Here is a 57,671-nt window from a genome sequence, read left to right as displayed (position 1 = left end):
TTGTTTTTTGACCATCTTATACACTGCGGCCAAAGACTCGACACCTGCGGCTTCAAACTCGCGAATATCTTCCATCAAACTATTCAGCCAAGTTTCCGCAGTTGTCCGTTGTCCAGTTTCATGCGCGATCATCCACTCGGAACGGTGTTTAAAATCTTGATAAATTTCAATCAAAACACCAATCAGCTCAAAATCACTCGACTGTACTTGGGCATAGCTCAAGGTCTCATGAAACAGCACATGTTCTGGTACAGCGACGCCTAACGCCAAACGATCTAAGGCAAACTTCAGACTATAACGATAGTCATCATCACCTTCGGCCAGACTACGTTTTAAATGCTCGGCATCCAATCCACGTTTAAAGCCCGCGTTGATCAACAGCTCCGTCATTCGCTCGATCATATTCATGTCTAAGCCGTAACGTTGTTGCGTTGCATTTAAACTGAGCCAATCAGCAAAGTCCTCAATACTGAAACGCCCCCGCACCAAGACCATCCGTCCCAGCACAGCACGCCAGGCATTTAAGGCATCGAGTTGAGTCACGCCTGCCAGCTTAATCGGCAGATAAATACTGTCTTTACTGAGTTGGTGACCCTTTTGCAAAGCTTCACGCTCATGCGGAGGAGGCGCAAAAACACTGCGAATAAAAGGTTCTAGCTCAGTCAAACTGGGCGTCAACACTAAAATATCGCTTGGACGTCGCGGTGCATCAGCCGTGCCCTGAGCCAACCAATGCGTCAGTTGATCTTTGAGGACTTCAAGCTGTCTAAGGCTGGAGTGACAGACATGAATCTGTATCGAATCATCTTGTTCAGCCAAGGCATACTGATGCTGCGTAGGTTCTACCAAATACAGGACATCAGACTGAATTTTACCAAGTAAAGTTTCTGGATATTCATCGACAAAGATATCGGCCCAGACGCCGTCTTCACCTGAAGAAAGGCTGGAAAGTAAAGAGAAATGGTCGCGCGCTTGTTTACCAAATCGGGTCAGTAAAGGATGGCGAGACTCTCGGGTTTCTGCATTAAAATTGAGGGTAAACTCATCAAAAAACTGCTGAATCTCGGCATCATTGGCATTTGGATTTTTTTCAATAAAACGCTGCTTCACCCGTGCGTCATAACGCGCTTTCCAATTGGGATCGACACTGTCCGCCCAATATTCTTGCGATGGGTTATAGTGAAAAATAAAGATCTCGAGGTATTGTCCCAATCGATGTAAAAACTCCAATTGCCTTGGCGGTAAATCTAAAACCGTAAATACCACCAACTGTGCAGGCAACTTTTTAAGTGCAGCGTCTCGGGTCTCTGCTTGATCGAGTAAGCCCCAAAATGCAGTATCAATACGCTGAATTTGTTCAAAGTCAGCATGGAACACCACTTGCCAGAGCCAACGTTGCCATGCTTCCAATTCATAAGCTTGATTGAGTTGAAAAGCACTGAGTTCTTGCTGAGTTTTAAAGAACATCTGCTCCAAATCGAGCGGCTGGTTTTTGCCCCACGCTTGTAACCAATTGGTCTGGCAACGGCAACTTTGCGGTGGGCAGCCTTTGGTGCAATGCCCACGATAATCCATATAAAAACTAAACAGCCGTGAAACCTGCTCCGCGACCCAATACAGCATGCTTTGCTTTTTGAGCTGTTTATCGATGCCTTGTTGCAAACGGTCAGCGCTGGCATAGATCCGCTGAATAATCGGATACAACGGATGAGCAACCTCTAAAGGATTCAGCTCGGCTTGTATAAATTCTTTTAAGGCTTGAAAGACACGCCATTTAATAATCAATCGCGGAATATTGGCTTTACGGACTTCATCTTTTTGGTCGACCAAAACCCACTGATAAGCCGACCATTGAAAACCACGAATACGATGATGAAACTGCGTGTTGGCACTAATGCCCTGCTGTTCTGCCAACTTTTGTGTTAGCCAAGCCTCAACCGCAGGTGAAGGTACAATAAAATGCTGTGCTTGCAGCACTTGAAAGGCATTTTTGGCCGGTTTAAAGACGGTTTTTTGCATGGCTTGCAACAGAACATCAATACGCTGACTTTGTATTACGTGTATCGCCATGTTTCCTCTCAAATAACCATCTTATGAAAAATCTACAAAAGTACACAGATTATTGACTATACTTCTGGTTCTGTCTATGTCACTTTGATGACATATTTCTATTTAAAATTTGCTTTAAAATACGTACTTTAAGCAAAACTAGAATCAATGTGAATCAGGATATTTTAGGATTTAGAAAATGAAATTAGAGCATATTCCAGAAAAAATTGATCCCTCTTTAAATTTAGAACAAATCCGTGAAGAGTGTTTGGATTTAGTCAAAAAGCGCGCCTATTTTTCCGCAGGTGCAGCGGTTATTCCAGTCCCTTTCCTTGATGTGGTGATTGATGTGGGCATATTGTCGCAGTTGATTCCCGAAATTAATGCCCGCTTTGGTTTAACCCCAGAGCAAGTCAGTGTCTACGACCCAGAAACCAAGCAAATACATTGGTCAGAACTGCGTAAACGTGGCGTGGAGTTCTCTGGACTGGTGGTGGCACGTACAGCCGTGAAGAAATCCCTCAATAACATGGCAGCCAAATACATCACCAAACAAGTCACCAAATTCATTCCCTTAGGTGGACAAATGATTGCGGCCAGCTTGGGTTATGTCGTGATGAAAAAAATTGCGGAAACCCATGTGGAAGAGTCGTATAAGCTCGCCAAAGGCATTCAACTGAAACAAGCCGCTGAACAAGGAATTCCTGTTGCAGCGCCAGTGACTCAAATTCCCTTAAGTTAAAGAACTAAATCCGCCTCTAAAAAACGGTCAAATGACCATAATGCCAGTCCACTAAAAAGCCGACTGGCATGTCTTTTTAAACTCTAAATTCTCATCGATACACAACAACGTCATTCGCAACCTGCTCAGCCTTTAAAATGGACTGTTTTTGCAATAAAAGTTGTTTTATATACAAAAATTGAACAGGTTTTGCGAATGACAAATGTTTTTGGTTCTTTTGGCTAAACAAAAGAACCAAACGAACTCCAAAAATTAGACTTTAAGCGGTAAGACTCCGCAATAAAGAACTAAAAATGCAACCTGAAATCGACTCAAATATTCCACCAACTTATTGAAAAATAACTATCTTGGCAGAGTCTTATCAGGCTCTTATCCAATTTCATCACTATCCAGAGGCTCGCCCTACTTTTCTTTCGGGAAAAGTAGGCAAAACCATTTTCATCTGCAAAACCTGTTCTCTTTTTGGATTTATTAAAATAAATCGCAGACATTATTTTACTTACACCATGCAGGTTGCAAATGACATTTCCGTGTATCGTATTTTTGTCGAGCTCAGGTTAAAAGGTTAATACGAAACTACTTAACCAACTCACATTAGCTCAAATGACCGTTTTTAAGCTTTTTAATCTGTATCGCGATCCGCTTTGAGCTGTTTTAAAATTGCCCTTAAGACTTCAATTCGGGCCTGTTGTTTATCATTGGTGGAAATAATATACCAAGGCGCATAACCCGTATCGGTATGTGCAAACATATCCGCGGCTGCCTTTAAATAGTCATCCCATTTGTCGCGATTGCGCCAATCTTCTTCGGTAATTTTAAAGCGTTTATGCGGAGTACTTTCGCGGGCTTTAAAACGCGCTGCTTGTTCATCTTTATCAATCGCCAGCCAAAACTTAATCAATACGGTTTGACTGTTGCTGAGGTTTTTTTCAAAACGATTGATTTCCGCATAAGCGCGTTGCCACTCCACCTCGGTTGCGAAGCCTTCTACCCGTTCTACCAAAACGCGTCCATACCACGTTCGATCAAAAATAGTGATGTCATCCGACTGCAATTTGCTCCAAAAACGCCACTGGTAAGGACGGCGTAACTCATACTTTTCAGGTGCGGCAATGGTATGAATTTCATATTCTCGCGGGTCGAGCTTTTTCACAATGCGCTTAATCGCCCCCCCTTTCCCAGCGGCATCCATACCTTCAAAAGCGATCACCACTTTACGGTCATCACAGCGGATGGCATCGGCCACTTGTTTAGTGAGTTTTTTTAACTCTGCTTTATAGTTTGCATCCTCAGCTTGAGGGGCTTCAAACTGAGTCAGAATATCCGGTATCGCTGCTTGCTGCCACTTTAGCGCGGCCTTTTTTTCATGCTCTGGACAGTGTCGCAGCGCTGTTAAAATTGCTTGTGCAAAATTGTGATTACGCAAATCTTCATCTTCACCATCAATGATTTGCCAGTCATCGGTGAAGCGCGTACGTAGCTTTTGTAAGGTGTCATATTGTTTTTTATTGCGCCAGTCTAGCCCATGCAACTTATGCCAATGCACTTCGCTCGGGTCCATATCATCCAGACGCTTTTGCAGAGACTTCCACGACAAATCGAACCAAACTTTTAAGACATCTACGTTGTTGTTTTTTAAGTCCTGCTCAAAGGCTCGCATATTGCTGACGTATTCATCAAACAAAGTGTCGTCCAAAGGCTTTGAAGCATGCATAGCCGTAGCCAACAAATCCCCATACCAATTACCAAACCACACCATAATTTGCCCTTCGGCAGGTACAAATCGAGTATAGGGCTGCCAAAAAGGCTGTTTTAGATTAAACAAGTGCGGTGGATCGGCTTTGACATATAAAAAACGCGGATCGACCCATTCGCGCAGCTGTTTCACCGCTTCGCCTTTACCCGCAAGTTCAATTCCACTGACCAAAATCACTAAACTTTTTGCATTGCTCTGATCACGGGTATTCATCAACGCATATTGCGCTTCAATTAAGTCCAGTGAAAGCTGTTCTTCGTTCAGCACTGCACTGGCGATCGTTTCTGTATCCATTACCCCTCCTTTTTTCTATTTAATCAAATCACTAGATCCTAAAAAATGATGCTCTAGATGATTTTCACACGCGTCTTTTGACTACTTCTACATCAAACTGACCACAAATAAATAGTTTTTTTGTCACTTTGTCATAGCGAGTTCCGTCATCACGCACTAAGATTTAGCTATCTTTAAATAGAACTGAGACAGCAAATGTCCAAACTCGCCGCCCTCGATGAGCTTTTAGAACAGTATTACCAATTGCATTATCATCAAGATTCGGTGCTCTTCCAACGTTTACAAGATGTGCAAGTCTGGCAAAAACAACGGATGCAGCGCACGCATAACAAGGCTTTTGCAGAAAAACAAAACCTATTGATGGCCGAGTATTTTATCAACCGTTTATATGGTGGCCCAGATTTTGACGCTTTGGCAGGACAAATTGCACGCTTGAGCAAATATGCGCACAAAGCGGAGAAATTAATTCCCGAAAATGCCATTAAAACCGGTACCTCTGGGGTTGAACTGGCAATTTTGGCGGTGCGACTGGATGAACAAGTGGCGATGCAATTGCTGAAAGATCACCATCCCTCTGAAGCCTTAACCGATGATTTGATGCGCCAAGCCTATTTAAAACTAGAACAAGGCGAAGAACGCTTGAAACAGCTGTATTTACTCGATCAATTGGGTAAGAACCTCGATAAATACATGCGCTCTTTTATGGTCTATACCGCTTTTAAGATGTGTAAAGGGACGGCCAACAAATATAACTTCAATGTCATGTATGAATTTATGCAGGATGGCTTTTTGGCCATGAAACCGCTAAGGTCGGCGGAGAAATTTGTGAAAGACTTTACTGCGGTGGAACGTCAAATTATTGATAAAGTCCATGCGGGGCATTTGTATCCTTTTCAGTAAATTTCAACGAATGACTTGATAAAAATAAGCCAGCAGCAGCTTTGCTCTGCTGTTTTTCTGTATATTATTCAGCACAATTGCATGATGGTTACTGTACAACGTCCTAGAATCTGTCATCATGCATGCACTGCAACATTTACCCTATTGCTATGTTAGGAGTGACTCCCATGTCGAATGAAAATCAAACGCCTACCGCTACTCAAGAGTCGGCACAAAACACAGACAAAGTGAGTCCATTTTTAACTGAACCATTACCCCAAGGCACGGCGCAAGGTCAACAAAAATCATTACAACAACAGTTGACTGATACCCCTGTGACGGGTTCTGTACCCAAATACAATCTTCCTCGCGGTGCTAACACAGGTAACGTCGGCAGTACCACACACTTTGGTTACCAGACAGTGAGCAGTGAAGATAAAGCGCAAAAAGTGGCGGAAGTTTTCCACTCGGTTGCCAGTAAATACGACATTATGAATGACTTGATGTCTTTTGGTATTCACCGTCTATGGAAACGTTTTGCGATCAATATGTCAGGGGTTCGTCGTGGTCAACGCGTATTAGATATTGCTGGCGGGACAGGCGACTTGGCTAAAGTGTTTAGCCGCGAAGTTGGCCCTACAGGTCATGTAGTACTTTCAGACATTAATGAATCGATGTTGAATGTGGGTCGAGATCGTTTAATCGATGCAGGCTGCACCAATGTTGACTTCGTATTAGCCAATGCTGAAACCCTCGATCCATTTGAAGACAACAGCTTTGACCTACTCACGATCTCGTTTGGTCTACGTAATGTGACCGATAAAGATGCAGCACTTGCAGCGATGTACCGCGTGCTTAAACCAGGTGGTCGCCTACTGGTATTAGAGTTCTCTAAACCTGTGTTTGAACCATTTTCAAAACTGTACGATCTATATTCGTTCACTGCACTGCCGATCATGGGCAAAATTATTGCCAATGACTCAGAAAGCTATAAATATTTAGCCGAGTCCATTCGTATGCACCCAGACCAACGCACGCTAAAAGGCATGATGGAAAATGCAGGCTTCCAAAACTGTGACTATCACAACCTGACAGGCGGTATCGTTGCTGTACACCGTGGTTTTAAACTTTAAAATTAAACGTTTAAGGGCAAATTATGTGGTCGATTCTGGCACTCGGTGCAATTGAACGATTAATTCATCATGTGATTAATTTGGATGCGATCACTCGCATCCAGCTCAATGAACTACAAGGCAAGATGTTACGTGTGGTGATCGCGTCCCCGCAACTGTCTGTAGATGTGTTCTTTGACCAAGCCAAAGTGCGCTTAGAACCTACCGTTACAGGGCATAGTGAAACAGCGTCCATTTTCGAACAACGCCCTTTTGACCAAGCTCAATCTCACACCCCAGCAACCGCAACTTTAACGGTAGCCAATGTGGTTGAGCTGCTCAAGCTATTACTGGCAGATGATGTCGGTACTATCCCACTCCAAGGTGATTATCACCTTCTACAGGATATTCAACGGATTATGCAACACGCTGAGCCGGACTTGGCTGCGTATTTAAGCCCGTGGATTGGCCCAAGTTTGGCGCATGAATTGGCCAAAATTCAGCTGACACCAAAACACATCAAACAGGCCTTACAAAGTCATTTGTTTTTTGCTGAAGATGCCTTGAAAGAAGACAGTGGTCTATTTGCCCCGCGTTGGCAAATGGATGATCTGCATCAAGATACCCGCATTTTTAATCAAAACTTAGATCGTGCCGAAGCCAAAATTCAACAACTTCAAGCACAGATTGACACTCAAGACTCAACTCAAAACTAGGTATTTACATATATGATTCCGCACGTTTCACGTTTACTCGAACTTTGGCGCATTGCCGCGCACTATAGACTCGACACGTTGTTTCCTGCGGAAGAATTGCCTGAAAAAGCGCGCCATGCGCTGGGTGTAATTCGTATGCACCCTGCGGCATGGTCCAGTCGTGAACGAAAAAACCCACTGAAGCTCAAACAAGCTTTAGAGGAAATGGGACCACTGGCGATTAAAATGGGACAACTGCTGTCTACTCGTCGTGACCTGATTCCACCTGAAGTGCTACAACAACTGGTTCTACTCCAAGACCGTGTCAAACCCTTTGGTTCTGATGTCGCGAAAATGCGCATTCAAGACTCACTGAAAGCAGATGTAAATACGCTGTTTGCACGCTTCGACGAACAACCTTTGGCAGCAGCCTCGATTGCTCAAGTACATACAGCCGCTTTACATGATGGGCGCGAAGTGGTGGTGAAAGTCACCCGTCCCGCTATTCGTAGTCAAATTTTACAAGACTTTGAAATTTTAGAATGGTTGGGCGATTTTCTTGAAAAACGCCTAGAAGCCGCGCGTGCACTACACTTATCTGAAATTATTCAGGACTATCGTCAGGTCATCTTAAATGAACTGGATTTGACCTTAGAAGCCGACAATACCCGTCGTATGCGCCATTACTTTACAGGCTCAAGCATGATGTATGTGCCTGAAGTCTATATGGATAGCAAAGACGTGATGGTGGCTGAACGCATTACGGGCGTTCCCATTTCAGACATTGAAACCTTTGAAAAGCTGGGGATGGATCGTAAAGATCTGGCGGAAAAAGGCTTAACCATTTTCTTTACCCAAGTCTTCCGTGACAACTTTTTCCATGCCGACATGCATCCGGGCAATGTCTTCGTTGAAACACTAAACCCAAGCCAACCACGCTATATTGCACTAGACTGTGCCATTATGGGTGAGTTGTCGAAGCACGACCAAATGACCGTGGCACGTATGCTGCTTGCGGTCATGAACAGCGACTTTATGCAACTGATTCAAATCGTGCATCAAGCTGGTTGGATTCCACCGGGCACAGACCAAGATGCACTAGCACGTGAAATGCGTCGCACGGTCGGGCCAATGGTGTCCAAACCTATGCATGAATTGGACTTCGCGGGCATTTTGATTCAAGTGATGGATATTGCACGACGCTTCCATTTGGAAATTCCACCACAGCTGATGCTGCTGCTTAAAACCCTCGTGCATGTTGAGGGTTTAGGTACAGACCTTTACCCAGAGCTGGACATTTGGAGTTTGGCAAAGCCAATCCTGACCGATTGGATCAAAGCGCAAATGAATCCACAGAAGAACCTAAAAGAGCTGGGACAAAAAATTCCGGACTTACTTTTAGGGGCACAAGACTTCCCGACGCTGTTGGTCGATAGCTTAAATGGTCTCAAAAACCAATCAGTTTGGCATGCTAAACAGCTCAATGAACTGCAAAGTATGCGCCTACAAATGGAGCATCAGCAAAAACGCAGTTGGATTTTTGGTAGTCTCATGGCCATTTTGCTGTCGATTGCGATTATCTCGCCTTGGTTTATTTCAGTGATTTTAATTGTACTCACCAGCTTACTGGCGGTGTGGCGCGTGTTTAAATAGACGCTTTCTGCTGTATTAAAAGCCTGAGTCTCTCAGGCTTTTTTATGTTTAACTTTTAAGTATAAAGTGACCTCAAAGTCATTATTGGATCACTTTTGCCAATGCGCTCATTCTCTCGCCAGTTAAAATGACAATATATATTGTCTCTTTGAATGATAACGATGACTCAAATCCTGCATAAACACCCTCCAGCTTTAAGCATTCGTGCAGGTAAATTAGCACGTCAACTCATTCAAAGCGAAGGCTTACAAGCTGAGCAGGTCGATATTGTGCCTGGCGCCGCAGGTGGGCCCAAAGGTATCGGGATTCAAGGTTTAGACCAAGCCATTTTTGGTGAATTCTTTGCTCGTGCACCGCAAAGACGGACTTTGATTGGTTCGTCCATTGGCAGTTGGCGCTTTGCCAGCATCTTAGCGCACGGTGCAAAAGCAGGTACCGAACGTTTAGGTGAACTCTATACCAACCTCTATTTTGACAAAAAAATGCAGCGTCAAGAAGTCAGTGATATTTGCCGTGGCATGCTGCTTGACTTGGTGCAAGGCAAAGAAGCGGAATTGGTCAATCATCCCGATTACCACCTCGCGGTACTGTCAATTAAGGCTCAACACATCTTCCAAAGTGACCAAGTTCTCCCGCTCTTGGCCTCTGTGGCAGGTATCATCGGCACAACCGCTGTTGCGCGAAAGCATAGTCGCCACTTTATGCAACGGGTGATTAGTCAGCCCAGTAATGGTAAACAATTTAAAGTGGAAGATGATTTTCCCACTCATTACCACAGTCTCACCGCTGCAAACGTTCTGCCTTGGCTGATTGCCTCAGCTTCTATTCCAGGTGTGATGGCCGCAATTCGCGATATTCCAGATGCACCACAAGGTAGTTATCGTGATGGTGGTCTGATTGATTATCACATCGATCTGCCTTTTGAGAGTCAAGGCATTGTGCTTTATCCACACTTTACGGACAGCATTACGCCGGGGTGGTTTGATAAGCTGTTTAAACGTCACGCCAATCCTGAAAATCAAGCCCGTACGCTACTCTTGTCTCCGTCCCAAGACTATTTACAGAGCTTACCTTTAGGACGCCTGCCCGATCGTAAAGATTTCACCCTCAAAGGGCTCGACCAAAAACAGCGCATTCAAATGTGGAACCAATGTATTTCTGAAAGTCAGCGCTTAGGTGATGAGTTCTTGGAAATGGTGGAAAAACAGCATTTTGCACAGGTCATACAAGATTTATAAACAAAATTTGCGCATGAATGTAATCTTGTTTAATCTGACCAAATAAAGAAAAATCGAGATTACATTTTTTTCTATGCTAACAATAATTTTAAGTGAACAAAAAAAATATGGTCAAGTCATTGAATTACAAAATAAATCGTGGGAAAAAATGTGATTGCAAGCTCGTTAGAAGATTTCATTTAAATCAACATCGACCAATTAAAAATCGGATAATATTCGTTATGAATTCATTGTTAGACAATGGTTAAATCATTCGATCTATGATTTCTAATCACCCGCCCCACTTCGCCATTATTGGTGCAGGAACCGCAGGGTTAGCCACTGCGATTTTACTGGCTCGACAAAATATTCAAGTCAGTATTTTAGAGAAAGCCTCAGAACTTGAACCTGTCGGAGCAGGACTGTTACTACAACCTTCTGGTTTAGCTGTTTTTGAGCATTTAGGCCTTTTAGATGAGGTTTTAAGACTGGGTGCAAAAGTCACTGGGCTCAAAGGTCAGTTACCGAGTGGCAATTTACTGGTCAATAGCCATTATGAACAAGCGCATCCTGATTTTTATGGTGTAGGGATTCATCGAGCAACGTTATGCCATACTTTAGAAAATAAATGCCGTGAATATTCCGAACTGATTACCTGGCAAATGAATACCGACATTCAAACATTAGAAGAAACATCCGATCAAGTTCGAGTTTTGGGTACAAAAGATGGCGAATCATTTGATCAAGCTTTTGATGCTGTAATCGTTGCCAATGGCGCACGTAGCCTTTTAAGACCCAAAAAATGGGTAAAGGTTGATCAAGCTTATCCTTGGGGAGCGAAATGGACGATTGTTCCAGAATGCCTTGAATTAGATACAGAAATTTTACATCAGTTTCATGATCGATCTAAAATGATGATGGGCATCTTACCAACAGGCACTGTTCCACATGAACCCAAGCAAAGACTATCGAGTATTTTTTGGAGTCTTCCAAGCCATCAACTGAATAACTTCCTGCACAACTCACAAGCTCATTCCGACTGGTTAAACCAAGTAGCTAAGCGCTGGAAACCTGCTGCAGATTGGTTAGAACAAGTCATTGCCCAGCCTGAACAAAAATCACAATGGTTGACGGCAAATTATCGTGATGTGGTGCTGTCTAAGTTTGGTGAGGGTCGTATTGGTGTCATGGGTGATGCAGCACATGCGATGAGTCCACAACTTGGGCAAGGTGCAAATATGGCCCTTTTAGATGCATGGGCTTTGGGGCAAGCGGTTCAAAGCGCAAGAAAAAATGAAGCCCTTGATTATGTCCAACTCTGGCAAACTTACCATCAACACCGTCAAAGTTCGACGGCGTTCTATCAATTTTTAAGTCGTTTACTCACACCACTTTACCAATCTGACCTATGGTGGGCAGGTGGTTTACGTGATTTAAGCTTTGCTTGGATGTATCGAATTCCCTATTTCCGTAAAGAAATGGCGGTGACAATTTCAGGTTTAAAATTAGGCATGCTCAGTCAAATGAACTATCGGGATATTGCAAAACAAAACAATCATTCTGTGTAGAATACGATGACAATCATCGTCATCCGCTTTGGATGGGTGACTGATGGTTGAATTTCTAAAATATATCAATTAAGCCGCTGTGAGATAACTGTAGAAAGTTTCTCCTCTATTCTGTTTAAATCACGTAGACTATAGCGCGCTACGTTAACATCGTAACACTCTCAATATTTATTCGCTTGGTGAAATCTTATGAACAATTTGCAATGGCTCGATGAAGTAAAATTTAACGAACAAGGTTTAGTCCCTGCCATTGCACAGCATCACCAAACGGGACGTGTCTTGATGGTTGCATGGATGAACCGTGAAGCTTTGGCTTTGACGGCTGAGAAAAACCAAGCCGTATATTTCTCTCGTTCACGCAACAAGTTATGGCACAAAGGCGAAGAATCTGGGCATTTTCAAACCGTACATGAAATTCGTCTCGACTGCGATGCCGATGTAATTGTGCTGCAAATTGAACAGCACGGCGGAATTGCCTGTCACACAGGGCGTGAATCATGCTTCTACCGTAAACTCACGCCAAATGGCTGGGAAATTGTGGATGCACAGCTCAAAGACCCGAACGCGATTTATGGCGAAAAATCGAAAAATCCACATACATTGGCAATGAATGCCTCAACGGCTCAGTCTGAGCAAGTTGAAGTTTTGTCCTACCTCGGTCAAATGATGGCTGAGCGTAAAGCAGCTGATCCTGACTCGTCTTATGTTGCGAAGCTGTATCATAAAGGTCTCAACAAAATTTTAGAAAAAGTCGGTGAAGAAGCGGTTGAAACCATTATCGCGGCTAAAGATTTTAAATCTGAAGCCAATGAAGACCATAAAAATGATTTGATCTATGAAGTGGCAGATCTTTGGTTTCATACGATTGTGGTTTTAGGCTATTTCGACTTAGACCCTCAAGTGGTTCTTAATGAATTGGCACGTCGTCAAGGGCTTTCTGGTTTGCTTGAAAAAGCCAACCGCAGCCACTAAGTTTATTGCCTGTGTCGAATATCATCAAACCGAGCGCGACTTATGAGCAAGCCATTGCCATTGATAACGCGCGTCTGGGCAAATCGTTTAAAGTAATTGCTTATGCAGGCACAGGTAAAACCACTACCCTGCAAATGATTAGTGATGCCATGCCACAAAGGCGTGGCATGTATTTGGCGTTCAACAAAGCCATTGCCAGCGAAGCGCAAACGAAGTTTCATGGCAATGTCGACTGCCGAACCTTCCACTCGCTTGCCTTTCGCAGTGTTCCACGTGGAGTGACGGACAAACTTCGTCTGCCTCGTTTAAGTCCGAGTTTTATTGCCAAAGAATACCGCCTTGAACCCATCACCTTAAGACGGATGATGGGCGGACGTTATGAAAAATATGTATTGATGCCGTCACGCTTGGCCAGCCTTGTGGCGAATGCAGTGAGTCACTTCTGTTCAACCAGTTCTCAGTACCCAGCACCGCGACATTTACAAACACCGAGCTGGTTACACCCTGATGATATCGATTCACTACAAAAACACCTCTACCCTGCCATTGAACGTCGTTGGTTAGAGTCTATCGATCCAAACCATCAGGCTGGGATTGGTCACGATATTTATTTAAAACTGTGGGCGCTGTCTGAACCCAATATCCCAAGTGACTATGTGTTGTTTGATGAGGCACAAGACGCTGATCCACTGATGTTGGGCATCTTACTGAAGCAGCGTAATACACAAGTGATCTATGTCGGAGATGCACACCAACAAATTTATGCATGGCGCGGCGCAGTCAATGCTATGCAACAACTGCCTTTGCCTGAGTCCCGTCTCACCACCTCGTTCCGTTTTGGTGAAGAGATTGCATTGCATGCCAATGCCATTTTAGGCGCCTTGAATGAAACCGTGCCGCTCATGGGCAACCCTCTGCTCAACTCCAAAGTGGTCAACAAACCTCATACCAAAATGCGCGATGCGATTTTATGTCGCACCAATGCGCGCGCCATGGAACTGTTGCTCTCAGGATTGGTCCATGGCGACAAAGTCAGCTTACAAGCCGACCATGTCAAACTGAACCGCTTTGTCGATGCCGCAGCGATGCTTAAACAAGGTAAGCGCGTCACCGATGTGCCGGAACTGGCCTGGTTTAATTCTTGGCATGATGTACATGAATATTGCGAAACCAATGACGGCAGTGACATCAAGCCTTTAGTAAAATTGGTAGATGATCATGGCACCGATCCACTCAAAAAAGCCCTCGCGAAGATTACGCCGATTGAACAAGCCGATTATATTATTTCCACCGCACACAAAGCCAAAGGCTTAGAGTGGAACCGCGTTCACATCGAAGATGATTATCAGTTTAAGGTCAACGACAAAGACCATAAAATTAGTGATGAAGAGTTAAGACTGCTTTACGTGGCCTGTACACGTGCTAAAGTAAGTTTAAATATCCATCACATTTACGATCTGATGCAACAGCTGAAAAAACAAATGCCAAGCTCATTACGTAAAGTTGCTGGATAGTCGAATGTAAAAATAGTCACAACCGCTGCGGGTGTTCTATGAAAATTCAATCGATTCACCTGAAACACATCCTGCATTTTGCTGACATTAAAGTCGATTTTTCTTATCACGATAAACCCGTCACTTTAATTTTAGGCGATCAAGCCTCAGGCAAGACCTCAATCTTACGTTTTAGCTATCAGGCTCTGACTTGGTTTGCGGCCCGTTATAAAGATTTACGCTCTGCAGGTGTGGTGATGTTAGATCACGACATTATGCTGAACCGCCTACAGTCCAAAATTGATATTCAAGTTGCTGTGCCCGCTGAGTTATATGCTCTCAAACCTACGGCAGCCGATGTTGCGACCAAACCCTATACATGGCAACTCTACAAAACCTTAAACCAACAAGGCATTGGCATCAGTCGAGTTGAAACATTAGAACTCGAACAACTGGTCAATCTATATCAGCAGGCAACGTTACAAGATCCGTTGCAAGGTTTGCCGTTGATTGCATATTATCCTGCGGAACGTTTTGTCAATGAGATGAATATTCTCAGCAAGAACAATCCCCTGATTTTCCAACATGCACATGCCTATGAAATTTCAGCTATTCCCTATACCACCTTTGCGCGTTTCTTTGAGTGGTTTCGTGAAATCAGCGATATTGAAAATGCGCAAACTGCGCAGTTTTTACAAACGATATTGCATCAGCCTACAAGCATGCCACCCGATATACCCTTAAGCTATAAACTGGCTCAGGCTCAAGCACACATCCAGTCACCCAGCCTACAAGCGCTCAAGCAAGCGTTAGCAACTGTTCTGCCCGAAATAGAAGATCTTTATCTGCAATATCATCCCAAGTTACAACTGATGGTGCGCTACCATGGCAACAGCATGCTCTATCAACAGCTGTCCAATAGTATTCGCAACTGGGTGGCACTTGTTGGCGATATTGTGCGACGTTTATGCCTACTCAATCCTGAAAGTCTGTTCCCTTGTTTAGAAGGTGACGGCGTACTATTGATTGATGCAATTGATCATCAATTGGATCAAAATATGGCACAAGTCATTTTAAAACATTTAAATCAGGCTTTTCCTCGACTACAAATTATCGCCTCAGGCAACCGAAGTGAGTTGCTGGAACAAGCCAGTGAGTTTCAATGCCTCAAACTGGAAAATAAGCAATTAAGTTCTATCCAACTCGAACCACTGCAACATCAGTTCGATGTAATTTACCAAAACCTTGCCAATCATGAAGCGACGAGTGGAAGCACCGAACCGATTGCGGCTGAACCCCAAGATTTAAGTGTGGCTGAATTATTCGCACAAATACAGCAGCAACTCTCTCCCGAACAGCAACAGCATTTGATTGCTTTACTCAGTGCTGAGGATGATGCTTCATCGGCAAATCCATTAACTTAGCCTGCTGCATAAGCATATCTATTTTAACCCTCAAAAACAGGCGACCAATGGTCGCTTTTTTTACATTTCTTGCACTGAGAAAGTGCCTGTCATCCACCAAGAAACGACCATCACGCGTATAATGTTTTGCGTCAGCGCAAAAAAGATTGATGTTGTTTTAGTCATGTTATATGATCGGTTTTACTTGCAAATTTCTAACTGAAATCGGATTTTGCTATAACGCTTCATGAGTTGCGCAACACAACTTCATTATTTTTAAATTTCACATTGGCTTTCAAGATTGAGACTCTTGGGCTGCTCTTTGCAGTCCTGTAATCCTTGAAAGATGAGATTCACCAATAGGTTTTGACCTATTCACGACAATGGAAACGAGTGTGCTACCGATTATTATATTGTTACCGTTAATACTTGGCACAACCCTTGTCTCATTACTGAAGCAGAGCTCACGTAGGCTAACCGCCTTCGCAGCTGTTGGGGTCAGTATGACAAGTTTAGGCTTATTACTGACCCAAGCACGAGAGGTGTTTAATGGCGCTGTCATTACGCAGTCGTGGTCATGGTTGCCGCAGCTTGGAATTGACTTCAGCTTCCGTCTAGACGCATTAGGCCTACTCTTTGCCTTACTCATTAGTGGCATCGGGACGCTCATTTATATTTATGCCTATTTTTATTTAGGCCCAAAAAATTCTCTCAATAAACTCTATCTACTGCTCATGTTGTTCATGGCAGCCATGCTCGGGATTTCTCTCTCCAATAATTTAATTTTACTCCTCGTTTTTTGGGAGTTAACCAGTATCTCCTCTTTCCTATTGGTCGGTTATTGGAGCAATTACGACGCGGCACAACGTGGCTCACGCATGGCATTGACCATTACGGGTATGGGCGGGTTAGCCATGCTGGGTGGTTTCATCTTGCTCGGCCAAATCACAGGCACCTACGAGATTGATCAAATCTTGACAATGACAGCACAAATTCAAAGTCATGCTTTATTTGTTCCTACGTTGCTGCTGATTTTGCTCGGTGCTTTTACTAAAAGTGCGCAATTTCCATTCCATTTTTGGTTGCCCAACGCGATGGCAGCCCCGACTCCCGTGTCTGCTTATTTACACTCAGCAACCATGGTAAAAGCGGGTATTTTCTTGGTGGCACGACTGTTACCCATTTTTGCAGGTGCGGCACTGTTCCACAATTTGGTCACCTTTATTGGCCTGTTTACCCTGTGTATGGCTGCGTTTTTTGCCATCTTTAAAGAAGACCTGAAAGGTTTATTGGCCTATTCAACCATCAGCCATCTCGGCTTGATCATGTGTCTCTTGGGGATCGGATCACCATTGGCTGTGGCTGCGGCTATTTTCCATATTATTAACCATGCCACCTTTAAAGCAGCGCTGTTCATGATCGCAGGTATTATCGATCATGAGTCAGGCACACGTGATTTACGTAAGCTTAGTGGGTTATGGCAACTGTTGCCTTATACGGCCACTTTGACGATGGTCACTGCAGCGTCGATGGCCGGTGTGCCCTTGACCAACGGTTTCTTATCTAAAGAAATGTTCTTTACTGAGCTGCTTAGCAATCTGTCTGGTCCTGTGCTCATCTGCTCCGCAATTTTCGCGACACTGGCGGGGATTTTTGCAGTGGCTTACTCTGTGCGTTTGGTGCATGGGGTTTTCTTCGATGGCCCAGTGGGCAAACAAGTTCCGAACAAAGATGCACATGAGCCACCGTTTGGCATGCGTGCACCGGCCACTTTACTGGCCATTCTGTGTATTTTAGTCGGCTTATTCCCTGCTCTTTTGGTTGAAAACATCGTCAACAGTACAGCACGCGCCAGCACCCAAGTGATGGACTTTGAAGGCGCACATCTTGCACTATGGCATGGTTTTAACATGCCATTATTGATGAGCGTGATTGCATCGATTGGCGGTCTGATTTTCTATTTCAGTCTAGCGAAGGGTGGCAAAATTCGAGAAATTGATCTCGATCCATACCTAGGTCGTCTACAAGGTCGAGTTGCCTTTGACTTATTCCTTAAGTCACTCCTGCTCAACTCGCGCAAATTTAAACGATTGACTGAAAACGGTAAATTACAAAGCTATATTCTTTGGATTGTGGTCTTCAGTATTGCCATAGTCTCACTTCCATTTTTAGGACAAGGGCTGACCACAGGTACCCGTGAACTCACCCATGCCCCTGCTTTAGCGGTCGTACTATGGCTACTCTTATTCTCTTCGTGCTGGATGATGCTGTGGTTCCACCACGAACGGATTAAAGCGGTATTGATCAGTGGCGCGATTGGTTTAGTCGTGACTATGGTCTTTGTCTGCTTCTCTGCGCCTGATTTAGCCTTGACACAAATCACCGTCGATGTAGTCACCACTGTACTGTTATTGATGAGTTTATCGCTTTTACCACAACTCACTCCCTATGAGTCGAGTGTCTCACGTCGTTGGCGAGATGCCCTCATTGCGATTGGCGGCGGGCTCGGCATTGCATGGATCACATGGCTCATCTTGACCCGTGATCACAACTCTATTTCATGGTTCTTCATGCAGCAGTCGATTCCGTTAGGCGGCGGAACCAACGTGGTCAACGTGATTTTGGTCGACTTCCGTGGTTTCGATACCTTCGGTGAAATTACCGTCCTTGGTATCGCAGGCATTGGCGCACTGTGTTTAATGGATGGTATGCGTACCCACGGCACCACCATGACTCAAGGTCTCAGTTACCGTTTTAATCCCTCTCCGTTGATGCTTCGTATCACTGCGTCTTGGATATTACCGATTGCCTTGGTGGTTAGCCTGTATATCTTCTTACGTGGACATAATCTGCCTGGGGGCGGGTTTATCGCGGGTTTGATTACCGCTTTGGCCTTGATTATTCAGTACATGGCACTCGGTCAAGATCATGCAGAACAGCTGCTCAAAGCCAAGTCTGGTCGTTTGTATGAAATCTGGATTGGAACAGGTCTGGTCATTGCAGGATTAACAGGCTTAGGCGCATGGTTCTGGGGACGCCCCTTCCTCACCAGTGCACACTTTTATGTGTCGCCACCGATCTTAGGCGAAATGCACCTAGCGACAGCTGCACTGTTCGATGTCGGGGTTTATATCACGGTCGTAGGTGCAACCATGCTACTTATTTCAGTACTTGGGGACTCGCGTCACTCTAGTATGTCTGGTCCAGTACCAAAGGGGGATTAATATGATTAGTTTAGAACTGTTACTTGCCTCCGCTATTGGTCTGTTGACTGCCACAGGCATCTATCTGATTTTGCGTGCCCGTACTTTCCCTGTGGTACTTGGCTTGGCCATGATTGGTTATGCCGTCAATTTATTTTTATTTGCCATGGGGCGACTTCAACTTAATGCACCCGCGGTACTCACGGAAGCCAGCAAAGCCACTGATCCTTTGCCACAAGCCTTGGTGTTAACCGCGATTGTGATTGGCTTTGCTACCACGGCGTTTATTGTACAACTGGCTTTACGCAGTCGTTATGAAACAGGAACCGACCACGTTGACTCTAAAGAAGAAATACCACAAATTGACCCACGTGAGGATGAGCCATAATGAATGACCTCATCCAATTTTGGACCGAACACACCCCAATTTTTAGTATTTTAATTCCTGCCATTACTGCCTTTATTTTGGTATTACTGGGTAATCCAGGATCAGGTTCTTTAGCACAAGACTGGCGACAACCGTGGCGTCGAGGCATCAGTTATACCTCTGGCCTGTTGGGCTTATTTACAGCAGTCAACTATCTGATCTTTGCCAGCTCAGGGCAAATCAGTGTTTATAACCTTGGTGAATGGGCAGCACCATTTGGTATTGTTTTAGTCCTCGACCAACTGTCTGCCCTGATGTTGGTTTTAACCTACGGCTTGGCTGTGCCAGTGATGTGGTTTGCCAGCAAAGAATGGGATGAACGTGGCCGTTATTTCCATGCCATGTGCCATTTCCTACTGATGGGTTTAACCGGTGCCTTCCTGACAGGCGACTTATTTAACCTGTTTGTATTCTTTGAAATTTTATTGATGGCCTCCTATGTCCTGTTACTGCATGGCCAAGGCAAAGCGCGTTTTCAACTCGGCATTCACTATGTCACTATTAACTTGTTGGCATCAGCTCTGTTTCTGATTGGTCTGGGCATGATTTACGGCAGCATCGGCAGCCTCAATATGGCGGATGTTGCACGTTTGATGCCTCTATTAGAAGGCGATCAACATCGTATTGCTGTTGCTGGCGGGCTGTTGTTGTTTACAGTCTTTGGCATTAAAGCAGCCATGCTACCTGTCGGTTTTTGGCTACCAAAAACCTATGCGGTCGCAACCACTCCTGTAGCGGCTCTGTTCACCATCATGACCAAAGTCGGTATTTATGCCATTTTACGTGTTAATGGCACCGTATTTGACGATGCGATTAGCCGTGAAATCCTGCAATACATTCTATTACCGATTGGCTTAATTACCTCAGTCTATGGTGTGATTGGCGCGATGGGTGCGGAACGCTTACGTCGTTTCATTGGCTTTATGATTTTGTCTTCTGTCGGCACAATTTTAATCGCCATTTCCCTGTTCAATACCTTGGCATGGGCAGCGGCACTGTATTATTTGGTGCACAGTACCATTATTGCGGCAGCCTTCTACATTTTAAGTGGTTGGATTACCTCTCAACGTGGTGAGTTTAAAGACCATTTTAAAATTGCACCGCAAATGAAACAGCATAAGGTAGTGGCGTTAACCTATTTCACCATTGCCTTGATGATGGCAGGTTTACCACCCTTTAGTGGTTTCTTAGGCAAAGTATTTATTCTCCAAGCCACCGCACACTCACCGTATCAATTGCTGATTATTGTGACAATTTTAGTGGTGAGTTTATTGAGTATAATCGCGTTTACACGTGTGGGTTTCGTGATTTTTTGGCGCGCAACCAAACCTGAAGATAATCCTGATGAAGCAGCTTATGCCGCTTACCAAGCTTTGCCTGAACAAGCACCGAAGCGCAATGACAAAACCATTTATCTCTTGTTGGTCGGTTTAATGGCTTATATGGTGTTTGCAGGTCCGATTCAAAAGTACACTTACCAAACGGCTGAGCAAATCCAAAATAATGCGCTCTATGAACAGACTTTGCTCAAAACTGATGAGCATGGACAAACCATTAGCGTACAACCTTTCGACAGTGAAAATTTACCTGAAACCAAATATGGTGGCGAGCGAGTAGATCCGAATGCACATTTGATTCCATATTTAATTTCAGAAGAAACACTGGAAGGCGAACATATTTCCGAATACAAAAAACGCCAAATGCAACAGCAACAACAGGCTGAAGTGAATCCCGATGCTGAAAGCCTACAACCGATGGTGGAGCCTTAAACATGAAAAAAACGTCGTTTTTGGAACGTTGGTTACCCCACCCTTTTGTCTCTGTGATTGTTGCGCTGAGCTGGGTGATGTTGGCACATAGTGTCGATGCAGCCAGCTTAGTGATGGCATTTTTACTGGCTATTTTTATTCCGAGTCTGATCAGACCATTCATTAAGTATACTCCAAATATTGAATGGAAAGCGGCGGTGAAACTATTTTTTGTGGTGTTATACGACATCGTGGTGTCGAATATTCAAGTGGCTAAATTGGTCCTCGGCCCAATTGATCGTCTACAACCCAAATGGTTTCGCGTTCCGCTGGAAACACAACATGAGGAAGTAAACACCTTACTGGCGATGATTATTACCACCACACCAGGCACTGTTTCAGCAGGCATCGATCAAGATCGTGGGGACATTTTAGTTCACGCCCTCAGCACCGATGATGAAAATGCCGAGATTGAAAATATCAAAGCGCGTTATGAAAAACCGTTGATGCAAATTTTTGGTGTCGAAGCAGGAGACAAAGCATGACCATTTTGCCTTATGCCCTCGGGATTTGTTTAATCGCTGTCACCATTTCAATGTTGCTGTGCTTAATTCGCTTAATCATCGGCCCATCGATTGTAGATAGACTCTTAGCACTCGATACACTCTTTTTAAATGCAATCTGCCTCATTATTATTTTAGGCATTTACTGGGCCAGCACTTCATTATTTGAAGGTGCTCTTTTGGTTGCGATGCTCGGCTTTGTCTCTACAGCCGCTTTAGCACGCTACTTCACCTCAGGTCATGTGATTGACTAGGAGCAAGATCGATGCAACTTACGATGGAAATTTTAGTCTCCATTTTTCTCATGATCGGTACTTTCTTCATGCTGGTCGGAGGAATTGGAATGGTGCGTCTGCCCGATTTATTCATGCGCCTGCATGCCCCAACCAAGTCCAGCACCTTAGGCTTAGGGAGCTTCTTGATCGCCGGAATGATCTATTCTGCATTCCAAGGACGCTTTGGTTTTGCTGAGCTGTTATTAACACTGTTTGCCTTCTTAACCGCACCCGTATCAGCGAATTTGATGGCGCAAGCGGCGCTACATTTACGCTTACGTTCACTCAGTGGTGACGTTCCAGAAGCGCTAAATCGTCCACTGCCTTGGCAACGCACCCGCCGCAGAGCTTTTAGCAATAAGCATGAAGACACTGAACATCGTCTCTAAACGCTTGTATCCTTAAGGATATAAAAATAAATACATTTCTAGCGCTTCAGCACTGACATGGTGGTGTTGCGCTAATTTGCACATTGTACTGATGATAAGGTTCAAACTTATTGGATGGTGTCACCTCGATTAAATTCACTAGTGTTTCTGGACAAGTCAGTTTAATTAAGGCTCTAGCCACTCGAATATCAAAAATTAAACAATAATCCGAGTGTTCCAAAGCACGAGTTGAAAAATAGAGCAATTTAGAAATATAGCTAATATTCAAACCATTAATTAACTTCAATGTTCTATAGGCTTGTTGAATATTCTTCCTTTTTACATGCGTGAACGCCAACTCCATGAGCTCCATATTCTCTGAAGTATAATATTTATTCGTCCTAAATGTACCATAACCAATATCAGCAAAACCCCAAATCATCGTCAGTACAAAAGGTAACTCCACACTAACTTTGCAATCAAAATAATCCCTAAAACATTTAATGACCTGTTCTCTTGAAATATCATCATCACAATAGTCCTTTGTAATACTTTTCAAGTTCTGATCCAAACTCAGCCATCGAGTAGAATTATACTTAAATTTAGATTCTCTCAACGGATCCAGACTCCGGATCTCTAATAATTGAGGCTCGCTCAGATACAACATTTTTAAAATCTCCATCTATTTTTATCTATATACAATTACTCTGTACACGACAAAAATAGATAACTCATTGAAATAATGTCACAATAATTGTTTTCTAACGACGAATACTATGACACATCTCAATGAGCTATATCTTATCTTAAACAAATATCTAAAATGGAACAAGTCACATTTAAAGTGCTTTGCGCTCATCATGCTTGTGATTATTTTAAAGCAAACATGTAATCTTTCTTCTGCATCTAAAGCCTTGCCCATCAAGTGCTTACCACAATCATTTTATCGACGTATGCAGCGCTTCTTTGCAGGTCAGTATTTTGATTATCGTCAAATTTCTCAGTTGATTTTCAATATGTTTTCATTCGACAAAGTGCAACTGACTTTAGATAGAACCAATTGGAAATGGGGAAAACGAAATATTAATATCCTGATGCTTGCGATCGTTTATCGTGGAATAGCGATACCTATCGTTTGGACATTACTTAATAAACGTGGAAATTCAGATACGAAAGAGCGCATTGCTTTGATTCAACGCTTTATAGCCATTTTTGGTAAAGACCGTATTGTGAATGTGTTCGCAGACAGAGAGTTTATCGGTGAGCAGTGGTTTACATGGTTAATTGAACAAGACATCAACTTCTGCATTCGTGTTAAAAAAACTTCATTGTCACCAATCATTTAGGAAAGAATCATAAAATTAGTGATTTATTTCGCCATCTTAAAGTTGGTCAAATTGAATGTCGTAAACGACGGATTTTGGTTGGTCGGGTGAAACTATATATAAGTGCACTACAGTTAGAAAATGGAGAGCTTTTACTCGTCGTTTCTCCTCAGTTTAATGCCAATGCTATTGAGGATTATGCATTACGCTGGGAAATTGAAACCTTATTCAGTTGTCTCAAAGGACGCGGGTTTAATCTTGAAAATACGCGCTTGACAGACCCTAGACGAGTGAAAAAATTGATTGCGGTGTTAGCTATAAGCTTCTGTTGGTGTTACTTAACGGGTGAATGGCAACATGATCAAAAAAAAGCGATAAAAATAAAGAAGCATGGACGACTCTCAATGAGTTTATTTCGCTATGGTTTAGACTATGTTCAAATGGCGATTCAGCGTTTAATTGGTTTTGGGAAAAAAGAAGAGTTTAAGGAGATTTTGGCAATTTTAAGAAGGCAGAAGCCTGATAGGATAAGGGTTCTGTGAAATTTGTCGTGTACAGAGATACAATTATAAAAAAAGCCACCCGAAGGTGGCTTTTTGATTCAGTTAGACTGAATTATTCATCATCTTTGTTTGCTTCGTCAGCGGGTAAATCCTTCACTGCTTCAGCAATCAGGCCAAACATATAGTTACCATATGCATTGGTTTTATCGTAATGGAAACGCAAACGCGGTGTAATACGTGTCTTAATACGACGGCCGAGTTCGTGACGCAAGAAACCAGATGCTTTGTTCAGCACATCTAGCGTTTCTTTATTGGCTGCTTCACTTTGCTCATCGCCAAGCTCACGGCCCATCACAGTCACATATACTTCAGCATAACCTAAGTCTGGACTAACCTTCACCGCAGAGATGGTCACGAGACCACCTAAGCGTGGATCTTTCAACTCTTGGCGAATTAGTTCAGACAACTCACGTTGTACTGTATCCGCCATGCGCTTAAGACGTTGACTACCCGCCATTAAAGACTCCGTTTGATCAATTGAACATCATAGACTTCGATCTTGTCTTTTTCTTTGATGTCTTTATAACCTTTAACCGCAAGACCACATTCCATACCTGCGCGAACTTCTTCAACCACTTCTTTATAGCGACGAAGTGACTCAAGCTCACCTTGGAACACAACCACGTCATCACGAAGGACACGAATTGGTTTATTACGGTGTAACATACCTTCAAGTACCATACAGCCTGCTGCTGCACCAAACTTACTTGAGTGGAACACTTCACGTACTTCAGCCACACCCAGAATTGTTTCACGGTGTTCAGGCGCAAGCTTACCGCTCATCGCTGCTTTCACATCATCAATCAATTGATAGATGATTGAGTAGTAACGAATATCGATACCGTCAGCATCTGCTTTTTGACGAGCTGCGTTATCCGCACGTACGTTAAAGCCAAGAAGTACCGCTTCAGAAGATTCAGCTAGTGTTACGTCAGATTCAGTGATCGCACCAACACCTGAACCAATAACACGGACTTTAACTTCGTCTGTTGCAAGGTCAGCAAGAGCAACGTGTAATGCTTCCAATGTACCACGTACATCAGTTTTCAATACCACATTGACGATAGGCACATCTTTCTTGCCCATAGACGCCATGATATTTTCAAGACGCATTGCGCTTTGACGCTCAAGACGTTTTTGACGTTCACGATCCATACGCGCATCAGCAACTTCACGTGCTTTCTTCTCATCGCTTACAACAAGAACTTCATCACCCGCCATTGGCGCTTCAGGTAGACCTAAAATTTCAACTGGAATCGAAGGACCTGCAGATTGAATACGTTTACCGTTTTCATCTGTCATTGCACGAACGCGACCGTAAGATGCACCCGCAAGAACCAGGTCACCTACTTTCAATGTACCGTTTTGAACAAGGATAGACGTTACCGCACCACGGCTGTTGTCTACACGTGCTTCAATCACGACACCTTGTGCAGCACCCTCTTCAGATGCTTTCAATTCAAGCAATTCAGCTTGGATTGAAATCAAATCTAGAAGCTCATCGATACCTTGACCAGAATGTGCTGAAACCATTGCAACAGGTACATCACCGCCCCATTGTTCTGGCACGATTTCTTTTACTGTCAATTCGTTCAATACGCGATCTGGATCAGCCGATTCTTTATCCATTTTGTTGATTGCAACAATAATTGGTGTACCAGCTGCACGTGCATGATCAATTGCTTCCGCAGTTTGTGGCATAACACCATCATCTGCTGCTACAACAAGAACCACGATATCAGTCGCTTTCGCACCACGTGAACGCATTGCAGTAAATGCAGCATGTCCAGGGGTATCAAGGAAAGTGATCATACCTTTGTTAGTTGTAACGTGGTACGCACCGATATGCTGTGTGATACCGCCCGCTTCGCCTTGAGCAACTTTCGCACGACGAATACGATCAAGAAGCGATGTTTTACCATGGTCAACGTGCCCCATGATGGTCACCACTGGTGCACGTGTAGATTGAGCACCACGCGCGCCTTCAGCTGCTTCAAGTAAGTTATCTTCAGCTTGCGTATCCGATACAAGAACAGGGTTATGACCCATTTCTTCTACGATCAATGCAGCAATTTCTTGCTCAATCGCTTGGTTCTGAGTAACCAGCTCACCCATTTTCATGAGTGATTTAATTACTTCACGTACTTTAATCGCCATTTTTGCTGCAAGATCTGCAACAACAATAGTTTCGCCAATTTCAACATCATAAACTTGTTTCTTAACTGGTTTTTCAAAACCATGTTTACCAGCCTGACTTGTTTTCAGACCACGTTTAGGTTGCTTGCTGAAACTTTGCTCTTCCTGACCACGACGACCACCTTTTTTCGGTGCACGTGTACTTGGTGTATTGGTACCACGTTTGATGTCACGGTCTTCTTTCGCAAATGAATCTTCATATGCTTGGCCAACTAGACCCGCAGCAAGTGGAGAATCATCCACAACACGAATGGTCGCAGTTGCATCTTCGTTAGAATACTTAGATGCCATTTGACGCATTTGTTCAAGTGTACGTTGCTGCGCTTCTTCAGCTGCCTTACGACGTGCTGCTTCTTCGGTCGCTTTTAATTGAGCGGCTTGAGCTTCACGTGCTTTTTTCTGTTCAGGTGTTTCAACAACTTTAACTTGTGCTTTAACCACAGGCTTATTGTTTGATTTACGCTTCACAACTACCGCAGCTTTCGCAACTTCTTGCTTCGTCGTTTCTTGCTTTGCAGCAGCACGCATTGCTTCAAAGTTTGCAGCTGCTTTATTTACTGCTGGAGTTTCAGCTTTAGGTTCAACCATAGCTTGAACGTTCGCACGAGCTTGTTGCTCAGCTTGCGCTTTTGCCAAAGCTTCCGCTTTAATTTGTTCTGGATCTGGCTTGGTAAATGTATGTTTCTTGCGAACTTCTACATTAATCGTTTTTGCCTTACCTGAAGTACTCGCTACTTTAGCGGTACTGGTCGTTTTACGTTTCAACGTGATTTTTCCTGCCTGACCATCGTTTTGACCATGAATTTTCTTCAAATGGTGCACGAGGGCATCTTGTTGTTCAGTAGAGATTATATCGTCCGATTTACGCTGTGGTAAACCAGCATCACGAACCTGCTCTAGGACCTTCTCAACAGGGCGGTTCACACTGAGAGCTAACTCTTGTATCGTCTTATCCGTCATGTAGATCTCCTAGTTAAACCATGATTCGCGCGCTTTCATAATAAGTTGACCTGCTTTCTCTGTACCTAGACTTTCAATATCAGCAATATCGTCAGTCGCTTGGTCAGCCAAGTCATCAATTGTGATGACACCACGTGCTGCAAGTGCATAAGCAATCTCTTGCGTCATCCCTTCCATTGCAACGAGTTCCGCGCTTGGATCTTGGATGTTTTCTTGCTGCTGTAATGCATCAGCCAATGTAACTTCTTTGGCACGACTTTGAAGTAATTCAACAACTTCAGCATCTAGCTCGATTTCGTCAAATGTTTCAGCTGGAACATAAGCAATCTCTTCTAAAGAAGTAAAGCCCATTTCAACCAATGCCATTGCCAAATCTTCTTCAATATCTAGACGCGATACAAATAGGTCTAAGTATTGTTGTGCTTCATTTTGCTGACGAGCATGATACTCATCTTCAAGCATCATGTTGAGTTTGTAGCCTGTAAGTTCAGAGGCTAAACGTACGTTTTGACCTTGTGAACCAATCGCACGCGCTAATTGATCGCTAGTTGCGAAAATAATGTCCGCTGTACGTTCTTCTTCATCAATCACAATACCCGATACATCTGCTGGCTCTAAAGCACTTGCAATGTACTGTGCAGGATCATCAGACCATACAACAACATCAATACGCTCACCGTTCAATTCTTGCTGAACTGCTTGGATACGTGTACCACGCATACCAATACATGCACCCACTGGATCAATACGATGATCATTGGTTTTCACAGCAATTTTAGCACGAACACCAGGTTGACGCGCTGCCGCTTTAATCTCAATGATTTCTTCAGAAATTTCAGGAATTTCTTTCTTCATCAAAGCGATGAGCATTTCAGGCTTGGCACGTGACAATTGTAGTTGAGCACCACGACCTTCACGATTCACATTGAACAAAATCGCATTTACACGTTGCTTCGGACGCAAAATTTCTTTTGCAATCATTTCTTCACGTGCAAGATACGCTTCAGCATTGTCACCTAAGTCAATGATAAAGCCATCTTTGGTTTGCTTTTTCACTTCACCGTAGATCAACTCACCCACTTTAGACTCGTAGGCATCTGCAATCAGCGCACGCTCAGCTTCGCGAATTTTTTGGACAATCACTTGTTTTGCAATTTGCGCCGCAATACGACCGAAGTCAATTGAAGGCACTTCAAGCTCACGAATATCACCAATCGACCATTGTGCAGGATCAACATCTGAAATCGCATCTTGACATGCTGGCATCTCATGATCTTCATCCGCAACCACTTCCCATTGACGGAAAGTGCTGTATTCGCCCGTTTTACGATCAATCTCTACACGAAGCTGAGCTTCTTCAGAGTTTGTTCCTTCGTAAAATTTCTTTTTAGTCGCAGCAACAAGCGCTTGTTCTAAGGCTTCGAAAATCGCTTCACGAGGTACACCTTTTTCATTACTAACCGTTTCAACTACGGTAAGAATTTCACGTGCCATAAGCCACCTATTCGTTCAGATTCTTATTTATTAAATGAATTAATCTTGATAGACCAAATTGGCTTTATCAATATTATTACTATCGATTTCAAGCACCTGTTGCTTTTCCACTTCGACTTGAATCATTTCAGCTTCAAGATCTACAGCAACCAACTTAGCTTGGAATTTACGACGGTTATCGACTGCACTGATCAAACGGAAAGCGATCTGTTGACCAATATATGCAGGTAATTGTTCAAGTTGGAAAAATGGACGATCCCAACCCGGAGATGACACTTCAAGTGCATATTCACCTGAAATTGGATCATGGACATCCATCATTGCGCCGACTTGCTGGGTCACGCGTACACAGTCTTGTACGCCGATGCCACGGCCCTGCTCTTCTTCACCATCTTCATTGATGATAGGTTCTGCATTCTCGTCGACAGCTTTGTCGATATAAATGCGCAATAAAGAACGTTTTCCTTGAGGAAGGAATTCAATTCCCCAAAGATCAACACCACAGGCTTGCACTGCAGGAGCAATTAAGTCTTGGAGTGCTTGAGTTTTATTTGATAGCTTCATTTACTCTCGTCATTTTTGTGCGATTCAATGGCCGAAACAGACCACTACAAGCCAATACAAACTATAGTAGTAGTGGAACATGACACTTTGACTTTCACCGTATCCGGCTCACATCGACACTACACGATAGCCAATAAAAAAGGGCGTAATCGCCCCAATTATTGCACAGAAAATTAATATCCACTGTGCAAAAAGGCCCACCTTGTTGTGAGCCTCTTTTTAGAAACTTGGTAGCGGGAGCTGGATTTGAACCAACGACCTTCGGGTTATGAGCCCGACGAGCTACCAGACTGCTCCATCCCGCATCAACGTGCAAAAATTATATACAAATATGAACTATTTTTCAATCTAAATACTTCGTACTTGCTCTGATTTAGTTGCACCTAAATCAAATTGGTAGCGGGAGCTGGATTTGAACCAACGACCTTCGGGTTATGAGCCCGACGAGCTACCAGACTGCTCCATCCCGCAACAAAACGCAAAAATTATTCAATTTAATCACTTAAACTGCTTATTTTAGTTTGCATCTAAAATAAGATTGGTAGCGGGAGCTGGATTTGAACCAACGACCTTCGGGTTATGAGCCCGACGAGCTACCAGACTGCTCCATCCCGCAACAAAACGCAAAAATATTCTTAACTTAATCACTTAAGTTACTCACTTTAGTTTGCTTCTAAAATAAGATTGATTGGTAGCGGGAGCTGGATTTGAACCAACGACCTTCGGGTTATGAGCCCGACGAGCTACCAGACTGCTCCATCCCGCATCAACAGAATTTGCTGCATACACCAACTTAATCTTCTGGATTCATAAGTTGGTGCGGAAGGGGGGACTTGAACCCCCACGCCCGAAAGCACTACCACCTCAAGGTAGCGTGTCTACCAATTCCACCACCACCGCAGCTGTGACGCATTCTAGTAGCATCGTCACAAAAAAGAAAGGACTAATTCCAATTATTCGCTTGTTTTAGGTGCAGCTGGCGAAGTTTCAGTCGATTGTGCAGGTGCAGAACTTGTCGTTTGCACTGACTTTAAGCTATAGGCATCTGTGGTTTGCTTTTTGGCAAACACAGCCAACGACAAACTGGTGATAAAAAACAAGGCCGTCAAAACCGCAGTCAATCGGGTCAAGAAATTACCTGAACCTGATGCACCAAATACAGTTGCAGCACCGCCACCACCAAACGAAGCACCAGCATCTGCACCTTTACCATGCTGGACCAAAATCAGCACGATCATCAACACAGCTAAGATAATATGTACTACCAGCACAAAAGTTTGCATGCTGAACTCCTAATTATTTTGTATTTGCAAATGCTTCGACAATTTTATAAAACGACGTTGCATTTAAAGATGCCCCACCGACGAGTGCACCATTGATATCTGGACAGGCCGCTAACTCTACTGCATTTTCAGCTTTTACACTACCACCATATAAAATGGCCATGTTCCCGCCATGACTGGTAATTTGCGTGAGGCCTTCACGGATTTTAGCATGCATGGTTTGTGCATCTTCTGGTGAAGCGGTTTTTCCTGTACCAATGGCCCAAATCGGCTCGTAGGCAATCACAATATGAGGCCACTGCTCTGCCGTTACCACACTGGCTAACTCGCAAATTTGTTGTAAAACCACTACTTCTGCCTGACCAGACTCACGCTGCTCTAAACTTTCACCAACACAGTAAATGACGTTTAAACCCGCATTTAAGGCATTTTGAGCTTTCGCATTTAAAATTGCTGCGCTTTCAGCAAAATATTCTCGACGTTCTGAGTGACCAATCAAAACATATTCAATTTGACTATCTTTGAGCAGTTCTGCGCTTACCTCACCCGTATATGCACCCATGTTGCCAAAACGCGAAACATCTTGCGCCACAGTAAAAACTGAACGTGCAGCATTCGCCAATTCAACCTGCATTGAAGTCAAAGCCAGCGTCACAGGCGCAAGCCCAATATTACATTTTTCTTCTGCTATTTCATTCTCTTGCAAGAGCTGTTTAAATTCTTGAAGCAATTGCTTGGCATCTGCCTGCATTGGGTTCATCTTCCAATTGCCGACAACCCATGGCTTAATCGTCGAACCCGACATACAGCACCCTATTCAAAACAGTTCATTAAAACGGCCTCATTCTACACGGTATTTATTTTTCAAAGATAGTTTTCTTCTAGAATTTCTTCGGCAATCAAAATAATACGAGTGAAAATAAAGACATCTTTTTGTAAAAAAAACGTCTGCTATCACGACCAGTTCATGCTTTTAAGCGATATTAAGGTAGTGACAACACTTTCAGATATGGTATTTTTGTGCAACAAAAGTATAATTTTACGATACCAATTATAAACAATTGAGAAGTTAAGGATCTGGGGAATGTCAGTATCAAATGGTTTGCCTAAGTTCACAGGCTTCATTCGACGCTTAGTCGAAGACGGACGCATGCCTGCTGAAAATATGCAGCAGGCAATGCTCTCTGCAAAAAAAGCTCAGCAAGACATCGTTCCTTATCTGATTGAAAATTATAAACTCTCCCCACAAATGATCGCTGAGACGATTTCTTTGGAGTTTGGAGAGCCTGTTTTTGACTTAAGTGTCTATGATTCGGTACAAATTCTACGAGATCTGGTCGAAGACAAACTCATCACCAAGCATCGTGTGTTGCCGATTTACCGTCGTGGCAATATCCTCTATATCGCCACCAGCAATCCAACCAACATGGATGCGATGGACGCGATTCGTTTCAATTCTAAAATGAACATTGAAGCGATTATTGTTGAACATCCTCAGCTTGAAAAACTAATCGAACAAAATTTCGCGCAAGCCGATAGCTTTGAATTTTCTGATGAAGATATTGATTTAGACTTAGAGCAAGACCCTCAGAACTCAAATGACGAAGAAGATGACTCACCTCAAGGGGATGAAGCACCGATTGTCAAATACATCAATAAATTACTGATCGATGCGATTCGTATGGGCGCATCAGACTTACACTTTGAACCGTATGAAAAATCTTATCGTGTTCGTTATCGTGTAGATGGGGTTCTGCGTCATATTGCCAGTCCACCACTACAACTCGCGACTCGTCTTGCCTCACGTTTGAAAGTCATGTCACAAATGGACATTTCTGAAAAACGGGTTCCACAAGATGGTCGGATTAAATTAAAGCTGTCGAAAAGCAAAGCCATTGACTTCCGTGTCAACTCACTTCCAACCTTGTTTGGTGAAAAACTGGTTCTGCGTATTCTCGATCCATCCAGTGCTATGCTGGGGATTGATGCTTTAGGTTATGAACCAGATCAAAAAGACCTATTTATGCAGGCTTTAGACAAACCGCAAGGCATGTTGTTAATTACTGGCCCGACAGGTTCAGGTAAAACGGTATCGCTGTATACAGGTTTGAATATTCTAAATAAAGAAGACACCAATATTTCAACTGCGGAAGACCCTGTTGAGATTAACTTAGAAGGCATTAATCAGGTCAATGTGAACAATAAAGTCGGCCTCACCTTCTCTGCTGCGCTGAAGTCCTTCTTACGTCAAGATCCTGATATTGTGATGGTTGGTGAGATTCGCGACCTTGAAACAGCTGAAATCGCAATTAAAGCTGCACAGACAGGTCACATGGTCATGTCGACACTCCACACCAATAGTGCACCTGAAACTCTGACACGCTTACGTAATATGGGGGTTCCATCTTTTAACATTGCGACATCGGTCAATTTGGTGATTGCACAGCGTTTGGCACGCCGCTTATGCAGCCAATGCAAAGCCGCTGTCGATATTCCTGAACAAAGTTTGCTCGAAATGGGCTTTACTCCAACAGATATCAAAGATCCAGACTTCAAAGTGTATCAACCGGTGGGGTGTGCTGAGTGCCGTGAAGGCTATAAAGGACGTGTTGGTATTTACGAAGTTATGAAAGTCACGCCAGAAATTTCAAAAATTATTATGGAAGATGGCAATGCCTTACAGATTGCTGAAGCATCTGCAAAATTAGGATTTAACAATTTACGTCGTTCAGGTTTACTCAAGGTTATGCAGGGGGTCACTTCCTTACAAGAAGTGAATCGTGTAACCAGCGAATAGTTGAAATATTGAAAGAATAAGGATAAATGCATGGCTGTCAAAAAAGCACAGATGATGCCAACCTTCAATTATGAAGGGATTGATCGTAAAGGGGCAAAAATTAAAGGGGAATTGCCTGCACGTAATCTCGCCCTCGCCAAAGTTACTTTGCGCAAACAAGGGATTACCATCAAGAGTATTCGAGAAAAGAAAAAGAATATTCTTGAAGGGATAATGAAGAAAAAAGTGACGACACTGGACATCACGATTTTCACCCGACAGCTCGCAACCATGATGAAAGCGGGTGTACCACTGGTTCAAGGTTTTGAAATTGTGGCTGAAGGCCTAGAAAACCCATCTATGCGTGAAGTTGTCCTCGGCATTAAAGGTGAAGTTGAAGGCGGTAATACCTTTGCGGGAGCACTCAAAAAATATCCGCAATATTTCGACAACTTATTCTGTTCATTGGTTGAATCAGGCGAACAATCAGGTGCGCTGGAGACCATGCTGGACCGCGTAGCGGTCTATAAAGAAAAAAGTGAATTACTGAAACAAAAAATTAAAAAGGCCATGAAGTACCCAGCAACCGTGGTTGTGGTTGCTGTGATCGTAACCATTATTTTGATGGTCAAAGTTGTCCCAGTGTTCCAAGATTTATTCAGCTCCTTTGGTGCAGACTTACCTGCATTCACCCAAATGGTGGTAAATATGTCTGAATGGATGCAGAAATACTGGTTCATTTTGATTATTGTCGTTGGTGTTGTGATTACCGCTTTACTCGAAACCAAAAAGCGGAGTAAAAAGTTTCGTGACATGTTGGATAAAGCTGCACTGAAAGCCCCGATTTTTGGTGATTTAGTCTATAAAGCAATTATCGCGCGCTATAGCCGCACGCTGTCTACCACCTTTGCTGCGGGTGTACCCTTAATTGATGCCCTCGAGTCTACAGCGGGTGCAACCAATAACGTAGTCTATGAAGAAGCAGTGATGAAAATCCGTGAAGATGTCGCAACAGGACAACAACTTCAATTCGCGATGCGCGCTACCAATAAATTTCCATCGATGGCAGTACAAATGGTGGCGATTGGTGAAGAATCTGGTGCCCTCGATGCCATGCTGGATAAAGTTGCAACTCACTATGAAAACGAAGTCGATAATGCAGTGGATGGCTTAACCTCAATGATGGAGCCTCTCATCATGGCGATTTTGGGTGTACTTGTCGGTGGCCTAGTAATTGCCATGTATCTACCAATCTTCCAAATGGGTTCTGTGGTTTAATGCAAGAAATAATTTCCTATCTGATCAATACTCCAATGGCGCTTTATTTCGCCGTTGGAGTTTTTAGTTTGTGCATCGGTAGTTTTCTGAATGTGGTGATCTATCGCACTCCAAAAATGATGGAACAAGAATGGCGCACCGACTGCCAATTTCTACTTCATCCTGAACAGCCTATTATTGATGAAACAAAGCTCACGTTGAGCAAGCCTGCCTCAACCTGCCCCAAATGTAAAAGTGCCATACGCTGTTATCAAAATGTCCCTGTGATTAGTTGGTTACTGCTACGAGGAAAGTGTGGCACTTGCCATAACCCGATCAGTATTCGCTACCCTGCGATTGAACTCCTGACCGCCATGTGTGCATTGGTCGTGGTTGCAGTATTTGGCCCAACAATCCAAATGCTGTTCGGTCTCGTACTCACTTATATTTTAATCGCCTTAACTTTTATTGATTTTGACACTCAGCTTTTACCTGATCGCTATACCCTCACCCTTGCAGGTCTAGGCTTAGGGGTCAATAGTTATGCGATTTACACCACACCGACAGCGGCCATTTGGGGTTACATCATTGGCTTTTTATGCTTATGGATTGTCTACTATCTGTTTAAGCTCATCACAGGCAAGGAAGGTATGGGTTATGGTGACTTTAAGCTACTTGCTGCTTTAGGCGCATGGATGGGCCCTTTGCTGCTGCCGCTGATTGTGCTACTTTCCTCTTTCGTAGGTGCCATTATCGGCATCATTCTGCTCAAAGTGCGTAAAGAAAATCAGCCTTTTGCTTTTGGTCCATATATTGCCATCGCAGGTTGGATTGCCTTTTTGTGGGGTGAGCAAATTATGAAAATATACTTAGGCAATTAAAATAATATGTCATTTATTTTAGGTCTGACAGGTGGGATTGGCAGTGGAAAATCTGCGGCAAGCCACTGGTTTGAACAACAAGGCATTCAAGTGGTTGATGCCGATGTCGTTGCTCGAGAGATTGTTGCTGTAGGACAACCCGCACTTCAGCAAATTCAACGCAGCTTCGGCAATTGGGTCTTACTGGACAACGGCGAACTGAATCGACGTGCTTTACGTGAACACATTTTTCAAGACCCGTCTGCCCGTAAGCAATTGGAAAAGATCACGCACCCTGCAATTCGGCAGTCCATCATGCAACAATTACAAGCTGCGACCAGCCCTTATGCGATTTTGGTTTCACCGCTACTTTTTGAAACCAATCAGCATGAACTGACGCAACATACACTTCTCATCGATGCTTCAATTGATATCCAGATTCTTCGTGCTTCGCAGCGCGACCATCAAACCATTGAACAAATTCAAACCATCATTAAAGCGCAAATGTCCCGTGAACAAAAACAATCGTTAGCTGATGATATTGTGGTAAATGATGGACACTTGGAACACTTATACGCACAGCTCAGGCCTTTGCATTTAAAGTATTTAGCCCATTCAGAAGTCTAAAAAAAGCAGTCGATTATAACTGCTTTTTTTGTTGCGCGAGTTGGGCTTTCAGGCTGTCCTGCCGTATCCAACGCCATGGCTGCAAGGCCCCGACCCCCATTCCCACAAGACCACATAAAATGGCAACACTCAAAGGCTCATTGAGCAAAGGAACCGCAATAATCGCAGCAATAAAAGGCGCCAAAGTCACAATACTGCCTGTTTTAAATGCCCCCAAACGCTTAATGGCTTCCACATAAGTGAGTGTCGCCACGATGACTACGAACACACCATGAAATACCACCTGAGCAATCAATTGCACAGGTTGCACATACGCTATGGTTTTGGGTAGGAATAAAACATAAATCGGCACAAAAATAATCGCAGCCCAAATCGCAACACCTGCCATGGAGTGCCATGCCGACAGTTTCCACTGTCTCAATAAAACGGTAAATGTTCCCCACAGCACAGCACTGAGGAAAAACAAGCCATCACCTAAACTAAAAGCAACACCTGTTTCTTGATACATCAGCCCACTCATGGCCGTCAGTGCGAGCAACATAATACTGAGACTGAGCCAAGTATGCCGGTCAAACGGTTGTCGAAATAGCAGATAAGCTGCAACAGCTGTGCAAAGCGGAATGCAGCCATTGAGAAAGATCGCAGCATGTGCCGCAGGCACATAATGAAAAGCGCTATAAGCGGTGATGCAGTAACACACCCCACCAATCATCGCCAAAATAAAAGGCTCTTTCTTCCACAAAAAGGCGGTATCTTTTTTATAGATCAAGATTGGCATTAAGATGCAAAACGCCAACAGAAAACGTAAGGCGGTAATATCCCACGCACCAATACCCCAATTGGCACTGAGCCGCGCCGTTAAGGTAAATCCCCCCCAAATACACATGGTGATGGCAATAAAGACATAGCCTTGTTTTTGAGAGGTCATCATTGGGCTTACATTGAATCAGAAATTAAAAAACTTAGACATTACGTTGACGGCATGCTTCATACAAAGCCATACCCGTTGCTACACTGACATTCAAACTTTGTAGATTGCCCGCCATCGGAATATAAACCGTTTGATCGCATTGAGACTGGGTAATTGGACGCAGACCAGTATCTTCAGCACCCATCACCACACATACAGCCGTTCCAGTAAAATCGAACTGTTGTAGCGGCAAGGCTTTTTCATCCAACATGGTACCGACCACACGCACATTAAACTCATCTTTAATTTGCGCTAAAGTCCGAGCCAAATTGGTCACTTGGATAAATTTGACTTTTTCAGCACCACCTGCCGCAACTTTGCGCGCGGTCGGGGTCAAACTTGCAGAACGATCACGAGGCACAATCACGGCCTCAACGCCCATTGCAGCCGCGGTACGGATACATGCGCCGAGGTTATGCGGATCGGTGACTTGGTCTAAACCCAGCAATAAACAATTTGGCGATTGTTTCAGTAAGGCTTCTAAATCTTTTTCATTGAAAACTGGATTAGGACGGACCGCAGCCACAACCCCTTGGTGAAATGGCAAGCCCGCCATTTTTTCTAATCGATCACGACCGGTTTGTTGTACGCTAATACCAAACGGTTCAGCCAACTCAAGCACACGCTTTAAACGCTGGTCATCACGCCCTTTTAAGGTAAAAAGTGTCAGTACACGTTCAGGTTCAAGTTCCAACAATGACTCCACCGAATGAACGCCATAGAAATATTCAGGTTTAGCCATGTAGGACCTCTAAAAGATAAATGACCATCGACACGATGTGCCAAAAATAAAAATCCTGTAAAGCTGACTTTACAGGATTGCTGTGCAACAGATAGTTTAACCGATTTCGCTTGAAATTACTTGGCGAGTGTCAGTTGAAAGCTTAACCTTCTAGATGGCACACGTAGTCCAATACGTCGTCAGTTTCAATTTTAAAACGACTATTGCCAGGCACATAAAAAGACTGACCTGCGCGGAACAATTCGCTCTCTTCGCTGTCTGCAATCTGCACACGACATTCGCCTGAAATAATTTCCATACGCTCTGGCACATGTGTTTCGAACGTCAATGCTTGCTCTGTCGGTAGAATGACACCTAAAGTTTTTTTGGTACCATCTTCAAACTGTACAGTATGGCTAATGCATAACCCGCCAAAATAAACATTGGATTTTTTAATGACAGAGACATGATCGAACTGAGTTGACATGCATACACTCCAGATAATGCGCATTTATAATCATATTGATGTGCTAGTTTAAAGATGTGCGATTAACTAATCAATCCATGTTTTATTCCATTCAATCAATATTTTGTTAAAGTCCGACCATCGTACAATTGCCTCAATTTCTAGCCCATTTTGGCTTGTTTTTTGCCCGTGCGTCGGTTCCCTGAGTCGTGCTCTTTCTGTATACACCGCATACCCACAAATTTGTGCTGTGTTTGCTATAACAGTCGGATTTAAAAAATCTGCTAGGTCGACTTTCAGATTCACGTTAAAATAAGCCGACTTTGCACAAAACGAATAGCGTTGCCGTCTTGTCGGCTGAATAAAACTTCACTATCTTAAACTAAAACTTTTCGCAGCTCGGATGCGTTTATGCTGACACATTTAACTTTAATTAATTTTGCTTTAGCCGATCACTTAGCACTTGATATCGATCAAGGTTTTAATGTCCTGACTGGGGAAACAGGTGCAGGCAAATCATTATTGCTAGATGCTCTGTCCGCCTGTCTGGGAGAACGTACTGACACCAACTATGTCCGTTTCGGTTCAGACAAAGCCGATGTCACGGCTATTTTCAGCTATCAAGAGCACAGCCCTGAAGCCATATGGCTAAAGGCACATGAGTTAGATGATGAGTCAGGAGAAATTCATCTAAGACGGGTTATTTTTGCCACTGGCCGTAGCAAAGCATGGATTAATGGTCGTCCGAGTAGCTTAGCTGAATTGAAAGAAATCGGGCGTTTGCTGGTACAACTGTATAGTCAACACAGTCAACAACAGCTATTAGAGCCGCCTTATCCAAGACGCTGGTTAGACCTCTATCATAACTTCTACCCAGAAGCGCAAGCTGTGCGTGAAGCCTATAGCACATGGCAAAAAGACATTCGTCAGCACCAAGCAGCATTGGATGCTCAAGCCACGCGTAAACAGCGTATAGATACTTTGAGTTTACAATTAGAAGAACTCGAAGATGTGGTGCAAATCGACTATAAAGAGATTGAACAAGAGTTCGACCGCTTGTCGCATCATGAAAATATCATGCAGGACTGTAGTTATGCTGTTACGGCCTTAGATGATGCTGAACAAAATATTAATCAAGAAATTTCCAGCATCATTCGCCGCTTAGAATCACATGCAGGACGCAGTGAACAGTTGGCCGAGATTCATACTTCTTTGCTGAATGCACAAAGTGAGCTTGACGATGCCACGGCTAATCTCCGTCAGTTTATTGACCGTCAAAGTTATGACCCAGAACGTATGGAAGAGTTGAACACCCAGCTTGAGATGTTCCACCGTTTTGCCCGTAAGTACCGCACGCAGCCAGAACACTTAAAACAAGAGCATGAACAATGGCAATCTGAACTGGCACAACTCCATTTATTAGAAGATCCAGAAACGCTTGCCGAGCAAGTTGAAGTCTCACATCAGGACCTGTTAAATAAAGCCCAGTACCTTGACCAAATTCGTCGCGATGCAGCCGCACCATTGGCAAAACATTTAACCGAACAGGTCAAACAATTGGCTCTGCCTGAAGCGCACTTTGAGTTTAAGTTTGAACCAATGGAGCAGGTTTCTAGTGAAGGCCTAAGTTTTATCCAATTACTGTTCACCGCCAACAAAGGCATCCCACCGCAACCATTAGCCAAAGTTGCCTCAGGGGGGGAGTTGTCACGTATCGCGTTGGTGATGCAAGTGATGAATGCTGAAAAAACTGAAGCTGAAGTTTTAGTTTTCGATGAAATTGACGTCGGTATTAGCGGTGGCACAGCCGAAATTGTTGGTCGTCTCTTGGCCGACTTGGGTTCGCATGTGCAAATTCTGTGTATTACCCACCAAGCTCAAGTTGCAGCACAGTCCGACCAGCACTTGTTGGTGAAAAAACGTCAGACCGACCCTGCCAGTAGCACCATTTTAAACTTAGAAGAAGATGAGCGTATCGATGAGCTCGCACGCATGACAGGCGGCGTTGAAATCAATGACACTACACTACAACATGCCAAGCAATTACGTCAGTTGAAGTTTCAATCCGCCTAATTTATGTAGACTGGATCACAAAAAAAGATTTGGAGAAAGTGCATTAGTCTAGTAACGTGGTAGATAACAACATTTGACTAGAAGCATTTTAATTTCAAGGAGAAGCCTTTAGGTGAGCAAACAATATCTGACGCATCGCTGTCTCATTGCCCCACCCGATATGGCAGATGAAGTCTTTGCCCATACCGTGATTTATTTGGCCCGACACGATGAGGAAGGTGCTCAAGGCATCATCATCAACCGCCCTTCAGGACTTTCAGTCAAAGAACTGCTCAATGATCTTGAAATTGAAGCCGATCACGTACGACCACATGATGTTCTCCAAGGTGGGCCTTTGCGTCCAGAAGCTGGCTTTGTCTTACATACGGGTCAGCCGACATGGCACTCTTCCATTGCGGTGGGGGAAAATATCTGTATCACCACGTCTAAAGATATTTTAGATGCGATTGCGCATAATGAAGGTGTGGGTCGCTATCAAATTGCTTTGGGCTATACCAGTTGGACCAAAAACCAATTGGAAGATGAGCTGTCTCGTGGTGATTGGCTAGTCTGCGATGCTGATATGGATTTGATTTTTAATATTCCTTATGACGACCGTTGGGACGCTGCCTATAAAAAGCTCGGGCTGGACCGAACCTGGTTGTCTTCTGAGATTGGACATGCCTGATTTAAACACACCTCAAATGATTATGGCATTTGATTTTGGTACACAAAAAATGGGCATGGCAGTCGGTCAAGCACTGATTGAAAGTGCAACACCTTTGGCTTTGTTTCCCATGAAAGATGGCATCCCCAATTGGGATGAACTGCATAAAATTATTAAGCAATATCAACCCAATGTATTTTTAGTCGGATTACCACTCAATATGGATGATAGCGAGTCGGAATTATCTGCTCGAGCACGTAAGTTCGCACGTCGTTTACGTCATCAAACCAATATTGAAACATGGATGGTGGATGAACGCTTAAGTACTCGTGCAGCCCGTGATGAGCTGAGCCATTATCATGCGCAAGGCCGAGGCAAAAAACTTTCTGCTGATAGCCTTGCCGCAACCTTGTTTATTGAAAGCTGGTATCGCGATCCTGAAGGTCTTACACCTTAAGTAAGACTTTCTTAAAACAGATGACATGGGTTTTATGACTGGAGTCGGATCTCAACACATCAAATAGCGTTCAAAAAAAAGCATCCTCATCGGATGCTTTTTTTGAAATGAACAGAGGTCAATTTAGTGCTGTGACTCGGTAATATGTACTGTCACGGTTCGCCCCGCGACAAATGCCAATTCATTTTTCGGAATATCATCCAGTGCAATTTTCACAGGAACGCGCTGCGCTAAACGTACCCAACTAAAAGTTGGGTTTACATTGGCCAATAAACCTGTACTTGTAGTTCGTTCACGATCTTCAATGCCTGAAGCAATCCCCTGCACATGCCCTTTTAAGATGTTTGAGTCGCCCATCAACTGTACCGTAGCGGGCGCACCCAAATATATTTTATTTAACTTGGTTTCTTCAAAATAACCAACCACATAAAGCTGTGAGCGATCTAATAATGCCGCTACCGCCTGCCCCACTTTGACATAATTCCCTGCTTTCATCTCAAAATTAGACAGTGTGCCATCGGCTGGTGCCACCACTTCGGAACGGTTCAAGTTTAATTCAGCCAAATGTAGATTACTGGTGGCTACATCGATTAATGCCTGTTGCTGCGCAATATTGGCTTTGGCCTGCTGAATCGCCGCTTGCATTTGTTCATGTTCGGCATGTGATTGATCTCGTACGGCAAACATCTGATCTTGTTCTTGCTTTGATATAGCACCATCCATCAAATTGGCATAGCGTTCTGCATTTTTATCGGCCAAGTGATTATTGGCTTGTGATTTGGTCAAATTGGCTTTGCTTTGAAACAACTCCGCTTCGGCAGCAGCCAAACTGGCTTTGGCTTTAGCCAAGTCTGATTTGGCTTGTTCCACATCAAGCGCCTGACGCGCCACATCAATTTTAAACAGCACCTGCCCTTGTTTGACGCTTTGATTATCATGCACTAAAACTTCCGTGACTAAGCCTGATACATCGGAAGACACTTGAATCACATCGCCACGAACCCGCCCATCACGTGTCCACGGTTCAGCATTATAATAATGCCAAAGATGCACGAGCACCGCGATCGCGATACCCGCAATCAGCACTAAAGTGATGGGGCGGCTCAGTTTACGCCAATCAAAGGATGCCATTTCATTTTACCTCATTCATTTCAATCAGATGTGCGCTTAGGCAAAGCTCACGATAAAACCCCAATGGACTACGCCAAGCACAGTAATGTAGAGGCATAAATAAAAAATACTGGGTAAAAAAATCCAGCCTTTGTCGACCCAAGGATCGGTCACCCGCATGAGTAACCGTAATACGATGTAGGCCAATACCGCCTGAATGACCAAAACTGGCACATACACACCATAGATATTAAGTTCACCCATCGTTATGCTCCCAGCAAACGGACTTGAGACATTTCGTCCCATGTCGCATGACAGAGACTGCTTTGAATATTATTCAGTGAAACTTGCAAACGCCGAGCAATGCTTAGGTCTTGCAGCTGTATAAGCTCGGCCTGAATGATCTGAATTTTGTCCAAAATGTGTTGTCTGACCTGTAGGTCGCTATGGTCTAATTCTTTAGCGTGAAAATAAGCATCCATTTGGCTTTGTAGTTCTTGTAGATGCAGCGTGATAGAGGCCTGCATAGGCATTTTTTCAATCAGTTCTTGCACCCGAGTTAAATCAATCACCGCACTGGATTCAATCAGAGCCAAATTGATTTTTTGCTTCAAGCGATCGGACTGTACCAATTTGGTATTCAGTACGCCTATCCGATCCAACATACTGCGCAAATGCACTCTAAATTCCACCCCATAAGGTAAATAAAGCGCTTGTCGTATCGCTTTATAATGTAAAGACAGGATTCGCTTGGCGGTAATGTCCGGCGACATCGCACGCACCAAGTGAATCACATAGACAGAAATGATGGGGCCAAGCACCGTCCCAATCGATGCATCAAAAAACATCACTTGGTCAAGGTGATAACGGTTTTGCAGGTTTAAGCCCATGACCACACCCATTATCAAAGGTAGCGCTAAACCTGTGAGTGGTGGATGTAAAAACAGCATCAGACAGTACATACAAAAAGGGGCCAACACCACAGCCAACATCCAAAAAGCACTAATGTGCGGAAAGATGCCATAAGCATAAATAAAGACAATAATCGCCGCATATAGACTGGCACGGATAAAGATTTTTAAGGCAGGAACAGGATTGTCCATGCTGGTCAGAATACAGGCACAAATAGCGGCCATCTCTGCCATCATAAAACCCGCTTTCCAACCACTGATAATCCAAAAGCCAGTCGCCACAAGCACCACAATAAAAGCTGAAATGCCGCCACGCACGGCTACGCCATGATCTCGATGTAAGTTGGGATAGTTGGTACTCATCGGGGTCACGATTGCGGGTAAGTTGTCATCCCCCTGTTGGATACGCTGCCAAATCAACTTAATAGCACGTATATTTTGGGTGAAATGACGCACATCCATTTTTAAACTGGCCAACATGACTTGCTGCTGTGGCAAGGCACTATCAAACACGGCTTGAAAACTCGACTCAAACTGCTCAGGTAGCTGGTTTAAGTCCTGCTCTAAAATGACCTGATCACTTTGTAAAAATTTTACAATCTGTGCGTGCGCCTTTTCTAAAGCTGGACGGTAGCGTGAGTCAATGTGATCTAACTGCTGAATTCGCTCGGCCATGGCCACCAAGTTTGTCACCAACATACTGAGTTGATGCAGCATTTCTTGGAGCGGTTTGGTCATGCCCTGCAAGGTCGATTTTTCATAGCTCAAGTGCACGGCCATCACATGAATATCGGCAATATCCCGCGTGATATGACTAAGCGTAGTGCTGTAATTAATGGCCTTAACATCATCTGTCAGGATCTGATCAAAAACCGCTCGAGTGTCTTGAAAAATCTGTGAAACACGGGTTTTGACTACGGGACCAATATGCATGGGAAACAGTACCGCATTCACCACTGCACTACACAGTACTCCCACCGTGATTTCAATACAGCGACCAATCGCCATATCAAACATGGAAGTAGTTTCAATGTTATAGACAATGTTGTAGCAAATAATGACCGTGGTATAGCCCGCCAACATAAAAATATAGCTACGCGGCGTCCGATCCAACAATGAAAAATATAGACAAAACCCGACCCATGTGGCTAAAAATAACGCGAACAATTCTGGAGTGTTGATCAGGTTTGGCGTGACTGCAATCGAAACAATCGCTCCCAGCAACGTGCCCAATACCCGATAAAGACTTTTTGAGGAGGTCATACCCGCATATGGGTTTGCGATGACGAAGACCGTTCCAATCGCCCAAATGGGATAAGCCAAATCTAATGAAAATGCGACATAAAGTGAAAGCATGCCTGCCAAAAAGGTTTTCGTCGCAAAAATCCAGTCCAATTTATTTGGACGGAATGCGAGTAACTGTTTGGTGAGGAACATAAATTCATCTCTAAATGCGCTGGATGACAACATTTAAACAATTCTTCCACACAGCATTGCTCAGACAAACAGCATCACTTCGTCCTCACCTCATGCGAAGACGGATGAAAAAATAATTCAATAAATGAAGTCTTTTACAGACATGGTCAAAGACAGCGCCATGTTGAAAGGAAAGAAAATAGCTCAACAAATAACAAAAGCATTATTCATTAAAAGACATTTATAATGATAATTTTTCCAAAAATATGAATTTTTGTCAATTAAAATATCTCAATATGATAATTTACATTTTTTTAAGATCATATTTCACCCCTTTTATTGCGTTACAAATGCTGATAAAAGTCCACGAAAGCCATGCGCTCAGAACGAAAGCCATGTCGAGTCTAGGGTTTTTGTTATATAGTAACTGTCGTTCAAATGGCTTTTATTTTGACTAAGTAGGTTCTTATGGCACTTTCAAGTTTCGGTAAAATTCTCACTGTCTTAGACCTCTTTTCTGTGTCACGCCCGATTATCAATGTCGATATCATCAGTGCCGAACTGGGGCTATCACAGCCCACCAGTTACCGTTACTTAAAGGAATTGGTATCCGCAGGACTTTTACAGCGCTTAAGTGGAACCAGCGGCGACTATACTTTAGGCTCTCAAATTGCTGTGTTGGACTATATCTCTCGAACCACAGACCCACTCTTACAAATCAGCATTCCTTTTATGCAAGACATCGTTGAGCGAACGGAGTTTTGCTGTATCCTCACCCAGCTCAACGCAGAGCACTGTATTGACCTATATGGTGAAGTCTTTAAAGACCTTGAGTTATTTTCTTATGGGCGCGGTTGCCCACGTCCCGTATATTTAGGTTCATCGCCTAAAGTGGTGATTTCACAGCTCAGCAAAGCTAAAATTATTGAATATTATCAAAAGTTTTCGGCTCAGCTGGCCGAAGTCAATTTTGCTGCGAGCCAAGATGAATTTTTACAGAAAATGAAAGCCATTAAGAAACAGGGCTACTATTTTTCAAATGGCGAGTTTGACCCCAACCTTGCCAGTCTGTCTGTACCAGTCAAATTTTCACCCAAAGATACACCGTTGGCACTGACCTTATTGGCTTCGAAAAACCGGTTTGAATTTGTGGATCTGAAAAAAATGGTTGAAATATTAAGACATAGTGCCTTACAGATCGAACAGAAATGCCATCTGCTGCATAATATTGAAGCTTAATTATACTTAGCGTTGAAGCGTTGGATAGAAATAGCGAAAGGTTAAATTCAGACGCGGCTCAGTGATTTTACTGGATTTCATCAAAGCATGTTTCCAGTAGCGCTGGGTCTGTCCACGCATCACGATCAATTGCCCGCTGTGCAACATCAGCTCGATTTTCTCTGGTTTAAACTTGTGCTTAAAGCAAAACTTACGGGTTGCACCAAAACTGAGTGAGGCAATCACCACATTTTCTTGCTGCGGCGAACGTAGTGAAGGCTCATCATCACTATGCCAGCCCACGGCTTGGTTGCCATTTTCATATAAATTGGCTAAGCATGAGTTAAATGGATGTCCCACCAGTTGCTCAATATGGTGTTTTAAACGAAACAAAGCGGGATGCCATAACAGTGCTTGCTTGGCACTACCTGAATAATGATATTGGTACTCGGCATCGCCATACCACACCACTTTTCGTTCCGTGACATAACGTTTGCCATACAGTACGACTTCGTCAGGTTGCCATGCCAAATGTGCTAAAAAATAATCCAAATATTTCGCACTTTGCTCCGCAGTTAAAATCAAGCCCAAGTCCTGCACCTGCCCATCAAATGGGAGCAAGTTTGCTTGTGGTTCAGGACTAAATAGATCTAAGGTCATGACTTTTCCTCCTTTGCAAACAGTTTAACTGAATTCAGAACGACACAAATCAAAACAAAGTCACAGCTTGTCGCCTAGCCTCCTTATGCATACACTCATGTGAACTTTCACAATAAAAAGAAGCATGTATGAACCTTTGGCAGTTGTTTCAAAAGCTTTGCCCCTTTGTCCGTCCCTATCGGATATTGGTGATTGCGACCTTGATCCTGACGCTGATTGGCTCCTTCACCGCGCAGGTCAATGCTCTAACTTTGCAATACGCCGTCGACAGTATCAACCGTCTGGTCGAACAAGGCCAAGGACTGACCGAAGGCCTACATATTTTGATCACCATTTCTGTGATTTTACTCAGTAAAGAAATCATCAGTGCCTTGGTGCAGTTTGGTCAAAAGTTTTATGGGGAAAAGCTCCGCATTCTGGTATCGCAAGACTTGGCGCAAAGCATTATCGAAAAATTTCTCAGCTACCGTTTGGCCTTTTTTAATGCCGATCAGAACCAAGCAGGTAAGCTACAAACGCGAATTGACCGTGGCATTGGCTCACTCACCCGTCTGGTACAAATCTTTTTTATCGATATTTTGCCACTTTTTAGCAGTGCCATTGTGGCGCTGGGGCTGATGTACTATGCCAACTTCTACGTCGGTTTGGTGGCGACCAGTATTATCCCAATTTACTTTTGGCTGACCTTCCAACAAGCTAAGAAACTGGGCGGATGGCGACGCAACCTGCGTGATGGCCGTGAAAAAAAGAGCCAAGGCATTCTCAGTATTATCCAGTCGATTAGCGTGATTAAGTCCTTTAACCGAGAGTCCATTGAGTCGACCAAACAACTGAAATTGCAAAAAGCACTGACCGATAACCAGATGCAAACGCGTCAGCTCAGTTTCTTATTTGATGGCTTAAAGACCTTTATTGAACAAATCGGGATTGTGCTGATCATCATCCTCACGGCGTACTTTGTACTCGATGGGAAAATGAGCATTGGCATGATCATGTTTCATATTTTATTGTTCAATAATGTCTCTGCGCCAATTCGTTCATTGCACCGTATTTATGATGAAGTGAATGATGCGATGATTTACGCGGAAAGTTTTTTTAAAATTTTAGAAGCCGATGAAGAAATCGAGCAGAGTGGTGCACTCAAACCCGTCATTCAGGGAAAATTCAGCCTAAAGAATGTCGATTTTTTCTATCCGAATGGTCACCATGCTTTAAAACAAATCAACATGGAAATTCGACCCAACAAAATCACGGCCTTGGTCGGTTTATCCGGTGCAGGCAAATCCACTTTAATTAGCTTATTGGATAAATTTTATCAGCCCGAAGCAGGAAAAATTGAGCTCGATGGAATTGATTTACAAGACATCGACACCGCCTATTTACGCGATCACATTGGCCTCGTCTTACAGAAAAATCACATTTTTCAAGGCAGTATTTTAGACAATATTCGCTATGGAAAAATCAATGCCAGTGATGAAGAGGTCTATGCTGCCGCAGAAAAAGCCTCTATTCATGAACAAATTTTGCAGCTACCCGCAGCTTATCAATCCGATGCACTGATGCTTTCAGGTGGGCAACAACAGCGCATTGCACTGGCACGGATGTTCCTCAAAAATCCACCTATTATTTTTCTCGATGAACCAACTGCCAGCCTCGATGCCATTGCTAGCGAGCAAATTAAACAGAGCCTCGATGAGATCAAACAAGGGCGAACGGTGATTATTATTTCGCATAGTTTGTCACAAATTATCGATGCCGATTATACCTATGTCATGAAGGAAGGCTGTATTGCAGAACATGGGGAACATGAAGCGCTGTACCGTCAGGATGGAGTCTATAAAGAAATTTTTGATGCCATGGCCAAGAGCCTCAATATTGAAAAAATTGCCAAGACTTTTGAAGATGATACTGAGGAAGAAACGCATAGCTAATGAATCTCAGGTACAAAAAAAGCTCCCTCAGGAGCTTCTCGACCTCTAAACTAAGGCTGTTTTAAGTAAGGCCAAGCCGCTTTGAGGTAAATAAACATCGACCACAAAGTCAAAATTACCGCGGTATACAACAATGCATAAGCCAACATTTCAAGCGGCTGCCAATTCAGTAAGAACACGGTAATCGCAATCATTTGAAAAGCGGTTTTATATTTCCCAACCGTAGACACGGCTACATTGGTACGCGCGCCTAACTCTGCCATCCATTCACGCAGTGCTGACACCGTAATTTCACGGGAAATAATTACAATCGCCGCAAATGCCATCGAAATTTCTGGTTTCCACTGCACCAACACGATCAGTGCTGCTGCCACCATCAATTTATCCGCAACAGGGTCTAAGAAACGCCCAAATGCAGAGGTCTGATTTAAAGTCCGCGCCAAATAACCATCGAACCAATCTGTCACCGCTGCAACGACAAAAATAGACGTCAACAAAATATGACGAGACATACTTACCGCTTGTTCAGCGATACCCATTACAGGGGGCCAATAGGCCACCAACAAAAAGACCGGAATTAAGGCAATACGCGCCAAGGTCAAGATATTAGGAATATTCAGGATGCGACCTGTAGTCATAAACACCGCCAGTTGTTTCCCTCATGTACGATGAAAATGCACACTTTTTTGAGGTTTAATCCATCGTTAATAGCGCCCACTTTATACGAATTGACCTAAGGTGTCACTAGGCAAACACGGTAACTGTTTGACGCGAAATTGCAATTAAACGATTCTGATCATCCCACAAATAGGCGGCTTCGGTGGAATATCCATCCGCAGCATATTGCGTTTCAACGCGGTACTTCATCCAATCGTGTAACTGATTTTTCAGCGGATGCACATAGGTCAAATGCCATGTTAGCGAACTGGCAGGTGCCATACTTTTAAACATCGGTAGCACCCCTGGTGGCCAAATGTCCATCGACACCATGAGGTCGGCTACGGTCATATCTCGATTTTCATGTAAGTCTGGATTAAAGCGATACCAGCCAGAAAAGTCAGGCTTTGGGCTGGCTGTACACGGATACTGCCCTGTCACCCAAACCATATCTAGCTGCTTAAAGCACTCAGGCGCAAGCGGATGATGCGGTGCTGCTGTCAGACCATCAACCGATGGAAACGCTGGTGCTACAGGTTCTTGATGCACATGGATACTCGATTCACGCTGTGTCCCAAAGCTTGCCACCAAAATACTTTGAACTGCATCATCTTGCCATAAACGTACTTCCAAGGTCGTAACCGACTTACCTTGACGTAAAATCTCGCTGGTTAAACGAACTTTGGCCTGTTGTACTGGGCCAACAAAAGTCACGCTACAACTGAGTAAATGCTTCGTGTCATCGGCAAGAGTCAACAATGCTTTTTGCATCATTAAACCTGCGACCAGTCCCCCATAGATCGTGCGTCCCTGTAACCAACCTGTAGGAATATCAATCCATTCTTGTTCTGCTAAAGCTTGATAACTGTGTTGAAGTGACATGTGGCATCCTTGTTTTAAATTCCGTCCATATCTTTACAACACAATTCAACCAATGTGAATGATCAATGACCCATGCGTCAATGAGCACTTTTGCCAACGCAGTAGATGCGGTTCTACTCATGCAAAACTTTATAAATAGTACGGGCCATCACTTCGCCCAAACCGGGGACTAGGGTTAAGTCTTTTTCGGAGGCTTTCAACACCCCTTGAATCCCACCAAAGTGCGTCAACAAATCGCGGCGGCGTTTCGGCCCCAACCCCGGAATCACTTCCAAAATCGATGAACCCCGTTTTTTATCACGTTTAGCCCTGTGTTTAGTAATCGCAAACCGATGTGCCTCATCACGTACCTGTTGTATCAAATGCAACGCTTTATGATCTTCAGGCAACTGAATTTTAGTTCCATCGGTAAAGTGTAGGGTTTCAAGGCCCGGTTTACGCCCTTCACCTTTTGACACCCCGACCATAAAGGCCTCTAAACCCAGCTCTTGCATGACTTCCATCGCCATATGCAACTGCCCTTTGCCACCATCAATCAGCAATAAATCAGGCAGCATGGCTTTTTTGTAACGACGGGTCAGCGCTTGACGCATTGCGGCATAGTCATCACCCGCGGTAATGTCTTGAATTGAAAACTGACGATAATCGCGCTTACGAATGCCGCCACTGTCGAACACCACACACGAAGCAACGGTTTCTTCGCCCATGGTATGTGAGATGTCAAAACATTCGATCCGATCAATCGGACGCCCCACCACTTGTTCAAGTTGATGGAAACGCTCATTCAGTTCAAAGTGATTGGCCAATTGCCCTTTGATCGCATGCTGCACATTCATCTGTGCCAGCTCTAACCACTCTGCACGTGTCTCACGCACGCTATGTTTAATTTGTACTTTCTTATCAAACTGTTGTTGTAACGCTTGTTCCAGTTCTTTTCGATCGGGCAATTCAACATTTACAATCAACTCACTGGGTACTTCATCTGCCACTTGGAAATAAAAGTTCGCTATGAAGTCAGCCAGCATTTGCCCCAAATCATCTCCGAGCATATCTGGGAAGTAGCTTTTACCTCCGAGCATTTTCCCGTTGCGCACATGCATGATCTGCACACAGGTCACTCCTGCCTGATAGGCAATCGCTAAAATATCTGCCTCACCTTTGAGCTTATAAATAGCTTGTTGAGACTGGACATCCCGCAGCAGCGCCATACGGTCACGGTAAAACACCGCTTTTTCAAACTCTAGGGCTTCGGCCGCTTGCTCCATTTTCGCAATCAGTTCTTGATTCAGCTCTTTGGTGTCCCCTTGTAAAAAACGAATCGAGTTATCGACATCATTTTTATACTCTTCAGGGCTAATGAGTCCCACACACGGTGCTGAACAACGTTTGATTTGATACTGCAAACAAGGACGCTTACGCTGTGAAAAATAGCTATTTTCACACTGACGAACATTAAACAGCTTTTGCAAAACCAACAAAGTATCCCGTGCATTATAAGCACTCGGATACGGTCCAAAAAACTTTCCAACTTGGTGTTTGCCTTTGCCTCGACCCGATGCAATCCGTGGATAAGGTTTATCGGCAGAGACAAAGATATACACATAGGACTTATCGTCCCTGAGCATGATGTTATACGGAGGACGGTGCAGCTTAATCAGGTTTTGTTCAAGCAGGAGCGCTTCAGTTTCGGAACGAACGACTAAGGTTTCGATGTCATAAATACGCGCCACCAAAGCTTGGGTCTTCGGGTGCTCAATGGTTTTGACAAAATAGCTCGAGACACGATTTTTTAAATTTTTCGCTTTGCCCACATACAGTAGTTCACCGTCTTTGCCGAGCATGCGATAAACGCCCGGCAGTGTGGTCATATTAGCTAGAATTTTTTCGATATGTTCTCGTGCGTTTTCGTTCACAGGGTTCCCTAATTTTCTCGGCTCGCCGTCAACTGTTTTGCGTAGGCTTAGCCTTTGATCTGTCTTTTAGATTGGGCATGTCTGACGCATTTCAAGCACATGACAAGTGCATTTCAAAGCTAGTCTGGCTAGTAAAAGACGTTGATGCTGAGGTTGAAGGCTTATTCCAGATCCATCGCTTCAAAATCGATCCGTTCAAACACACCTTGCTCATTGCGGGCAAAGTGACTTCCCGCAGGCGCATTTAAGTGAGCAATGATGTCCGTATCATAGTTGGCAATCACATTGACCTCATAAAAACCTAAATTTTCAGGGTCTTCAATATAGTCATCTCCTTCTTCACCCGATAAAAAAACCCAACCACTTTCCTCACTAGATTGTGCTTCTTCACGGTACATGTAGGCTACTTTTAGGCCTTGCACCGTAATCATATCTGAAGCGATACAACTTCCCATATGCGGTACTAAAGTTTGAATTTGTGTCGGACTCAATTGATACGACTTCATAAGAATATCCTTCAACGGCAAGTAGACGTTTTGCAAATGGAGGTTTGTAGGGGTGAACAGGACTCAAGTTTATTTTACTTTAGTCCTCACCGCATTTTTGAGCAAGGCTTTCACTCGCTTAGGCCCGTAAAACATACAACTTGCCTAAGACTGTATTTATGACAATTTTAACGCAGCTTTAAACGCTACTTTGTCTTTCGGTGACACCAAAATGGTTTTGGTTTGGCCCTGTTTCAGGTATTCAATCTTTAGACGATCTAAGGACAAGGCTGGTGAACTGATGGAATTATCTGTTTCAGAAACAGACTGTATCGCAGTCAAGGGAATGATCCATTTAAAACAGAGACTGCGAATTGTCAGTTGCTCCTGATCGACCACATAGCGAGTACTCCACAGCGGCCACCACAGCAAAACAATAGTCAAAGCATAGACCACAACGAACAAAAGATTTTGCATCAAAATGCCTTTGCCATAGGTGGTCAAAATCAATTGGGCCAACAGGCCTGACATGGCAATAATAAACCCCAAAAACCACCAGTCCATCTTCGAACGAAACTTTTGCACCTTGAAACCTCATGCTTTATCTAAGTTATAAGTTGCGATCTTAAAAATGACACAGATACGCGCTCATGTTGTTTTTAGTTTTAACTGGATAAAGCATAAAGCCATACGTGGTTCGAATCCACTGTGAGCCTTGAAATAAATAGAAAAATCAAAAGGGCAGATAGGCTTCCCCCTTTTCTGCCCAAATAAAAAACGCCCCTCAGGGCGCTTAATGTGCTTTAAAACACATAAGGTTGAACAAAGATCAAAAAGAAAATTCCGAGCATCAGGAACCACTTTAAGAAGTAGTACAGTTGACGGTTGGTTTTCTTCAAAGCTTTGGCTTTGATCCGCACTTGATAGACATAACCAAAGACTTTATTCAGCCCACCCGTTTGATCCCCAGCTTCATTTGGAGAGCTGGCAGCGGTCATCACTTTTTTACCAAACCAGTGATTGAAACGTTCCATAAAACGTGTTTTTAAAGGACGCTCGACATCGGCAAAGAAAATAATGCGGTTTTGATCGGTCTTATTTTCTGCATAGTGAATATAGGTTTCATCAAAGACTACACTTTCACCATCGCGCCATGAATAGCGCTGACCATCCACATCAATAAAGCAGCGGTCATCGTTCGGTGTGATCAGCCCCAAGTGATAACGTAATGAACCCGCATAAGGGTCACGGTGACGAACCAAACGGCTGTCTGGTGCCAGTTCGGTAAACATCGCGGCTTTAATGGTCGGCAAGGTTTTCAGCAAGGCTGTGGTTTTTGGACAAAGCTCAGCAGCTGACGGATGCGCAGAGTCATACCATTTCAGATAAAAACGCTTCCAACCCGTTTTGAAAAAGGAATTAAACCCTAAGTCATCATAACTGCTCGATGCTTTAATTCCGCCTTTTTCATATAAAGCTTTTGCTTCATCACGAATCATTTCCCAGTTTTCATCCAACACTTTTAAGTCTTGAAAATGCTGAGTGTCGATATACGGCTGATTCGGTACCTTTGAAAACATGTACATGAGGTAGTTAATCGGCGCAAGAATCGTTGAGTGATCGAAAAATTGACGATAAAACGAGTGACGAACCTTCCCACGTTGCTGAATATAAAGTGCAGAAAGAATAAAAATCGCCAGAATGATCCACTTAATCATATGAAAACCTGGAAACCAAAGAAAAACGAAATAACAGAAAAAGACCGGTATGCGGTCTAGACTGCAAATTGTAACATAGGCTGCAAAGTACGTCCTATTTCCAGCTTTTCATCACAAGTTTTCATTCTGTTTGGGTTTACCTGCAAGTGTAGCATTGACTAAATTGCCAAAATCGGCACAAAGGTTGACTTGAAACATAAGGGCGCTGTCTAATCATTTTTTGAGCACTCATCCATAAAAAATCCTAAATGAAACAAAAACTTCACTCTATTTAGGTCGCATCATTCAAAAATACATCACGCAAGCACACGAAATAATTGAATAAAAATAGATGACCCTTGCGTCACGGCTTGATACAACTTGTTATGTTCTTTTTCGATATAGTTATCGTAAGATTGGCGGAGCATAGATGTACGTAGGAATGACGTACTCGCTTCACAACATCAACTTAGAAGTCCTCCAAAATAAAGGAGATCAGGCATGATCCACGCTGGCAATGCCATTACCGTCCAAATGCTTTCGGACGGAATTGCAGAATTCCGCTTTGACTTACAAGGTGAGTCGGTCAACAAATTTAACCGTGCAACGATTGAAGATTTCAAAGCTGCAATTGACGCTGTTAAAGCAAACGGTGACATCAAAGGCTTAATCGTTACTTCGGCTAAATCTACATTTATCGTTGGCGCAGATATTACTGAATTTGGTGCAAACTTCGCTCAAGGCGAACAAGCGATTGTGGATTGGGCATTGCCTGTTCACGACATCTTCAACGCATTTGAAGATTTAGAGATTCCTAAAGTTGCAGCGATCAATGGTATGGCATTGGGCGGTGGCTTTGAAATGTGTCTAGTGTGTGACTATCGTGTGATGTCAGACGCGGCTCAAGTCGGTCTTCCTGAAATCAAACTGGGCATCTTCCCTGGTTTCGGTGGTACGGTTCGTTTAAGCCGTCTAATTGGTATCGACAATGCAGTTGAATGGATGGCGATGGCTAATCCTAAAAAACCAGCTGCTGCACTGAAAGACGGTGCGGTTGATGCGGTTGTTGCTGCAGATAAACTACAAGACGCTGCAATTGACTTGGTTAAACAAGCCCTTGCTGGCCGTGTAGACTGGAAAGCAAAACGTCAGGAAAAACTTGACCCAGTTAAATTGAACCCAATCGAACAAATGATGGCGTTCAACTCGGCGAAAGGTGCGGTACTTGCAAAAGCAAATCCTGCTCAATACCCTGCGCCTAAACTTCTTCTTGACTCATTACAAGCCGGTGCAAGCCTTCCACGTAATGAAGCACTGCAAGCTGAAGCAGCTGGTTTTGCAAAAGCAGCGATTACACCACAAGCAGGTGCATTAATTGGTCTATTCATCAATGACCAAGTAGTGAAGAAAACTTCGAAGAAATATGAAAAAGGTGCGCACCCTGTAAACCAAGCGGCTGTTCTAGGCGCGGGTATCATGGGTGGTGGTATTGCTTACCAAGCGGCAAGCAAAGGCACACCAATCATCATGAAAGACATTGGTAATCCACAACTTGCTTTGGGTATGAAAGAAGCCAATGGCTTACTGACCAAACAAGTTGAACGTAAGAAGATGAAACCTGCTCAAATGGGTGAAACTCTTGCGCGCATCCGTCCAACTTTAAGCTATGACGAGTTTAAAGAAGTGGACATCGTGATTGAAGCGGTGACTGAAAATCCAAAAGTAAAAGGCATTGTACTTGCTGAAACTGAGAAGAATGTTCGTGACAACACGATCATTGCTTCAAATACTTCAACCATTTCAATCACACGTTTAGCTGAAAACCTACAACGTCCTGAAAACTTTGTCGGTATGCACTTCTTTAACCCAGTACACATGATGCCATTGGTTGAAGTGATCCGTGGTGAGAAAACTTCTGCTGAAGCGATTGCGACCACTGTAGTTCTTGCTCAGAAAATGGGTAAAACACCAATCGTTGTGAACGACTGCCCGGGTTTCCTTGTAAACCGCGTATTGTTCCCTTACTTTGGTGCATTTGACCTTCTATTGAAAGACGGTGCTGACTTCCAACAAGTCGACAAAGTCATGGAAAAATTCGGCTGGCCTATGGGTCCTGCTTACTTGATCGACGTGGTGGGTATCGACACGGGCGTTCACGGTGCAGAAGTCATGGCTGAAGGTTTCCCTGACCGTATGAAGCCAGACTTCAAAGGTTCAATCGAAATCATGTACGAAAACAAACGTTTGGGTCAAAAGAACGACGTTGGTTTCTACAAATATGAACTTGACCGTAAAGGCAAAAAAGCCAAAGTGGTTGATCCAACTGCGTATGAGCTTGTTGCTACTGTGGCAACTGCAGAAAAACGCGAGTTTGATGCTCAAGAAATCATTGACCGTATGATGCTTGCTTTCTGTAACGAAACTGTTCGCTGCCTAGAAGACAACATCGTAGCGACTGCTTCTGAAGCAGACATGGCGATGATTATGGGTGTAGGTTTCCCTCCATTCCGTGGTGGTCCATGCCGTTACATCGACCAAACAGGTGTTGCTGAATACGTTGCACTTTGCGACAAATACGCACACTTAGGTAAGGCTTATGAAGCGCCACAAATGTTGCGTGACATGGCTGCTAACAACAAAAAATTCTACGGTTAAGGAGCAACGTGAATGGCTACTTTAAATCCACGTGACGTTGTCATCGTTGATGGCGTACGTTCAGCAATGGGTAAAACCAAAAACGGTATGTTCCGCAATGTACGTGCTGACAGCTTATCGGCTGAATTGGTTCGTGCTTTAGTTGCTCGTAACCAGTTTGACACCAATGAAGTTGAAGACCTGATCTGGGGCTGTGTAAACCAGACTCTAGAACAAGGGATGAACATTGGCCGTAACATTGGTTTATTGGCTGACCTTCCAAAAACTGTGGCAGGTCAAACGGTTAACCGTCTTTGTGGTTCATCTATGCAAGCGCTTCACACCGCTGCTGCACAGATTGCAACCAACCAAGGTGATATCTTCATCATCGGTGGTGTAGAGCACATGGGTCACGTAGGGATGATGCACGGCATCGACCTGAACCCAGAAGCGTCTAAGCACTATGCAAAAGCGTCTAACATGATGGGCTTAACGGCTGAAA

The 57,671-nt window shown here is 43.7% G+C and carries 50 protein-coding genes and 5 tRNA genes (2 of these 55 cut by a window edge); 28 read left to right on the top strand and 27 right to left on the bottom strand.

Annotated elements, in window-relative coordinates:
- Nucleotides 1-2,070, bottom strand: partial view of an exodeoxyribonuclease V subunit gamma gene (locus tag AC4CUX_RS09335; protein WP_490751832.1) — the 5' portion only. Its footprint begins 1,611 nt before the window's first position; 2,070 of the gene's 3,681 nt are visible here — the first part of the coding sequence; its start codon is at nucleotides 2,068-2,070; its stop codon lies beyond the left edge, outside the window.
- 178 nt (nucleotides 2,071-2,248) lie between these two features.
- Here AC4CUX_RS09335 and AC4CUX_RS09330 point away from each other — a divergent pair, with 178 nt between their 5' ends.
- On the top strand, nucleotides 2,249-2,791 hold the full coding sequence (locus AC4CUX_RS09330) for a hypothetical protein (protein ID WP_004978793.1): 543 nt from the start codon (nucleotides 2,249-2,251) through the stop codon (nucleotides 2,789-2,791).
- A 622-nt stretch (nucleotides 2,792-3,413) separates the two neighbouring features.
- On the opposite strand, the gene pap is transcribed toward AC4CUX_RS09330, so the two are convergent.
- On the bottom strand, nucleotides 3,414-4,841 hold the full coding sequence (gene pap / locus AC4CUX_RS09325) for a polyphosphate:AMP phosphotransferase (protein ID WP_490792351.1): 1,428 nt from the start codon (nucleotides 4,839-4,841) through the stop codon (nucleotides 3,414-3,416).
- Nucleotides 4,842-5,036: 195 nt separating this feature from the next.
- Here pap and AC4CUX_RS09320 point away from each other — a divergent pair, with 195 nt between their 5' ends.
- From AC4CUX_RS09320 to AC4CUX_RS09250, 15 genes are all read left to right on the top strand, one after another.
- A complete protein-coding gene (locus tag AC4CUX_RS09320) occupies nucleotides 5,037-5,741 on the top strand; it encodes a DUF8198 family protein (RefSeq protein ID WP_490792350.1) in 705 nt (234 codons plus the stop codon).
- A gap of 167 nt (nucleotides 5,742-5,908) precedes the next feature.
- Nucleotides 5,909-6,853 carry a bifunctional demethylmenaquinone methyltransferase/2-methoxy-6-polyprenyl-1,4-benzoquinol methylase UbiE gene (gene ubiE, locus AC4CUX_RS09315; protein ID WP_489774252.1) on the top strand — a complete coding sequence of 315 codons (945 nt, stop codon included), beginning with the start codon at nucleotides 5,909-5,911 and terminating at the stop codon, nucleotides 6,851-6,853.
- A gap of 23 nt (nucleotides 6,854-6,876) precedes the next feature.
- Nucleotides 6,877-7,548, top strand: coding sequence for a ubiquinone biosynthesis accessory factor UbiJ (locus tag AC4CUX_RS09310; RefSeq protein ID WP_489774253.1), 672 nt, complete (start codon nucleotides 6,877-6,879; stop codon nucleotides 7,546-7,548).
- A 12-nt stretch (nucleotides 7,549-7,560) separates the two neighbouring features.
- On the top strand, nucleotides 7,561-9,180 hold the full coding sequence (locus AC4CUX_RS09305; RefSeq protein WP_489774254.1) for an ABC1 kinase family protein: 1,620 nt from the start codon (nucleotides 7,561-7,563) through the stop codon (nucleotides 9,178-9,180).
- Between the two features lie 161 nt (nucleotides 9,181-9,341).
- On the top strand, nucleotides 9,342-10,418 hold the full coding sequence (locus AC4CUX_RS09300; protein ID WP_125281005.1) for a patatin-like phospholipase family protein: 1,077 nt from the start codon (nucleotides 9,342-9,344) through the stop codon (nucleotides 10,416-10,418).
- 260 nt (nucleotides 10,419-10,678) lie between these two features.
- Nucleotides 10,679-11,965: an FAD-dependent oxidoreductase gene (locus AC4CUX_RS09295; protein ID WP_490792349.1), complete on the top strand. Its 1,287-nt coding sequence runs from the start codon at nucleotides 10,679-10,681 to the stop codon at nucleotides 11,963-11,965.
- A gap of 189 nt (nucleotides 11,966-12,154) precedes the next feature.
- Complete coding sequence (gene hisIE, locus AC4CUX_RS09290) at nucleotides 12,155-12,937, top strand: bifunctional phosphoribosyl-AMP cyclohydrolase/phosphoribosyl-ATP diphosphatase HisIE (protein ID WP_004978775.1); 783 nt, start codon at nucleotides 12,155-12,157, stop codon at nucleotides 12,935-12,937.
- A gap of 11 nt (nucleotides 12,938-12,948) precedes the next feature.
- The gene (locus AC4CUX_RS09285; protein WP_279689895.1) at nucleotides 12,949-14,451 is read left to right on the top strand and encodes an AAA family ATPase; all 1,503 of its coding nucleotides are present in this window, start codon (nucleotides 12,949-12,951) and stop codon (nucleotides 14,449-14,451) included.
- Nucleotides 14,452-14,489: 38 nt separating this feature from the next.
- The gene (locus AC4CUX_RS09280) at nucleotides 14,490-15,854 is read left to right on the top strand and encodes an ATP-binding protein (RefSeq protein ID WP_279689897.1); all 1,365 of its coding nucleotides are present in this window, start codon (nucleotides 14,490-14,492) and stop codon (nucleotides 15,852-15,854) included.
- Between the two features lie 362 nt (nucleotides 15,855-16,216).
- Nucleotides 16,217-19,057 carry a monovalent cation/H+ antiporter subunit A gene (locus AC4CUX_RS09275; protein WP_279689899.1) on the top strand — a complete coding sequence of 947 codons (2,841 nt, stop codon included), beginning with the start codon at nucleotides 16,217-16,219 and terminating at the stop codon, nucleotides 19,055-19,057.
- Between the two features lies 1 nt (nucleotide 19,058).
- Nucleotides 19,059-19,424: a Na+/H+ antiporter subunit C gene (locus tag AC4CUX_RS09270; RefSeq protein ID WP_004692695.1), complete on the top strand. Its 366-nt coding sequence runs from the start codon at nucleotides 19,059-19,061 to the stop codon at nucleotides 19,422-19,424.
- The gene (locus tag AC4CUX_RS09265; RefSeq protein WP_279689901.1) at nucleotides 19,424-21,232 is read left to right on the top strand and encodes a monovalent cation/H+ antiporter subunit D; all 1,809 of its coding nucleotides are present in this window, start codon (nucleotides 19,424-19,426) and stop codon (nucleotides 21,230-21,232) included. The genes AC4CUX_RS09270 and AC4CUX_RS09265 overlap by 1 nt, the downstream gene beginning before the upstream one ends.
- A gap of 2 nt (nucleotides 21,233-21,234) precedes the next feature.
- The gene (locus tag AC4CUX_RS09260) at nucleotides 21,235-21,756 is read left to right on the top strand and encodes a Na+/H+ antiporter subunit E (protein ID WP_062035163.1); all 522 of its coding nucleotides are present in this window, start codon (nucleotides 21,235-21,237) and stop codon (nucleotides 21,754-21,756) included.
- A complete protein-coding gene (locus tag AC4CUX_RS09255) occupies nucleotides 21,753-22,028 on the top strand; it encodes a monovalent cation/H+ antiporter subunit F (protein ID WP_004692700.1) in 276 nt (91 codons plus the stop codon). The genes AC4CUX_RS09260 and AC4CUX_RS09255 overlap by 4 nt, the downstream gene beginning before the upstream one ends.
- A gap of 11 nt (nucleotides 22,029-22,039) precedes the next feature.
- Nucleotides 22,040-22,438, top strand: a complete 399-nt coding sequence (locus AC4CUX_RS09250; RefSeq protein WP_078388531.1) for a Na+/H+ antiporter subunit G — start codon at nucleotides 22,040-22,042, stop codon at nucleotides 22,436-22,438.
- Between the two features lie 46 nt (nucleotides 22,439-22,484).
- Here the strand turns inward: AC4CUX_RS09250 and AC4CUX_RS09245 are convergent, their stop codons facing one another.
- Nucleotides 22,485-22,976, bottom strand: coding sequence for an 8-oxoguanine DNA glycosylase OGG fold protein (locus AC4CUX_RS09245; protein WP_227518524.1), 492 nt, complete (start codon nucleotides 22,974-22,976; stop codon nucleotides 22,485-22,487).
- Nucleotides 22,977-23,193: 217 nt separating this feature from the next.
- On the opposite strand from AC4CUX_RS09245, the gene AC4CUX_RS09240 reads away from it, so the two are divergent.
- Nucleotides 23,194-24,284, top strand: a protein-coding gene (locus AC4CUX_RS09240; RefSeq protein WP_490792348.1) for an IS4-like element ISAba1 family transposase whose coding sequence is annotated in 2 segments (ribosomal slippage) — nucleotides 23,194-23,734 and nucleotides 23,734-24,284 — 1,092 coding nt in all. Because the reading frame shifts where the segments join, the coding sequence is not laid out codon by codon here.
- A 73-nt stretch (nucleotides 24,285-24,357) separates the two neighbouring features.
- On the opposite strand, the gene AC4CUX_RS09235 is transcribed toward AC4CUX_RS09240, so the two are convergent.
- From AC4CUX_RS09235 to tpiA, 11 genes are all read right to left on the bottom strand, one after another.
- Nucleotides 24,358-24,762, bottom strand: a complete 405-nt coding sequence (locus AC4CUX_RS09235; protein WP_004978763.1) for a ribosome-binding factor A — start codon at nucleotides 24,760-24,762, stop codon at nucleotides 24,358-24,360.
- Nucleotides 24,762-27,461 carry a translation initiation factor IF-2 gene (gene infB / locus AC4CUX_RS09230; protein ID WP_004978761.1) on the bottom strand — a complete coding sequence of 900 codons (2,700 nt, stop codon included), beginning with the start codon at nucleotides 27,459-27,461 and terminating at the stop codon, nucleotides 24,762-24,764. Before infB ends, AC4CUX_RS09235 begins: the two co-directional genes overlap by 1 nt.
- A 9-nt stretch (nucleotides 27,462-27,470) precedes the next feature.
- Nucleotides 27,471-28,955 (bottom strand): transcription termination factor NusA, encoded by a 1,485-nt coding sequence (nusA, locus tag AC4CUX_RS09225; RefSeq protein ID WP_078425744.1) that lies wholly within the window; start codon nucleotides 28,953-28,955, stop codon nucleotides 27,471-27,473.
- A gap of 39 nt (nucleotides 28,956-28,994) precedes the next feature.
- On the bottom strand, nucleotides 28,995-29,519 hold the full coding sequence (gene rimP / locus AC4CUX_RS09220; RefSeq protein WP_004692708.1) for a ribosome maturation factor RimP: 525 nt from the start codon (nucleotides 29,517-29,519) through the stop codon (nucleotides 28,995-28,997).
- Between the two features lie 228 nt (nucleotides 29,520-29,747).
- A tRNA-Met gene (locus AC4CUX_RS09215) sits at nucleotides 29,748-29,824 on the bottom strand.
- 89 nt (nucleotides 29,825-29,913) lie between these two features.
- Nucleotides 29,914-29,990, bottom strand: a tRNA-Met gene (locus AC4CUX_RS09210).
- A 68-nt stretch (nucleotides 29,991-30,058) separates the two neighbouring features.
- Nucleotides 30,059-30,135: transfer RNA gene (locus AC4CUX_RS09205), tRNA-Met, on the bottom strand.
- 73 nt (nucleotides 30,136-30,208) lie between these two features.
- A tRNA-Met gene (locus AC4CUX_RS09200) sits at nucleotides 30,209-30,285 on the bottom strand.
- Nucleotides 30,286-30,334: 49 nt separating this feature from the next.
- A tRNA-Leu gene (locus tag AC4CUX_RS09195) sits at nucleotides 30,335-30,419 on the bottom strand.
- A gap of 53 nt (nucleotides 30,420-30,472) precedes the next feature.
- A complete protein-coding gene (gene secG, locus AC4CUX_RS09190) occupies nucleotides 30,473-30,802 on the bottom strand; it encodes a preprotein translocase subunit SecG (protein ID WP_004692710.1) in 330 nt (109 codons plus the stop codon).
- 13 nt (nucleotides 30,803-30,815) lie between these two features.
- Nucleotides 30,816-31,607 (bottom strand): triose-phosphate isomerase, encoded by a 792-nt coding sequence (tpiA, locus tag AC4CUX_RS09185; RefSeq protein WP_279689907.1) that lies wholly within the window; start codon nucleotides 31,605-31,607, stop codon nucleotides 30,816-30,818.
- A 279-nt stretch (nucleotides 31,608-31,886) separates the two neighbouring features.
- On the opposite strand from tpiA, the gene pilB reads away from it, so the two are divergent.
- From pilB to coaE, 4 genes are read left to right on the top strand one after another with little or no spacing between them, the layout of a single operon-like run.
- The gene (gene pilB, locus AC4CUX_RS09180; protein WP_279689909.1) at nucleotides 31,887-33,599 is read left to right on the top strand and encodes a type IV-A pilus assembly ATPase PilB; all 1,713 of its coding nucleotides are present in this window, start codon (nucleotides 31,887-31,889) and stop codon (nucleotides 33,597-33,599) included.
- 30 nt (nucleotides 33,600-33,629) lie between these two features.
- Complete coding sequence (locus tag AC4CUX_RS09175) at nucleotides 33,630-34,856, top strand: type II secretion system F family protein (RefSeq protein WP_279689911.1); 1,227 nt, start codon at nucleotides 33,630-33,632, stop codon at nucleotides 34,854-34,856.
- Nucleotides 34,856-35,716, top strand: a complete 861-nt coding sequence (locus AC4CUX_RS09170; protein ID WP_279689914.1) for a prepilin peptidase — start codon at nucleotides 34,856-34,858, stop codon at nucleotides 35,714-35,716. The genes AC4CUX_RS09175 and AC4CUX_RS09170 overlap by 1 nt, the downstream gene beginning before the upstream one ends.
- 6 nt (nucleotides 35,717-35,722) lie before the next feature.
- Nucleotides 35,723-36,322, top strand: a complete 600-nt coding sequence (gene coaE, locus AC4CUX_RS09165; RefSeq protein ID WP_279689916.1) for a dephospho-CoA kinase — start codon at nucleotides 35,723-35,725, stop codon at nucleotides 36,320-36,322.
- Between the two features lie 13 nt (nucleotides 36,323-36,335).
- Here coaE and AC4CUX_RS09160 read toward each other — a convergent pair whose 3' ends face one another.
- From AC4CUX_RS09160 to ppnP, 3 genes are all read right to left on the bottom strand, one after another.
- Entirely contained in the window at nucleotides 36,336-37,253 is a 918-nt protein-coding gene (locus AC4CUX_RS09160; protein ID WP_201953373.1) for a DMT family transporter, read from the bottom strand.
- A gap of 31 nt (nucleotides 37,254-37,284) precedes the next feature.
- Nucleotides 37,285-38,034: a 23S rRNA (guanosine(2251)-2'-O)-methyltransferase RlmB gene (rlmB, locus tag AC4CUX_RS09155; protein ID WP_004692717.1), complete on the bottom strand. Its 750-nt coding sequence runs from the start codon at nucleotides 38,032-38,034 to the stop codon at nucleotides 37,285-37,287.
- Between the two features lie 142 nt (nucleotides 38,035-38,176).
- Nucleotides 38,177-38,500 carry a pyrimidine/purine nucleoside phosphorylase gene (gene ppnP / locus AC4CUX_RS09150; RefSeq protein WP_078388524.1) on the bottom strand — a complete coding sequence of 108 codons (324 nt, stop codon included), beginning with the start codon at nucleotides 38,498-38,500 and terminating at the stop codon, nucleotides 38,177-38,179.
- 390 nt (nucleotides 38,501-38,890) lie between these two features.
- Between ppnP and recN the strand changes: the two genes are divergently transcribed.
- From recN to ruvX, 3 genes are all read left to right on the top strand, one after another.
- Nucleotides 38,891-40,552 carry a DNA repair protein RecN gene (recN, locus tag AC4CUX_RS09145; RefSeq protein WP_201953370.1) on the top strand — a complete coding sequence of 554 codons (1,662 nt, stop codon included), beginning with the start codon at nucleotides 38,891-38,893 and terminating at the stop codon, nucleotides 40,550-40,552.
- A gap of 112 nt (nucleotides 40,553-40,664) precedes the next feature.
- Complete coding sequence (locus tag AC4CUX_RS09140; protein ID WP_004692720.1) at nucleotides 40,665-41,219, top strand: YqgE/AlgH family protein; 555 nt, start codon at nucleotides 40,665-40,667, stop codon at nucleotides 41,217-41,219.
- The gene (gene ruvX, locus AC4CUX_RS09135; protein WP_062035179.1) at nucleotides 41,212-41,655 is read left to right on the top strand and encodes a Holliday junction resolvase RuvX; all 444 of its coding nucleotides are present in this window, start codon (nucleotides 41,212-41,214) and stop codon (nucleotides 41,653-41,655) included. The genes AC4CUX_RS09140 and ruvX overlap by 8 nt, the downstream gene beginning before the upstream one ends.
- Nucleotides 41,656-41,778: 123 nt before the next feature.
- Here ruvX and AC4CUX_RS09130 read toward each other — a convergent pair whose 3' ends face one another.
- From AC4CUX_RS09130 to AC4CUX_RS09120, 3 genes are read right to left on the bottom strand one after another with little or no spacing between them, the layout of a single operon-like run.
- Nucleotides 41,779-42,786: an HlyD family secretion protein gene (locus AC4CUX_RS09130; protein WP_201953367.1), complete on the bottom strand. Its 1,008-nt coding sequence runs from the start codon at nucleotides 42,784-42,786 to the stop codon at nucleotides 41,779-41,781.
- Between the two features lie 36 nt (nucleotides 42,787-42,822).
- Complete coding sequence (locus AC4CUX_RS09125) at nucleotides 42,823-43,029, bottom strand: DUF1656 domain-containing protein (protein ID WP_004692723.1); 207 nt, start codon at nucleotides 43,027-43,029, stop codon at nucleotides 42,823-42,825.
- 2 nt (nucleotides 43,030-43,031) lie between these two features.
- On the bottom strand, nucleotides 43,032-45,113 hold the full coding sequence (locus tag AC4CUX_RS09120; protein WP_201953817.1) for an FUSC family protein: 2,082 nt from the start codon (nucleotides 45,111-45,113) through the stop codon (nucleotides 43,032-43,034).
- Between the two features lie 447 nt (nucleotides 45,114-45,560).
- Between AC4CUX_RS09120 and AC4CUX_RS09115 the strand changes: the two genes are divergently transcribed.
- The gene (locus AC4CUX_RS09115; RefSeq protein WP_004692725.1) at nucleotides 45,561-46,331 is read left to right on the top strand and encodes an IclR family transcriptional regulator; all 771 of its coding nucleotides are present in this window, start codon (nucleotides 45,561-45,563) and stop codon (nucleotides 46,329-46,331) included.
- Between the two features lie 6 nt (nucleotides 46,332-46,337).
- On the opposite strand, the gene AC4CUX_RS09110 is transcribed toward AC4CUX_RS09115, so the two are convergent.
- On the bottom strand, nucleotides 46,338-46,970 hold the full coding sequence (locus AC4CUX_RS09110) for an alpha-ketoglutarate-dependent dioxygenase AlkB family protein (protein WP_201953365.1): 633 nt from the start codon (nucleotides 46,968-46,970) through the stop codon (nucleotides 46,338-46,340).
- A gap of 128 nt (nucleotides 46,971-47,098) precedes the next feature.
- Between AC4CUX_RS09110 and AC4CUX_RS09105 the strand changes: the two genes are divergently transcribed.
- Nucleotides 47,099-48,901: an ABC transporter ATP-binding protein gene (locus AC4CUX_RS09105; protein ID WP_201953362.1), complete on the top strand. Its 1,803-nt coding sequence runs from the start codon at nucleotides 47,099-47,101 to the stop codon at nucleotides 48,899-48,901.
- Nucleotides 48,902-48,951: 50 nt separating this feature from the next.
- On the opposite strand, the gene pgsA is transcribed toward AC4CUX_RS09105, so the two are convergent.
- From pgsA to lpxO, 6 genes are all read right to left on the bottom strand, one after another.
- A complete protein-coding gene (pgsA, locus tag AC4CUX_RS09100; RefSeq protein ID WP_004692729.1) occupies nucleotides 48,952-49,539 on the bottom strand; it encodes a CDP-diacylglycerol--glycerol-3-phosphate 3-phosphatidyltransferase in 588 nt (195 codons plus the stop codon).
- A 106-nt stretch (nucleotides 49,540-49,645) separates the two neighbouring features.
- The gene (locus tag AC4CUX_RS09095; protein WP_178928553.1) at nucleotides 49,646-50,440 is read right to left on the bottom strand and encodes a thioesterase family protein; all 795 of its coding nucleotides are present in this window, start codon (nucleotides 50,438-50,440) and stop codon (nucleotides 49,646-49,648) included.
- 113 nt (nucleotides 50,441-50,553) lie between these two features.
- The gene (uvrC, locus tag AC4CUX_RS09090; protein ID WP_005400952.1) at nucleotides 50,554-52,353 is read right to left on the bottom strand and encodes an excinuclease ABC subunit UvrC; all 1,800 of its coding nucleotides are present in this window, start codon (nucleotides 52,351-52,353) and stop codon (nucleotides 50,554-50,556) included.
- A 161-nt stretch (nucleotides 52,354-52,514) separates the two neighbouring features.
- Complete coding sequence (locus AC4CUX_RS09085; RefSeq protein ID WP_004692732.1) at nucleotides 52,515-52,859, bottom strand: DUF2185 domain-containing protein; 345 nt, start codon at nucleotides 52,857-52,859, stop codon at nucleotides 52,515-52,517.
- A gap of 156 nt (nucleotides 52,860-53,015) precedes the next feature.
- Nucleotides 53,016-53,423 (bottom strand): PH domain-containing protein, encoded by a 408-nt coding sequence (locus tag AC4CUX_RS09080; protein ID WP_004692733.1) that lies wholly within the window; start codon nucleotides 53,421-53,423, stop codon nucleotides 53,016-53,018.
- Nucleotides 53,424-53,641: 218 nt separating this feature from the next.
- Nucleotides 53,642-54,556: a lipid A hydroxylase LpxO gene (lpxO, locus tag AC4CUX_RS09075; RefSeq protein WP_005400954.1), complete on the bottom strand. Its 915-nt coding sequence runs from the start codon at nucleotides 54,554-54,556 to the stop codon at nucleotides 53,642-53,644.
- A 480-nt stretch (nucleotides 54,557-55,036) separates the two neighbouring features.
- On the opposite strand from lpxO, the gene fadB reads away from it, so the two are divergent.
- Complete coding sequence (gene fadB, locus AC4CUX_RS09070) at nucleotides 55,037-57,190, top strand: fatty acid oxidation complex subunit alpha FadB (RefSeq protein WP_005400956.1); 2,154 nt, start codon at nucleotides 55,037-55,039, stop codon at nucleotides 57,188-57,190.
- 12 nt (nucleotides 57,191-57,202) lie between these two features.
- Nucleotides 57,203-57,671, top strand: partial view of an acetyl-CoA C-acyltransferase FadA gene (gene fadA, locus AC4CUX_RS09065; protein ID WP_201953359.1) — the 5' portion only. Its footprint extends 704 nt past the window's final position; the window shows 469 of its 1,173 coding nt (coding positions 1-469); its start codon is at nucleotides 57,203-57,205; its stop codon lies beyond the right edge, outside the window.

Source organism: Acinetobacter sp. 231_lipA (assembly GCF_058243005.1).
This window is presented reverse-complemented; position numbering and strand designations above follow the sequence as displayed.

What these genes read in the sequence shown, in the direction of transcription:
- AC4CUX_RS09330 (WP_004978793.1), top strand. Translation starts at nt 2,249, where the DNA reads ATGAAATTAGAGCATATTCCAGAAAAAATTGATCCCTCTTTAAATTTA.
- pap (WP_490792351.1), bottom strand. Translation starts at nt 4,841, where the DNA reads ATGGATACAGAAACGATCGCCAGTGCAGTGCTGAACGAAGAACAGCTT.
- AC4CUX_RS09320 (WP_490792350.1), top strand. Translation starts at nt 5,037, where the DNA reads ATGTCCAAACTCGCCGCCCTCGATGAGCTTTTAGAACAGTATTACCAA.
- ubiE (WP_489774252.1), top strand. Translation starts at nt 5,909, where the DNA reads ATGTCGAATGAAAATCAAACGCCTACCGCTACTCAAGAGTCGGCACAA.
- AC4CUX_RS09310 (WP_489774253.1), top strand. Translation starts at nt 6,877, where the DNA reads ATGTGGTCGATTCTGGCACTCGGTGCAATTGAACGATTAATTCATCAT.
- AC4CUX_RS09305 (WP_489774254.1), top strand. Translation starts at nt 7,561, where the DNA reads ATGATTCCGCACGTTTCACGTTTACTCGAACTTTGGCGCATTGCCGCG.
- AC4CUX_RS09300 (WP_125281005.1), top strand. Translation starts at nt 9,342, where the DNA reads ATGACTCAAATCCTGCATAAACACCCTCCAGCTTTAAGCATTCGTGCA.
- AC4CUX_RS09295 (WP_490792349.1), top strand. Translation starts at nt 10,679, where the DNA reads ATGATTTCTAATCACCCGCCCCACTTCGCCATTATTGGTGCAGGAACC.
- hisIE (WP_004978775.1), top strand. Translation starts at nt 12,155, where the DNA reads ATGAACAATTTGCAATGGCTCGATGAAGTAAAATTTAACGAACAAGGT.
- AC4CUX_RS09280 (WP_279689897.1), top strand. Translation starts at nt 14,490, where the DNA reads ATGAAAATTCAATCGATTCACCTGAAACACATCCTGCATTTTGCTGAC.
- AC4CUX_RS09275 (WP_279689899.1), top strand. Translation starts at nt 16,217, where the DNA reads ATGGAAACGAGTGTGCTACCGATTATTATATTGTTACCGTTAATACTT.
- AC4CUX_RS09270 (WP_004692695.1), top strand. Translation starts at nt 19,059, where the DNA reads ATGATTAGTTTAGAACTGTTACTTGCCTCCGCTATTGGTCTGTTGACT.
- AC4CUX_RS09265 (WP_279689901.1), top strand. Translation starts at nt 19,424, where the DNA reads ATGAATGACCTCATCCAATTTTGGACCGAACACACCCCAATTTTTAGT.
- AC4CUX_RS09260 (WP_062035163.1), top strand. Translation starts at nt 21,235, where the DNA reads ATGAAAAAAACGTCGTTTTTGGAACGTTGGTTACCCCACCCTTTTGTC.
- AC4CUX_RS09255 (WP_004692700.1), top strand. Translation starts at nt 21,753, where the DNA reads ATGACCATTTTGCCTTATGCCCTCGGGATTTGTTTAATCGCTGTCACC.
- AC4CUX_RS09250 (WP_078388531.1), top strand. Translation starts at nt 22,040, where the DNA reads ATGCAACTTACGATGGAAATTTTAGTCTCCATTTTTCTCATGATCGGT.
- AC4CUX_RS09235 (WP_004978763.1), bottom strand. Translation starts at nt 24,762, where the DNA reads ATGGCGGGTAGTCAACGTCTTAAGCGCATGGCGGATACAGTACAACGT.
- infB (WP_004978761.1), bottom strand. Translation starts at nt 27,461, where the DNA reads ATGACGGATAAGACGATACAAGAGTTAGCTCTCAGTGTGAACCGCCCT.
- nusA (WP_078425744.1), bottom strand. Translation starts at nt 28,955, where the DNA reads ATGGCACGTGAAATTCTTACCGTAGTTGAAACGGTTAGTAATGAAAAA.
- rimP (WP_004692708.1), bottom strand. Translation starts at nt 29,519, where the DNA reads ATGAAGCTATCAAATAAAACTCAAGCACTCCAAGACTTAATTGCTCCT.
- secG (WP_004692710.1), bottom strand. Translation starts at nt 30,802, where the DNA reads ATGCAAACTTTTGTGCTGGTAGTACATATTATCTTAGCTGTGTTGATG.
- tpiA (WP_279689907.1), bottom strand. Translation starts at nt 31,607, where the DNA reads ATGTCGGGTTCGACGATTAAGCCATGGGTTGTCGGCAATTGGAAGATG.
- pilB (WP_279689909.1), top strand. Translation starts at nt 31,887, where the DNA reads ATGTCAGTATCAAATGGTTTGCCTAAGTTCACAGGCTTCATTCGACGC.
- AC4CUX_RS09175 (WP_279689911.1), top strand. Translation starts at nt 33,630, where the DNA reads ATGGCTGTCAAAAAAGCACAGATGATGCCAACCTTCAATTATGAAGGG.
- AC4CUX_RS09170 (WP_279689914.1), top strand. Translation starts at nt 34,856, where the DNA reads ATGCAAGAAATAATTTCCTATCTGATCAATACTCCAATGGCGCTTTAT.
- coaE (WP_279689916.1), top strand. Translation starts at nt 35,723, where the DNA reads ATGTCATTTATTTTAGGTCTGACAGGTGGGATTGGCAGTGGAAAATCT.
- AC4CUX_RS09160 (WP_201953373.1), bottom strand. Translation starts at nt 37,253, where the DNA reads ATGATGACCTCTCAAAAACAAGGCTATGTCTTTATTGCCATCACCATG.
- rlmB (WP_004692717.1), bottom strand. Translation starts at nt 38,034, where the DNA reads ATGGCTAAACCTGAATATTTCTATGGCGTTCATTCGGTGGAGTCATTG.
- ppnP (WP_078388524.1), bottom strand. Translation starts at nt 38,500, where the DNA reads ATGTCAACTCAGTTCGATCATGTCTCTGTCATTAAAAAATCCAATGTT.
- recN (WP_201953370.1), top strand. Translation starts at nt 38,891, where the DNA reads ATGCTGACACATTTAACTTTAATTAATTTTGCTTTAGCCGATCACTTA.
- ruvX (WP_062035179.1), top strand. Translation starts at nt 41,212, where the DNA reads ATGCCTGATTTAAACACACCTCAAATGATTATGGCATTTGATTTTGGT.
- AC4CUX_RS09130 (WP_201953367.1), bottom strand. Translation starts at nt 42,786, where the DNA reads ATGGCATCCTTTGATTGGCGTAAACTGAGCCGCCCCATCACTTTAGTG.
- AC4CUX_RS09125 (WP_004692723.1), bottom strand. Translation starts at nt 43,029, where the DNA reads ATGGGTGAACTTAATATCTATGGTGTGTATGTGCCAGTTTTGGTCATT.
- AC4CUX_RS09120 (WP_201953817.1), bottom strand. Translation starts at nt 45,113, where the DNA reads ATGTTCCTCACCAAACAGTTACTCGCATTCCGTCCAAATAAATTGGAC.
- AC4CUX_RS09115 (WP_004692725.1), top strand. Translation starts at nt 45,561, where the DNA reads ATGGCACTTTCAAGTTTCGGTAAAATTCTCACTGTCTTAGACCTCTTT.
- AC4CUX_RS09110 (WP_201953365.1), bottom strand. Translation starts at nt 46,970, where the DNA reads ATGACCTTAGATCTATTTAGTCCTGAACCACAAGCAAACTTGCTCCCA.
- AC4CUX_RS09105 (WP_201953362.1), top strand. Translation starts at nt 47,099, where the DNA reads ATGAACCTTTGGCAGTTGTTTCAAAAGCTTTGCCCCTTTGTCCGTCCC.
- pgsA (WP_004692729.1), bottom strand. Translation starts at nt 49,539, where the DNA reads ATGACTACAGGTCGCATCCTGAATATTCCTAATATCTTGACCTTGGCG.
- AC4CUX_RS09095 (WP_178928553.1), bottom strand. Translation starts at nt 50,440, where the DNA reads ATGTCACTTCAACACAGTTATCAAGCTTTAGCAGAACAAGAATGGATT.
- AC4CUX_RS09085 (WP_004692732.1), bottom strand. Translation starts at nt 52,859, where the DNA reads ATGAAGTCGTATCAATTGAGTCCGACACAAATTCAAACTTTAGTACCG.
- lpxO (WP_005400954.1), bottom strand. Translation starts at nt 54,556, where the DNA reads ATGATTAAGTGGATCATTCTGGCGATTTTTATTCTTTCTGCACTTTAT.
- fadB (WP_005400956.1), top strand. Translation starts at nt 55,037, where the DNA reads ATGATCCACGCTGGCAATGCCATTACCGTCCAAATGCTTTCGGACGGA.